Source organism: Mesorhizobium huakuii, from assembly GCF_030160235.1.
GTDB lineage: Bacteria > Pseudomonadota > Alphaproteobacteria > Rhizobiales > Rhizobiaceae > Mesorhizobium > Mesorhizobium huakuii.
In genome coordinates this window covers 169,455-223,998 of record NZ_BSNY01000027.1, presented here as the reverse complement: position 1 = coordinate 223,998, position 54,544 = coordinate 169,455, and the positions used below count along the sequence as shown (strand labels likewise).

At 63.6% G+C, this 54,544-nt stretch carries 57 protein-coding genes, 1 tRNA gene and 1 riboswitch (2 of these 59 only partly in view); of the genes, 35 read left to right on the top strand and 23 right to left on the bottom strand.

Translation table 11 applies throughout. From position 1 onward, the window contains the following. The 7 genes in view from QQK95_RS15160 to QQK95_RS15130 are tightly spaced (at most 34 nt apart) and all read left to right on the top strand, a layout consistent with a single transcriptional unit that may run on beyond the window. Nucleotides 1-607, top strand: the 3' portion of a protein-coding gene (locus tag QQK95_RS15160; RefSeq protein WP_202359191.1) for an NADH-quinone oxidoreductase subunit J. It extends 14 nt beyond the left edge of the window; the window shows 607 of its 621 coding nt (coding positions 15-621); its start codon lies beyond the left edge, outside the window; the stop codon is at nt 605-607. A 1-nt stretch (nt 608) separates the two neighbouring features. Then, entirely contained in the window at nt 609-917 is a 309-nt protein-coding gene (gene nuoK / locus QQK95_RS15155) for an NADH-quinone oxidoreductase subunit NuoK (protein WP_019858930.1), read from the top strand. A gap of 10 nt (nt 918-927) precedes the next feature. Further along, nucleotides 928-2,901 (top strand): NADH-quinone oxidoreductase subunit L, encoded by a 1,974-nt coding sequence (nuoL, locus tag QQK95_RS15150; protein ID WP_284273857.1) that lies wholly within the window; start codon nt 928-930, stop codon nt 2,899-2,901. After that, nucleotides 2,901-4,406 carry an NADH-quinone oxidoreductase subunit M gene (locus tag QQK95_RS15145; RefSeq protein ID WP_284273856.1) on the top strand — a complete coding sequence of 502 codons (1,506 nt, stop codon included), beginning with the start codon at nt 2,901-2,903 and terminating at the stop codon, nt 4,404-4,406. Before nuoL ends, QQK95_RS15145 begins: the two co-directional genes overlap by 1 nt. A gap of 19 nt (nt 4,407-4,425) precedes the next feature. Continuing rightward, nucleotides 4,426-5,862: an NADH-quinone oxidoreductase subunit NuoN gene (gene nuoN, locus QQK95_RS15140; RefSeq protein WP_284273855.1), complete on the top strand. Its 1,437-nt coding sequence runs from the start codon at nt 4,426-4,428 to the stop codon at nt 5,860-5,862. 4 nt (nt 5,863-5,866) lie between these two features. Beyond that, nucleotides 5,867-6,688 (top strand): biotin--[acetyl-CoA-carboxylase] ligase, encoded by an 822-nt coding sequence (locus tag QQK95_RS15135; protein WP_284273854.1) that lies wholly within the window; start codon nt 5,867-5,869, stop codon nt 6,686-6,688. Nucleotides 6,689-6,722: 34 nt separating this feature from the next. Continuing rightward, nucleotides 6,723-8,393: a ribonuclease J gene (locus tag QQK95_RS15130; protein WP_284273852.1), complete on the top strand. Its 1,671-nt coding sequence runs from the start codon at nt 6,723-6,725 to the stop codon at nt 8,391-8,393. Nucleotides 8,394-8,515: 122 nt separating this feature from the next. On the opposite strand, the gene QQK95_RS15125 is transcribed toward QQK95_RS15130, so the two are convergent. Next, nucleotides 8,516-9,379: an MBL fold metallo-hydrolase gene (locus tag QQK95_RS15125; RefSeq protein WP_284273850.1), complete on the bottom strand. Its 864-nt coding sequence runs from the start codon at nt 9,377-9,379 to the stop codon at nt 8,516-8,518. 159 nt (nt 9,380-9,538) lie between these two features. On the opposite strand from QQK95_RS15125, the gene mce reads away from it, so the two are divergent. From mce to QQK95_RS15095, 6 genes are all read left to right on the top strand, one after another. Next, on the top strand, nt 9,539-9,943 hold the full coding sequence (gene mce / locus QQK95_RS15120; protein ID WP_284273848.1) for a methylmalonyl-CoA epimerase: 405 nt from the start codon (nt 9,539-9,541) through the stop codon (nt 9,941-9,943). Next, nucleotides 9,940-10,224 (top strand): DUF1467 family protein, encoded by a 285-nt coding sequence (locus tag QQK95_RS15115; protein WP_284273846.1) that lies wholly within the window; start codon nt 9,940-9,942, stop codon nt 10,222-10,224. The genes mce and QQK95_RS15115 overlap by 4 nt, the downstream gene beginning before the upstream one ends. Nucleotides 10,225-10,878: 654 nt before the next feature. Next, entirely contained in the window at nt 10,879-12,207 is a 1,329-nt protein-coding gene (proS, locus tag QQK95_RS15110; protein ID WP_284273845.1) for a proline--tRNA ligase, read from the top strand. Then, nucleotides 12,204-13,490, top strand: a complete 1,287-nt coding sequence (locus tag QQK95_RS15105; RefSeq protein ID WP_019858920.1) for a lipoprotein-releasing ABC transporter permease subunit — start codon at nt 12,204-12,206, stop codon at nt 13,488-13,490. The genes proS and QQK95_RS15105 overlap by 4 nt, the downstream gene beginning before the upstream one ends. After that, nucleotides 13,442-14,170, top strand: coding sequence for an ABC transporter ATP-binding protein (locus QQK95_RS15100; protein ID WP_284273839.1), 729 nt, complete (start codon nt 13,442-13,444; stop codon nt 14,168-14,170). The genes QQK95_RS15105 and QQK95_RS15100 overlap by 49 nt, the downstream gene beginning before the upstream one ends. A 476-nt stretch (nt 14,171-14,646) precedes the next feature. Continuing rightward, a complete protein-coding gene (locus tag QQK95_RS15095) occupies nt 14,647-15,897 on the top strand; it encodes a site-2 protease family protein (protein WP_284273838.1) in 1,251 nt (416 codons plus the stop codon). Nucleotides 15,898-15,917: 20 nt separating this feature from the next. On the opposite strand, the gene lipB is transcribed toward QQK95_RS15095, so the two are convergent. Further along, the gene (lipB, locus tag QQK95_RS15090; RefSeq protein ID WP_284273837.1) at nt 15,918-16,661 is read right to left on the bottom strand and encodes a lipoyl(octanoyl) transferase LipB; all 744 of its coding nucleotides are present in this window, start codon (nt 16,659-16,661) and stop codon (nt 15,918-15,920) included. Between the two features lie 235 nt (nt 16,662-16,896). Between lipB and QQK95_RS15085 the strand changes: the two genes are divergently transcribed. Next, a tRNA-Leu gene (locus QQK95_RS15085) sits at nt 16,897-16,981 on the top strand. An 86-nt stretch (nt 16,982-17,067) separates the two neighbouring features. Here the strand turns inward: QQK95_RS15085 and QQK95_RS15080 are convergent. From QQK95_RS15080 to QQK95_RS15065, 4 genes are all read right to left on the bottom strand, one after another. Further along, entirely contained in the window at nt 17,068-18,393 is a 1,326-nt protein-coding gene (locus QQK95_RS15080; protein ID WP_284273836.1) for a HAMP domain-containing sensor histidine kinase, read from the bottom strand. Then, a complete protein-coding gene (locus QQK95_RS15075; RefSeq protein WP_284274120.1) occupies nt 18,390-19,157 on the bottom strand; it encodes a response regulator in 768 nt (255 codons plus the stop codon). Before QQK95_RS15075 ends, QQK95_RS15080 begins: the two co-directional genes overlap by 4 nt. A gap of 17 nt (nt 19,158-19,174) precedes the next feature. Then, nucleotides 19,175-20,038, bottom strand: coding sequence for a MipA/OmpV family protein (locus QQK95_RS15070; protein ID WP_284273835.1), 864 nt, complete (start codon nt 20,036-20,038; stop codon nt 19,175-19,177). Between the two features lie 153 nt (nt 20,039-20,191). Continuing rightward, on the bottom strand, nt 20,192-21,154 hold the full coding sequence (locus QQK95_RS15065) for an AraC family transcriptional regulator (protein ID WP_284273834.1): 963 nt from the start codon (nt 21,152-21,154) through the stop codon (nt 20,192-20,194). A 208-nt stretch (nt 21,155-21,362) separates the two neighbouring features. Between QQK95_RS15065 and QQK95_RS15060 the strand changes: the two genes are divergently transcribed. From QQK95_RS15060 to QQK95_RS15045, 4 genes are all read left to right on the top strand, one after another. After that, entirely contained in the window at nt 21,363-22,133 is a 771-nt protein-coding gene (locus QQK95_RS15060; protein WP_284273833.1) for an alpha/beta hydrolase, read from the top strand. Nucleotides 22,134-22,281: 148 nt separating this feature from the next. Then, entirely contained in the window at nt 22,282-23,142 is an 861-nt protein-coding gene (locus QQK95_RS15055) for an alpha/beta fold hydrolase (protein ID WP_284273830.1), read from the top strand. Nucleotides 23,143-23,210: 68 nt separating this feature from the next. Next, nucleotides 23,211-23,705: a DUF302 domain-containing protein gene (locus QQK95_RS15050; RefSeq protein WP_284273828.1), complete on the top strand. Its 495-nt coding sequence runs from the start codon at nt 23,211-23,213 to the stop codon at nt 23,703-23,705. Beyond that, nucleotides 23,626-23,895 carry a glycine cleavage T C-terminal barrel domain-containing protein gene (locus QQK95_RS15045; RefSeq protein ID WP_409371689.1) on the top strand — a complete coding sequence of 90 codons (270 nt, stop codon included), beginning with the start codon at nt 23,626-23,628 and terminating at the stop codon, nt 23,893-23,895. Before QQK95_RS15050 ends, QQK95_RS15045 begins: the two co-directional genes overlap by 80 nt. 29 nt (nt 23,896-23,924) lie before the next feature. Here QQK95_RS15045 and sucD read toward each other — a convergent pair whose 3' ends face one another. The 5 genes from sucD to QQK95_RS15020 all read right to left on the bottom strand — a co-directional run bounded on the left by sucD (nt 23,925) and on the right by QQK95_RS15020 (nt 28,945). After that, the gene (gene sucD, locus QQK95_RS15040) at nt 23,925-24,824 is read right to left on the bottom strand and encodes a succinate--CoA ligase subunit alpha (protein ID WP_284273825.1); all 900 of its coding nucleotides are present in this window, start codon (nt 24,822-24,824) and stop codon (nt 23,925-23,927) included. Between the two features lie 14 nt (nt 24,825-24,838). Further along, nucleotides 24,839-26,023 carry a malate--CoA ligase subunit beta gene (locus tag QQK95_RS15035; protein WP_284273823.1) on the bottom strand — a complete coding sequence of 395 codons (1,185 nt, stop codon included), beginning with the start codon at nt 26,021-26,023 and terminating at the stop codon, nt 24,839-24,841. 19 nt (nt 26,024-26,042) lie between these two features. Beyond that, the gene (locus QQK95_RS15030; protein WP_284273821.1) at nt 26,043-26,999 is read right to left on the bottom strand and encodes an HpcH/HpaI aldolase/citrate lyase family protein; all 957 of its coding nucleotides are present in this window, start codon (nt 26,997-26,999) and stop codon (nt 26,043-26,045) included. Between the two features lie 11 nt (nt 27,000-27,010). After that, nucleotides 27,011-28,201: an aminotransferase class V-fold PLP-dependent enzyme gene (locus QQK95_RS15025; RefSeq protein WP_284273819.1), complete on the bottom strand. Its 1,191-nt coding sequence runs from the start codon at nt 28,199-28,201 to the stop codon at nt 27,011-27,013. Between the two features lie 123 nt (nt 28,202-28,324). Next, nucleotides 28,325-28,945 carry a LuxR C-terminal-related transcriptional regulator gene (locus QQK95_RS15020; protein WP_284273817.1) on the bottom strand — a complete coding sequence of 207 codons (621 nt, stop codon included), beginning with the start codon at nt 28,943-28,945 and terminating at the stop codon, nt 28,325-28,327. A 424-nt stretch (nt 28,946-29,369) separates the two neighbouring features. Here QQK95_RS15020 and mgtE point away from each other — a divergent pair, with 424 nt between their 5' ends. Together mgtE and QQK95_RS15010 are read left to right on the top strand one after the other, a co-directional pair. Further along, the gene (gene mgtE / locus QQK95_RS15015; RefSeq protein ID WP_284273816.1) at nt 29,370-30,782 is read left to right on the top strand and encodes a magnesium transporter; all 1,413 of its coding nucleotides are present in this window, start codon (nt 29,370-29,372) and stop codon (nt 30,780-30,782) included. A gap of 147 nt (nt 30,783-30,929) precedes the next feature. Beyond that, the gene (locus tag QQK95_RS15010; RefSeq protein ID WP_006203215.1) at nt 30,930-31,316 is read left to right on the top strand and encodes a MerR family transcriptional regulator; all 387 of its coding nucleotides are present in this window, start codon (nt 30,930-30,932) and stop codon (nt 31,314-31,316) included. A 6-nt stretch (nt 31,317-31,322) separates the two neighbouring features. Here QQK95_RS15010 and QQK95_RS15005 read toward each other — a convergent pair whose 3' ends face one another. Both QQK95_RS15005 and QQK95_RS15000 read right to left on the bottom strand, forming a co-directional pair. Beyond that, nucleotides 31,323-31,799 (bottom strand): methyltransferase family protein, encoded by a 477-nt coding sequence (locus QQK95_RS15005; RefSeq protein ID WP_284273808.1) that lies wholly within the window; start codon nt 31,797-31,799, stop codon nt 31,323-31,325. Next, nucleotides 31,796-32,794 carry a heparan-alpha-glucosaminide N-acetyltransferase gene (locus QQK95_RS15000; RefSeq protein WP_284273806.1) on the bottom strand — a complete coding sequence of 333 codons (999 nt, stop codon included), beginning with the start codon at nt 32,792-32,794 and terminating at the stop codon, nt 31,796-31,798. The genes QQK95_RS15005 and QQK95_RS15000 overlap by 4 nt, the downstream gene beginning before the upstream one ends. 209 nt (nt 32,795-33,003) lie before the next feature. Here QQK95_RS15000 and QQK95_RS14995 point away from each other — a divergent pair, with 209 nt between their 5' ends. After that, complete coding sequence (locus tag QQK95_RS14995; RefSeq protein WP_284273804.1) at nt 33,004-34,203, top strand: MFS transporter; 1,200 nt, start codon at nt 33,004-33,006, stop codon at nt 34,201-34,203. A gap of 3 nt (nt 34,204-34,206) precedes the next feature. On the opposite strand, the gene QQK95_RS14990 is transcribed toward QQK95_RS14995, so the two are convergent. Further along, nucleotides 34,207-35,376 carry an aromatic ring-hydroxylating oxygenase subunit alpha gene (locus QQK95_RS14990; RefSeq protein WP_284273802.1) on the bottom strand — a complete coding sequence of 390 codons (1,170 nt, stop codon included), beginning with the start codon at nt 35,374-35,376 and terminating at the stop codon, nt 34,207-34,209. Between the two features lie 131 nt (nt 35,377-35,507). Continuing rightward, nucleotides 35,508-35,705, top strand: a riboswitch (cobalamin riboswitch). A 33-nt stretch (nt 35,706-35,738) separates the two neighbouring features. On the opposite strand from QQK95_RS14990, the gene QQK95_RS14985 reads away from it, so the two are divergent. Genes QQK95_RS14985 through QQK95_RS14965 form a run of 5 tightly spaced genes read left to right on the top strand, consistent with a single transcriptional unit; the run spans nt 35,739 to nt 38,204 of the window. After that, nucleotides 35,739-35,918, top strand: a complete 180-nt coding sequence (locus QQK95_RS14985) for a CbtB domain-containing protein (protein ID WP_027051280.1) — start codon at nt 35,739-35,741, stop codon at nt 35,916-35,918. A gap of 15 nt (nt 35,919-35,933) precedes the next feature. Beyond that, complete coding sequence (locus tag QQK95_RS14980) at nt 35,934-36,752, top strand: CbtA family protein (protein WP_284273797.1); 819 nt, start codon at nt 35,934-35,936, stop codon at nt 36,750-36,752. Next, nucleotides 36,745-37,260, top strand: a complete 516-nt coding sequence (gene cobU, locus QQK95_RS14975) for a bifunctional adenosylcobinamide kinase/adenosylcobinamide-phosphate guanylyltransferase (protein WP_284273796.1) — start codon at nt 36,745-36,747, stop codon at nt 37,258-37,260. Before QQK95_RS14980 ends, cobU begins: the two co-directional genes overlap by 8 nt. 1 nt (nt 37,261) lies before the next feature. Then, nucleotides 37,262-37,876: a cob(I)yrinic acid a,c-diamide adenosyltransferase gene (cobO, locus tag QQK95_RS14970; protein WP_284273794.1), complete on the top strand. Its 615-nt coding sequence runs from the start codon at nt 37,262-37,264 to the stop codon at nt 37,874-37,876. A gap of 13 nt (nt 37,877-37,889) precedes the next feature. Continuing rightward, a complete protein-coding gene (locus QQK95_RS14965) occupies nt 37,890-38,204 on the top strand; it encodes a hypothetical protein (protein WP_284273792.1) in 315 nt (104 codons plus the stop codon). A gap of 25 nt (nt 38,205-38,229) precedes the next feature. Here QQK95_RS14965 and cbiB read toward each other — a convergent pair whose 3' ends face one another. After that, nucleotides 38,230-39,201: an adenosylcobinamide-phosphate synthase CbiB gene (gene cbiB / locus QQK95_RS14960; protein WP_284273790.1), complete on the bottom strand. Its 972-nt coding sequence runs from the start codon at nt 39,199-39,201 to the stop codon at nt 38,230-38,232. Here cbiB and cobD point away from each other — a divergent pair. Together cobD and QQK95_RS14950 are read left to right on the top strand one after the other, a co-directional pair. Beyond that, nucleotides 39,200-40,246 carry a threonine-phosphate decarboxylase CobD gene (gene cobD / locus QQK95_RS14955; protein ID WP_284273788.1) on the top strand — a complete coding sequence of 349 codons (1,047 nt, stop codon included), beginning with the start codon at nt 39,200-39,202 and terminating at the stop codon, nt 40,244-40,246. The genes cbiB and cobD overlap by 2 nt on opposite strands. Beyond that, nucleotides 40,243-40,752, top strand: a complete 510-nt coding sequence (locus QQK95_RS14950; RefSeq protein WP_284273786.1) for a tyrosine phosphatase family protein — start codon at nt 40,243-40,245, stop codon at nt 40,750-40,752. The genes cobD and QQK95_RS14950 overlap by 4 nt, the downstream gene beginning before the upstream one ends. 24 nt (nt 40,753-40,776) lie before the next feature. On the opposite strand, the gene QQK95_RS14945 is transcribed toward QQK95_RS14950, so the two are convergent. From QQK95_RS14945 to QQK95_RS14930, 4 genes are all read right to left on the bottom strand, one after another. Beyond that, on the bottom strand, nt 40,777-41,013 hold the full coding sequence (locus QQK95_RS14945) for a type II toxin-antitoxin system RelE/ParE family toxin (protein WP_284273784.1): 237 nt from the start codon (nt 41,011-41,013) through the stop codon (nt 40,777-40,779). Between the two features lie 59 nt (nt 41,014-41,072). Beyond that, complete coding sequence (locus QQK95_RS14940; protein ID WP_284273782.1) at nt 41,073-41,327, bottom strand: type II toxin-antitoxin system ParD family antitoxin; 255 nt, start codon at nt 41,325-41,327, stop codon at nt 41,073-41,075. A 102-nt stretch (nt 41,328-41,429) separates the two neighbouring features. Beyond that, entirely contained in the window at nt 41,430-42,233 is an 804-nt protein-coding gene (locus tag QQK95_RS14935) for a creatininase family protein (protein ID WP_284273781.1), read from the bottom strand. 54 nt (nt 42,234-42,287) lie between these two features. Next, on the bottom strand, nt 42,288-42,671 hold the full coding sequence (locus QQK95_RS14930) for a RidA family protein (protein WP_284273779.1): 384 nt from the start codon (nt 42,669-42,671) through the stop codon (nt 42,288-42,290). Between the two features lie 264 nt (nt 42,672-42,935). On the opposite strand from QQK95_RS14930, the gene QQK95_RS14925 reads away from it, so the two are divergent. From QQK95_RS14925 to QQK95_RS14895, 7 genes are read left to right on the top strand one after another with little or no spacing between them, the layout of a single operon-like run. After that, nucleotides 42,936-43,940, top strand: coding sequence for an ABC transporter substrate-binding protein (locus QQK95_RS14925; RefSeq protein ID WP_284273777.1), 1,005 nt, complete (start codon nt 42,936-42,938; stop codon nt 43,938-43,940). A gap of 12 nt (nt 43,941-43,952) precedes the next feature. Further along, nucleotides 43,953-44,777 (top strand): ABC transporter ATP-binding protein, encoded by an 825-nt coding sequence (locus QQK95_RS14920; protein ID WP_284273775.1) that lies wholly within the window; start codon nt 43,953-43,955, stop codon nt 44,775-44,777. Then, on the top strand, nt 44,764-45,612 hold the full coding sequence (locus tag QQK95_RS14915) for an ABC transporter permease (RefSeq protein WP_019858745.1): 849 nt from the start codon (nt 44,764-44,766) through the stop codon (nt 45,610-45,612). The genes QQK95_RS14920 and QQK95_RS14915 overlap by 14 nt, the downstream gene beginning before the upstream one ends. Then, nucleotides 45,612-46,913: a cytosine deaminase gene (locus QQK95_RS14910; protein ID WP_284273771.1), complete on the top strand. Its 1,302-nt coding sequence runs from the start codon at nt 45,612-45,614 to the stop codon at nt 46,911-46,913. The genes QQK95_RS14915 and QQK95_RS14910 overlap by 1 nt, the downstream gene beginning before the upstream one ends. Further along, nucleotides 46,913-48,316, top strand: a complete 1,404-nt coding sequence (locus QQK95_RS14905) for an FAD-binding oxidoreductase (protein ID WP_284274117.1) — start codon at nt 46,913-46,915, stop codon at nt 48,314-48,316. The genes QQK95_RS14910 and QQK95_RS14905 overlap by 1 nt, the downstream gene beginning before the upstream one ends. Beyond that, the gene (locus tag QQK95_RS14900) at nt 48,316-48,897 is read left to right on the top strand and encodes an NAD(P)H-dependent oxidoreductase (RefSeq protein WP_284273770.1); all 582 of its coding nucleotides are present in this window, start codon (nt 48,316-48,318) and stop codon (nt 48,895-48,897) included. The genes QQK95_RS14905 and QQK95_RS14900 overlap by 1 nt, the downstream gene beginning before the upstream one ends. After that, the gene (locus QQK95_RS14895) at nt 48,897-49,484 is read left to right on the top strand and encodes an NAD(P)H-dependent oxidoreductase (RefSeq protein ID WP_284273767.1); all 588 of its coding nucleotides are present in this window, start codon (nt 48,897-48,899) and stop codon (nt 49,482-49,484) included. Before QQK95_RS14900 ends, QQK95_RS14895 begins: the two co-directional genes overlap by 1 nt. A gap of 47 nt (nt 49,485-49,531) precedes the next feature. Here the strand turns inward: QQK95_RS14895 and QQK95_RS14890 are convergent, their stop codons facing one another. The 4 genes in view from QQK95_RS14890 to QQK95_RS14875 are tightly spaced (each overlapping or abutting the next) and all read right to left on the bottom strand, a layout consistent with a single transcriptional unit that may run on beyond the window. Continuing rightward, nucleotides 49,532-51,985 (bottom strand): GcvT family protein, encoded by a 2,454-nt coding sequence (locus tag QQK95_RS14890; protein ID WP_284273765.1) that lies wholly within the window; start codon nt 51,983-51,985, stop codon nt 49,532-49,534. After that, nucleotides 51,982-53,163 carry a pyridoxal phosphate-dependent aminotransferase gene (locus tag QQK95_RS14885; protein WP_284273764.1) on the bottom strand — a complete coding sequence of 394 codons (1,182 nt, stop codon included), beginning with the start codon at nt 53,161-53,163 and terminating at the stop codon, nt 51,982-51,984. Before QQK95_RS14885 ends, QQK95_RS14890 begins: the two co-directional genes overlap by 4 nt. Then, nucleotides 53,163-54,062 carry a homocysteine S-methyltransferase family protein gene (locus QQK95_RS14880; RefSeq protein WP_284273761.1) on the bottom strand — a complete coding sequence of 300 codons (900 nt, stop codon included), beginning with the start codon at nt 54,060-54,062 and terminating at the stop codon, nt 53,163-53,165. Before QQK95_RS14880 ends, QQK95_RS14885 begins: the two co-directional genes overlap by 1 nt. Continuing rightward, a protein-coding gene (locus QQK95_RS14875) for a GcvT family protein (protein WP_284273759.1) crosses the window boundary here: on the bottom strand, nt 54,059-54,544 show its end. Its footprint extends 1,968 nt past the window's final position; only the last 486 of its 2,454 coding nucleotides appear in the window; its start codon lies beyond the right edge, outside the window — the gene reads right to left on this strand; the stop codon is at nt 54,059-54,061. Before QQK95_RS14875 ends, QQK95_RS14880 begins: the two co-directional genes overlap by 4 nt.

Here is a 54,544-nt window from a genome sequence, read left to right as displayed (position 1 = left end):
AGAGGCGGCCTTCTTCTACCTCTTCGCCTTTGTCGCCGTGGCGTCGGCGTTCATGGTCATTTCATCGCGCAACCCCGTGCATTCGGTGCTGTTCCTGATCCTGACCTTCTTCAACGCCGCCGGCCTGTTCATGCTGACCGGCGCCGAATTCCTGGCGATGATCCTGCTCGTCGTCTATGTCGGCGCGGTCATGGTGCTGTTCCTGTTCGTCGTCATGATGCTCGACGTCGACTTCGCCGAAATGAAAGAGGGCGCCCTGCAATACGCGCCGATCGGCGCGCTGGTCGGGCTGATCCTGGCGGCGGAGCTGATCGTCGTGCTGGGCGGCTACACATTCGCGCCGAAGCTGGCCGCGACGGTGTCCAAGCCGATCCCCGATCTCGCCACGCGCTCGAACACGGCCGCGCTCGGCGACATCCTCTATACCGACTACCTCTACTACTTCCAGATTTCGGGCCTCATCCTGCTGGTTGCCATGATCGGCGCCATCGTGCTGACGCTGCGCCACAAGGAAGGGGTCAAGCGGCAGTCGATCGCAGCCCAGGTCGGCCGCACGCCGGCCACCGGCATGGAAATCCGCAAGGTCAAGTCGGGCGAAGGAGTCTGAGATGGTCGTCGGCATCGCACATTATCTGACCGTATCGGCGATCCTGTTCACGCTCGGCGTGTTCGGCATCTTCCTGAACCGCAAGAACGTCATCGTCATCCTGATGTCGGTCGAGCTGATCCTGCTTGCGGTCAACATCAACTTCGTCGCCTTTTCGGCGGCGCTCGGCGATCTGGTCGGCCAGGTGTTCGCGCTGTTCGTGCTGACGGTCGCGGCGGCTGAAGCGGCCATCGGACTTGCCATTCTCGTCGTCTTCTTCCGCAACCGCGGCTCGATCGCGGTCGAAGACGTGAACATGATGAAGGGTTGACGGAACCACCATGTATCAGGCCATCGTCTTCCTTCCACTGCTCGGCTTCCTGATCGTCGGCCTGTTCGGCACGTCGCTCGGCGCCAAGGCGTCCGAATACATCACCTCCGGCTTCCTGGTGATTTCGGCTGTGCTGTCGTGGGTCGCCTTCTTCAGCGTCGGTTTCGGCCATGGCGAGGTGTTCACCGTGCCGGTGCTGCACTGGATCCAGTCCGGCGGGCTGGACGTCTCCTGGGCGCTGCGCATCGACACGCTGACGGTGGTGATGCTGGTGGTGGTCAACACCGTGTCGGCGCTGGTTCACATCTATTCGATCGGCTACATGCACCACGATCCGAACCGGCCGCGCTTCTTCGCCTATCTGTCGCTGTTCACCTTCGCCATGCTGATGCTGGTGACGGCCGACAACCTGGTGCAGATGTTCTTCGGCTGGGAAGGGGTGGGCCTTGCCTCCTACCTGCTGATCGGCTTCTGGTACAAGAAGCCGTCGGCCAATGCCGCGGCCATCAAGGCCTTCGTCGTCAACCGCGTCGGCGATTTCGGCTTCGCGCTCGGTATTTTCGGCGTGTTCGTGCTGTTCGGCTCGGTCAACCTCGGCACCATCTTCGCCAATGCGGCGACGTTCATTCCGGCCGAAGGCGCGCCGCATGGTGCTGCCGTGCTGACCTTCCTCGGCCAGGCGCTGGACAAGCAGGCCGCCATGACCGTCGTGTGCCTGCTCCTGTTCATGGGCGCCATGGGCAAGTCGGCGCAGGTGCCGTTGCACACCTGGCTGCCGGACGCCATGGAAGGCCCGACGCCGGTCTCGGCTCTCATCCATGCCGCCACCATGGTGACGGCGGGCGTGTTCATGCTGGCGCGGCTGTCGCCGCTGTTCGAACTGTCGCATTCGGCGCTGACCGTGGTGACCTTCATCGGCGCCTCCACCGCCTTCTTCGCGGCCACAGTCGGTCTGGTCCAGAACGACATCAAGCGCGTCATTGCCTATTCGACCTGCTCGCAGCTCGGCTACATGTTCGTGGCGCTCGGCGTCGGCGCCTATGGCGCGGCGATCTTCCATCTGTTCACGCATGCCTTCTTCAAGGCGCTGCTGTTCCTCGGCTCGGGCTCGGTCATCCATGCCGTCTCCGACGAGCAGGACATGCGCAAGATGGGCGGCCTGCGCAAGCTGATCCCGACCACCTACTGGATGATGGTGATCGGCACGCTGGCGCTGACCGGCGTCGGCATTCCGGTGACCGTGATCGGCACCGCCGGCTTCTTCTCCAAGGACGCCATCATCGAGAGCGCCTTTGCCGGCCACAATTCGGTCGCCGGCATCGCCTTCATCCTGCTGGTCATCGCCGCCTGCTTCACCTCGTTCTATTCCTGGCGCCTGATCTTCATGACCTTCCACGGCAAGCCGCGGGCGAGCCATGAGGTGATGCACCATGTGCATGAATCGCCACCGGTGATGCTGGTGCCGCTGTTCGTGCTGGCCGCCGGCGCGCTGTTTGCCGGCATCATCTTCCACAGCTCGTTCATCGGCGAAGGCTATGCCGAGTTCTGGAAGGCGTCGCTGTTCACGCTGCCGGACAATCACATCCTGCACGAGATCCACGAACTGCCGCTGTGGGTCGAACTGTCGCCCTTCATCGCCATGCTGATCGGCTTCGCGCTCGCCTGGAAGTTCTACATCCGCTCGCCGGAAATGCCCGTCAATCTCGCCGCTCAGCATCGCGGGCTCTACGCCTTCCTGCTCAACAAGTGGTATTTCGACGAGCTCTACGACTTCCTGTTCGTGCGGCCCGCCAAGCGCCTCGGCCATTTCCTGTGGAAGACCGGTGACGGTACCGTCATCGACGGGCTCGGGCCGGATGGCATTTCGGCGCGTGTCGTCGATGTCACCAACCGCGTCGTCAAGCTGCAGACCGGCTACCTCTACCACTATGCCTTCGCCATGCTGATCGGCGTTGCCGCACTCGTCACCTGGATGATGCTCTGATGACCGCCTGGCCAATCCTCTCGCTGGTCACCTTCCTGCCGCTGGTTGGTGCGCTGCTGATCCTGTTCATCAGGGATGACAGCGAAAACGCGCGCCGCAACATCCGCGCCATCGCGCTGTTGACGACGACGTTCACCTTCATCGTCTCGCTGTTCATCTGGACCGGCTTCGACAATTCGCAGGCCGGCTTCCAGTTCGTCGAGAAGTTCGCCTGGCTCGACTCTGGCATTTCCTACCATATGGGCGTCGACGGCATTTCCATGCTGTTCGTCATCCTGACGACGTTCCTGATGCCGCTCTGCATCCTGGCGTCGTGGGAAGCGATCGACAAGCGCGTCAAGGCCTACATGATCGCCTTCCTGCTGCTCGAGACGCTAATGATCGGCGTGTTCTGCGCGCTGGACATCGTGCTGTTCTACGTTTTCTTCGAGGCCGGCCTGATCCCGATGTTCATCATCATCGGCGTGTGGGGCGGCAAGCGGCGCGTCTATGCCTCGTTCAAGTTCTTCCTCTATACGCTCGCCGGTTCGGTGCTGATGCTGCTCGCCATCATGGCGATGTTCTTCCAGTCCGGCACGACCGACATCCCGACGCTATTGACGCACAGCTTCCCGGCCAACATGCAGACCTGGCTATGGCTTGCCTTCTTCGCCTCCTTCGCGGTGAAGATGCCGATGTGGCCGGTGCACACCTGGCTGCCCGACGCGCACGTCGAGGCGCCGACGGCAGGTTCGGTGATCCTGGCCGGCATCCTCCTGAAGATGGGCGGGTACGGTTTCCTGCGCTTCTCCTTGCCGATGTTTCCGCTGGCGTCCGAAATGTTCGCGCCGCTGGTCTTCACGCTCTCGGTCGTCGCCATCATCTACACCTCGCTGGTGGCGCTGATGCAGGAGGACATGAAGAAGCTGATCGCCTATTCGTCGGTCGCCCATATGGGCTTCGTCACCATGGGCATCTTCGCCATGAACCAGGAAGGCGTGCAGGGCGCGATCTTCCAGATGCTCAGCCACGGCCTCGTCTCGGGCGCGCTGTTCCTGTGCGTCGGCGTCATCTATGACCGCATGCACACGCGTGAAATCGCTGCCTATGGCGGCCTGGTCAACAACATGCCGAAATACGCCACCGTGTTCCTGATCTTCACCATGGCCAATGTGGGCCTGCCGGGCACATCGGGCTTCATCGGCGAGTTCCTGACCATGCTCGGCGTGTTCCGGGTCAACACCTGGGTGGCGTTCTTCGCCGCCACCGGCGTCATCCTGTCGGCCGCCTACGCGCTCTGGCTCTACCGCCGGGTGATCTTCGGCGCGCTGACCAAGGACAGCCTGAAGGGGTTGCTCGACCTGTCGCTGCGCGAGAAGGTGATCATCTACCCGCTGGTCCTGCTGGTCATCTTCTTCGGCGTCTATCCCGCTCCCGTCTTCGACGCGACGGCCCAGTCGGTCAAGTCGCTCGTCACCAATGTCACCGCATCCATCGGCGCCGCGCAGACCGCGGCGGCGAACTGACCCAGGGGTTTTGCGAACCATGACGCCGGACCTTCTCTCCAGCCTGTCGCTCTCGACGCCCGAGCTGATCCTTGCCATCGGCGCGCTCGCGCTGCTGATGGTCGGCGCCTATTCGCGCGCCAACACCGCCAATACCGTGACCGGCCTTGCCGTCGCCGTGCTGGTGGTCGCCGGCGCCTGGCTGGTCTTTTCCACGGGGCAGGGCAGCGCCTATGGCAACGCCTTCATCCAGGATCCCTTCTCCCGTTTCATGAAGGTGCTGGCACTGGTTGGCTCGGCGGTGACGCTCGTCATGTCGATGCGCTTTGCCAAGGCGGAGCGTTTCGACAAGTTCGAATATCCGGTGCTGATCCTGCTGTGCACGCTCGGCATGATGCTGATGATCTCGGCCAACGGCATGATCGGGCTCTATCTCGGCCTCGAACTGCAGTCGCTGGCCATCTACGTGCTGGCGGCGATCAACCGCGACAATCTGCGTTCGACCGAGGCCGGCCTGAAGTACTTCGTCCTCGGCGCGCTGTCGTCGGGCATGCTGCTCTACGGTATCAGCCTGGTCTACGGCTACACCGGCAACACCGGCTTCCAGGAAATCGCCTCGGCACTTGGCAGCGGCGAGCGGCAGCTCGGCCTCGTTTTCGGCCTGGTCTTCGTGCTGGCTGGCCTGGCCTTCAAGATCTCGGCCGTGCCGTTCCACATGTGGACGCCCGACGTCTATGAAGGCGCGCCGACGCCGGTGACGGCCTTCCTGGCGGCCGCCCCCAAGATGGCGGCGATGGCGCTGATCGTGCGCGTCACCATGGGTGCGTTCAAGCCGATCGCCGCGGACTGGCAGCAGATCATCGTCTTCATCTCGGTCGCCTCGATGGCGCTCGGCGCCTTTGCCGCGATCGGCCAGACCAACATCAAGCGGCTGATGGCCTATTCCTCGATCGGTCACATGGGTTACGCGCTGGTCGGCCTCGCCGCCAACAGCCAGGCCGGCGTGCGTGGCGTCGCCATCTACATGCTCATCTACCTGGTCATGACGCTCGGCACCTTCGCCTTCATCCTCGCCATGCGGCGCAAGGAAGGCAATGTCGAGCAGATCAGCGACCTGGCCGGGCTGTCCTCGACCAATCCGATCATGGCGACGATCCTCACCATCCTGATGTTCTCGCTGGCCGGCATCCCGCCGCTCGCCGGCTTCTGGGGGAAGTGGTATGTCTTCCTCGCCGCCATCAACGCCAACCTCTACGCGCTGGCGATCATCGGCGTGCTGGCCTCGGTGGTGGGCGCTTACTACTACCTGCGCATCATCAAGATCATGTGGTTCGACGAACCGGTCGGCGGTTTCGTGCCGATGGCCAGCGAACTGCGTGTCGTGCTTGGCGTCTGCGGCGCCTTCGTGCTGTTCTATGTGCTGATCGGCGGACCGATCGGCACCTATGCCGAAGCCGCCGCCAAGACATTTTTCTGACGGGATGGCGTTTCGGCTGGCTCCAACCTCGACGTCGGAAGGGTTCCGGCTCGAGGCCCATGACAGCGTCGGTTCCACCAACACGTTGGCGCTTGACCACGCAAGGGCAGGTGACCCTGGCAGGCTTTGGGTCGTTTCCAAGAAGCAGGAAAGCGGGCGTGGCCGGCGCGGCCGCGCCTGGGTGTCGCCTGAAGGCAATCTGGCGGCGACCTTGCTTGTCATCACCGGCGGTGAACTTCGCCTGGCCGCGACGCTGGGTTTCGTCGCCGGCCTGTCGCTTGCCGATGCACTGGATGCCGTGGTGCCGAAGGGCCGCATCGCCGTCGGGCTCGACGGCGCGAGCCACGGACAGAACCGTTTCGAGTTGAAATGGCCGAACGACGTGCTTGCCTCCGGCGCCAAGCTCGCGGGTATCCTGCTCGAGTCGGCGATACTGGAGGGCGGCCGTTTCGCGGTGGCGGTCGGCATCGGCGTCAATGTGGTGGCGCATCCCAAGGATTTGCCTTATCCCGCGACATCGCTGCAGGCTCTCGGCGCGACATGCGATGCCGAAACGCTGTTCCTGGCGTTGTCCGATGCCTGGAGCGAGAATGCCCGGCTGTGGGATGAAGGCCGCGGCCTTGCCGCCGTCAGGCGGCGCTGGTTGGCGCGCGCGGCGGGGCTTGGCGGCGAGGTTGCCGTCAGAATTGACGGTAATGTGGTGCGTGGCGTGTTCGAAACCATTGACGAGGACTGCCGTTTCGTGATCCGCGACGATGAGGGCACTGTCCTGACGATCGCGGCTGGCGACGTGCATTTCGGCGCGGTCGCGTCCGCTCAGATATAATGGGCTTGGCCTGAGGGCCAGGAAGGGAAAAATCATGGCGAAAGCGGAAAACGCCGAACTCGTCTTCGTGCCGCTGGGCGGCGTCGGCGAGATCGGCATGAACTTCGCCCTCTACGGCTACGGCCCGCCGAGCGCGCGCGAATGGATCGTCATCGATGTCGGCGTCACCTTTCCCGACGCGGCGCATCCGGGCGTCGACCTGATCCTGCCCGACACGCGTTTCATCGAGGAGAACCTAGCCAATCTGCGCGGCATCATCATCACCCACGCGCATGAGGACCATTATGGCGCGCTGCTCGACATCTGGCCGAGGCTGAAGGCGCCGGTGTGGATGACGCCGTTCAGCGCCGGGCTGCTGGAAGCCAAGCGGCAGGGCGAGCAAGGGGCACCGAAGATTCCGCTGACCATCTACCGGGCCGGCGAGAAATTCACCGTCGGTCCGTTCGAGATCGAAGCCATTCCGGTGGCCCACTCGATCCCCGAGCCGATGTCGCTGGCCATCACCACGCCGGCCGGCACCGTCATCCACACCGGCGACTGGAAGATCGATCCGGAACCGACGATCGGGCCGAAGACCGACGAGGCGCGGTTCCGTGCCTATGGCGACAAGGGCGTGCTGGCGCTGATCTGCGATTCGACCAATGCGCTGCGCGAAGGGGAATCGCCGTCGGAAGTCGCCGTCGGGGAGGGGCTCAAGGGCGTCATCCAGAGTGCCGTCGGCCGGGTTGCCGTCACCACCTTCTCCTCCAATGTGGGGCGTATCGTCTCCATCGCCAAGGCGGCGCGCGATGCAGGCCGCCAGTGCCTGGTGCTCGGCCGCTCGCTGAAGCGCGTCATCGACGTCGCCGACGAGCTTGGCTACATGGACGGCCTGCCGGAATTCATTGCCGAGGAGGATTTCGGCTTCATCCCGCGCGAAAACCTGGTCATCATCTGCACCGGCAGCCAGGGCGAGCCGCTGGCAGCACTTGCGAAACTGTCGCGCGACGAGATGAAATCGGTGTCGCTGACGGCGGGCGATACGGTGGTGTTTTCCTCGCGCACCATTCCCGGCAACGAGAAGGCGATCCTCGAGATCAAGAACCGCCTCATCGATCTCGGCATCAAGATCATCGAGGACGGCGACGCGCTGGTGCACGTCTCCGGCCATCCCCGGCGCAGCGAGTTGCGCAAGATGTATGAATGGGTGCGCCCTAGGATCGGCGTTCCCGTGCATGGCGAGGCGGCGCATCTGGTGGCGCAGGGCTCGCTGATGTCGACCTCCGGCATCGGCCAGGTGGCGCAGGTGCGCGACGGCGACATGCTGCGGCTCGCTCCCGGCCCCGCGACCATTATCGACCAGGTGCCGTTCGGCCGCATCTACAAGGACGGCAATCTGATCGGCACCGACCAGGCGATGGGCATTCGCGACCGGCGCAAACTGTCCTTTGCCGGCCATGTCGCGGTCAATGTCGTGCTCGACGACAAGTATGAACTGGCCGGCGATCCAGACCTGGTCGCCATTGGGGTCGCCGAGGCAGACGCCAGCGGCGAAACGCTGGAGGATTTGATGATCGATGCGGCCGTCGGCGCGGTCGATTCGATTCCGCGCCAGCGGCGAAAGGATCTCGACCTCGTGCAGGAAGCGGTAAGGCGCGCCGTGCGCGGCGCCGCCAACGAAGCCTGGGGCAAGAAACCGCTGGTGACGGTGTTTGTCACCAGATGATGGTGGCGGCGGTTTGCTGCTCTAGAGCGTTTCACCGTTTCATGGAAACGGCGAACCGCTCTAACTCTTTGTTCTGACGCAATTCCTGACGGAAAACCGCTCACACTTTTCCTGGAATTGCTCTAGACGTTCAGCTGATAGCTGACCGGAAGCCAGCGAAAAGAACCGTTCACCGATTCGATGTAGCCCAGGCCCGGAAACGGCATGTGATGGCCGGCGACCAGCAGGCGCTGGTCCGCCGCCATCTTCAGCAAACGCTTGCGGGTCTCGATCGCCCGTTCCTTGTCATCATCGAAATCCGCATGCCACTCCGGATGCTGGATGGACACGACATAGTGCAGGAACGCATCCGACCAGATCAGCAATCGATGGCCGCCACTTTCGACGAGAAATGCCAGGAGGCCGGGGGAATGGCCTGATGCGTCGATGGCTGTGATACCCGGCAGCACCTCATCTCCAGGCGCTATGAACGTTGTCCGGTCGGCCAGCCCGCTGCAAATCCGGCGGAACAGATCACGGTTGGCCAACCTGGCCGCGCGCACCGCTGTTGCCTCGGTCCAGAAAGCGAATTCAGCCGCGCCGAACATATAGCGTGCCCGGCTGAAAACGGGTCTGCCGTTGCTGACAAGCCCACCGATGTGGTCCGGGTGGCCGTGGGTGATGACCACCACGTCGATATCATCGGGCCCGAACCCAAGGTCCTGCAAGCAGTCCAGGAGTGAACTGCCCTCATCGCCGCATCCGGTGTCGAACAGGATCCTTTCGGATCCGGTGTCGATCAGCGTCGGGATGAAACAATGCTCGAATCGATCCCGGTCGATGAAGTTGGAGACCGCGAGTTGATGCACCTCGGCTGGCGGCTGTCCGGCCGCGAAGGCTGCCGCGAGGTTGTCTCTGATATCGACAGCGTCGAGCAAGGCGGCGATCTTGAACGAGCCGAGGTCGAAGGTGAAAACGCGGGCGCGGGCGGGGCGGATATAAGACATCGCCGTTTGTACTTTGCGGTTGCCGGCGGGAATAGCCTCGTTCGTGATTCGGCAGAATGTTCACCAAAGTGCGACAGTGCGCGCCTCGTGAATGGCTGTTGATCCCAGCCGATTTGCCGTATGACGCCAGCCAGTGGACAGAAGAGAGATAGCTCGCACATGCTTGGACGGCTGAACCATGTCGCGCTTGCGGTGCCGGATCTGGCTGCCGCCGTTGTCGCCTACCGCAACACGCTTGGCGCCGAAGTGACGGAGCCGCAGGCTTTGCCGGAGCATGGCGTCACCGTGGTGTTCGTCAATGTCGGCAACACCAAGATCGAATTGCTGGAACCGCTGGGCGAGGGTTCGCCGATCGCCGCGTTCCTGGAGAAGAACCCGTCCGGCGGCATGCACCATCTCTGCTACGAGGTCGACGACATCCTGGCCGCGCGCGACCAGCTCAAGGCCGCCGGCGCGCGCGTGCTGGGCGACGGCAATCCAAAAACCGGCGCGCATGGCAAGCCGGTGCTGTTCCTGCATCCGAAGGATTTCTTCGGCACGCTGATCGAACTGGAGCAATCATGAGCTGGGTTTCGTTCACCGCCCTGTTTTTCGCGACCTGGTGGGTGGTGCTGTTCGCGGTGCTGCCGTTCAGCGTCCGCACGCAGGACGACGATCATGACGTGACGCTGGGCACGGTTCCAAGCGCGCCGCGCGGGCCGCATATGCTGCGCGCGGTGATCCGCACCACCATCGCCACGGCGATCCTGATGGGCATTTTCTATGGGCTGACGCATGGGCTCGGCTACAGCCTCAACGACATCCCGCATATCGTGCCGGATTTCGGCCAGACGCCCTCGAAATAGCTCGCCCGGCAAGAGTTCTGCGACGACGTCGATGCGCCGCGGATGCGGATCGAGGCGTCGCTATATTTCACGGCTGATCGCTTGCTGACGCTGGGTCATGTGACCTGACAGCACGCCGCGCTAACCAGATGATTGCACAAAAAAAATGCAAGGCACGAGGCCTTGCAATTAAACGCGTCCGATCTGTTTCCGGTTTCCGGCGGCAGCGAGTAACCGCGCCTAGATCGCATCCTCCCAAGACTTTGACCGCGTAGGAGGGCAGATTTTTCTCCGCCCTCTCGGTTATCGCGGCACACTAGCCTAAGCCGAATGAAAATGTCACGAAGAATTTTGCCTCGAAACAGGCATTCTCGTGCTGCACTGCACAATAGTATGGCATGCTTTGCTTGGGAAACGACCAGCAAGGCTCGACTGAGCCTTTGCGGCATGTTCTGGATTGACGCGCGCAAAGAATTGGCGGCCAATCCGAAGAGGTTAGGCACACTCGATGCCGGCGTGGCCCTAGTCCTGAAACCGGAGGATTCCGGGCCGTAGCGCGCTGATGTGCCGCCATGCCCGGGTTTCCATTCCGTCATGAAATGGCTATGAAGCCGGGGCAAGCAAGCCTGCGTCGCGCCGATTCTGGCGTGGCCGTTCTCATTCACGGACCAGTCCATGCGTTTGTCGCGCTATTTCCTGCCTATCCTCAAAGAAAATCCGCGCGAGGCCGAGATCGTCTCGCACCGGCTGATGCTGCGTGCCGGCATGATCCGCCAGCAGGGGCAGGGCAGTTTTTCCTGGCTGCCACTCGGCAAGCGGGTGCTGGACAAGGTCTGCCAGATCATCCGCGAGGAGCAGAACCGCGCCGGCGCGCTGGAAATCCTGATGCCGACCATCCAGTCGGCCGATCTGTGGCGCGAAAGCGGCCGCTACAACGACTACGGCAAGGAGATGCTGCGCATCAAGGATCGCCAGGACCGTGACATGCTCTACGGCCCGACCAACGAGGAAATGGTCACCGAGATTTTCCGCGCCTATGTGAAGTCCTACAAGGATCTGCCGCTCAACCTCTACCACATCCAGTGGAAGTTCCGCGACGAGGTGCGGCCGCGCTTCGGCGTCATGCGCTCGCGCGAGTTCCTGATGAAGGACGCCTATTCCTTCGACCTCGACTTCGAGGGCGCGAGGGCGGCCTACAACAGGATGTTCGTCTCCTACCTCAGGACGTTTACGCGCATGGGTCTGCAGGCGATCCCGATGAGGGCCGACACCGGGCCGATCGGCGGCGACCTCAGCCATGAATTCATCATCCTGGCGGATACCGGCGAAAGCCAGGTTTTCTGCCATCGCGACTATCTTTCGCTTGCCGTGCCCGGCGCCGACACCGACTTCGCCGATGACGGCGAGATATCAGATATCGTCAAGACCTGGACGACGCCCTACGCCGCCACCGACGAGATGCATGACGAAGCCGCCTGGGAAAAGGTGCCTGAGAGCGACAAGGTTTCAGCACGCGGCATCGAGGTCGGCCACATCTTCCATTTCGGCGAGAAGTATTCCAAGCCGATGGGCGCCAAGGTGACAGGGCCGGATGGCAAGGACCATTTTGCCTCCGGCGGCTCCTACGGCATCGGCCCGTCGCGCCTGGTCGCGGCGATCATCGAAGCCAGCCATGACGAGAACGGCATTATCTGGCCCGACGCCGTTGCGCCGTTCGACATCGGCCTGATCAACATGAAGGTGGGCGACGCCGACTGCGACCGTGTCAGCGAAGAGCTGAATGCCGCCTTCACCGCCGCCGGCAAGGATGTGCTCTATGACGACACCGACCAGCGGCCCGGCGGCAAGTTCGCCACCGCCGACCTGATCGGCCTGCCCTGGCAAGTGATCGTCGGACCGCGCGGCGTGGCCGCCGGTGAGGTCGAGATCAAGAATCGCAGGACCGGCGAGCGCGAGACGCTGCCGATCGCCGATGCGAGAAAACGCTTCGGTGTCGCCGCATGAGCGAGGCGGCGGCGGCAAGATCGGCGGGCGCCGGCCCGTTCTCCTTCTTCGAGCGCACGGTTGCCTGGCGCTATTTGCGCTCACGGCGCAAGGAGACGGTGATCTCGGTCATCGCCTCGATCTCCTTCCTCGGCATCATGCTGGGGGTGGCGACGCTGATCGTCGTCATGGCCGTGATGAACGGGTTCCGCGCTGAGCTTTTGACGCGCATCCTTGGCGTCAATGGCCATCTGATCGTGCAGCCGCTCGATTCGCCGCTCGAGGACTACGCCCAGGTCGCAGGCCGCATCAACGGCGTGCCCGGCGTCAAATACGCCATTCCGTTGATCGACGGCCAGGTTCTGGCACAGGGCAATGTCGGCGGCGGCACGGGCGCGCTGGTGCGCGGTATCAGGGGTGAAGATCTCGGCAAGATCGCCATCGTCGCCAACAACATCAAGCAGGGTTCGCTCGCCGGTTTCGACTCGGGCGAGGGCGTCGCCATCGGCAAGCGCATGGCCGAGAATCTCGGACTGACGCTTGGCGACACCATTACGCTCATCTCGCCCGACGGCGACGTCACGCCGATCGGCACGACGCCGCGCATGAAAGGCTACAAGATCGCGGCGATCTTCGAAGTCGGCATGTCGGAATATGACACCTCCATCGTCTACATGCCGTTCTCCGAAGCGCAGCTCTATTTCAACATGGATGGCCGGGCGCAGACGATCGAGATCTATGTCGACAATCCCGACAATGTCGACGCGCTGAAACCGAAGGTGGAAGAGGCGGCGCAACGGCCCATCGACATGGTCGACTGGCGCCAGCGCAACGAGACCTTCTTTTCCGCCCTGCAGGTCGAGCGCAACGTCATGTTCATGATCCTGACGCTGATCGTGCTGGTGGCGGCGCTCAACATCATTTCGGGACTGATCATGCTGGTGAAGGACAAAGGGCACGACATCGCCATCCTGCGCACCATGGGCGCCTCGCGCGGCGCCATCCTGCGCATCTTCCTGATGACGGGGGCGGCGATCGGCGTCACAGGCACGCTCGCCGGCGTGCTGCTCGGCGTCGTCATCTGCACCAACATCGAATCGATCCGCCAGTTCTTCTCCTGGATGACCGGCAAGGTGCTGTTCAACCCGGAACTCTATTTCCTCAGCCAGCTGCCGGCGAAGATGGATCCGCGCGAGACGACCTATGTCATCATCATGGCGCTTGGGCTGTCCTTCCTGGCAACGGTGTTTCCGGCATGGCGGGCGGCTCGCCTCGATCCGGTCGAAGCGTTGAGGTACGAGTAGTGGCCGAGGTCATTATCGAGCTGAAGAGCGTCGAGCGGCACTATGTCCAGGGGCCGCGCAAGCTCACCATCCTGAACGGCGCCGATTTCTCGTTGAAGCGCGGCGAGATGGTGGCGCTGGTGGCGCCATCGGGCACCGGCAAGTCGACGCTGCTGCACACAGCCGGGCTGCTGGAACGCCCCGACGCCGGCGACGTGATCCTGGCCGGCAGGGCCTGCGGGCGGCTCTCCGACGATGAGCGCACGTCGATCCGCCGCAACGATGTCGGCTTCGTCTACCAGTTCCACCATCTGCTGCCTGAGTTTTCCGCGCTGGAAAACATCATGATGCCGCAGCTGATCAAGGGCTTGCCGCGCAAGGAAGCGGCCGAGCGCGCCGCGCAACTGCTCGACTACATGCAGATCGGCAAGCGCGCCTCGCACCGGCCGTCCGAACTCTCAGGTGGCGAACAGCAGCGCGTCGCCATCGCCCGCGCCGTCGCCAATGCTCCCCTGGTGCTGCTGGCTGACGAGCCGACCGGCAATCTCGACCCGGTCACCGCCTCCTATGTCTTCGAGGCGCTGGGCGCGCTGGTCAAGCAATCGGGCCTCGCGGCGCTGATCGCCACCCACAATCACGAGCTGGCGTCGCGCATGGACCGGCGCGTCACGCTCGCCGACGGCAAGGTCGTGCCGCTTTAAGGCTGTGCCGCACATTGAGGCGAACGGACCGGACTGTCGACACATCCGCGACGATTCGGCGAGGATGGGTTTGACCGGATCTTCATATGGTTTTCCAGACCTCGCCAAGGGCCTGTCGCCCAGCAATGTCACGACCTGTTGATAGGCACCGCGCCGTCAACCTTTCCTTAACCCTGCCGATCTGATCGCCCGGAGATTCTGGGCGGGGTGGATTCTGCGCGTTGACATTGAAACAAAATTAGAACAAATTGAGAACATATCAACAACAGGAGAGAGTTATGACCGATCTGGTTCAGGATGTCATCTCACTGGTTTGCATGAGCACATTCCTCATTTCCATGGCGATCTGGATCGGCGCCATGTGATCTGGCGGCTCTCGCCGCCGTCGTTCCCAGCGGGTGAGCCCGCTTCCCCGTTAAGTCTTTCTTGCCGCCGCGGCGCTAGGGTGCGCCTCTCAGGCAGGGAGCAACATCCAGGTGTCGCCCATCGTCACGGCCGCTCTGGTGGCAAGCAATCTCGGGCTGATCTTTCTCTTGATGACCGTGCCGCTCGGTTTGCGCACGGTCAGGGTCAGCCGTGTGATTGCGATGGACCGCCAGCGCCTCTGGCAGGCGCTGTGGCCGCTCGGCAGCGATGCCGGCTGGTCCGGCGAGATCCTCTCGGCCGAGCTGCTGGACGGGGATGGTGTGTCTCGCATCATGCTGTCGTGGGAAGGTCGCGACGGCAAGCCGATCGAGCGCCGGGCGCGGTTCGAAGACGTCGTCGAGGGCAGCCGCTTCTCGATGTGCGTGCTCGAGGACACCGCGCTCGATGCCTCGTTCTGGAAGGATTATCGCGAGACCGCCGAACTCATTTCGGAAGGCAGCGGCACGCGGGTGACGCTCGGCCGGACGGATCGTTACCGCGGCGTTGCCTTTCTGGTGTTCCGTTATTTCGCCATGCGCCGCGAGCTGTCCAAGCTGGAGCGCTGGGCGATGACCGGGCAGTACCGCAAGGGCGGCTGGTTCGAGCATCCGCTGAGCCAGGTCGGCTTTGCCGTGCTGTCGGCACTGATCCTGTGGCCGTTCTTCGGCCTCCACCTCGGCGGGCTGGCGCTGGCCGCGATCCTGACGTCGGTCGTTGCCTTGCACGAACTCGGCCACATGGCGGCATTCCGGCTGATGGGCCACCGCAAGGCGCGCATGATCTTCATCCCGCTGCTCGGCGGCATCGCCATTGGCGGCCGGCCCTACAACAGCCGGTTCGAAGTGGCCTTCGTGGCGCTGATGGGGGCAGGCTTTTCCGCCTTTATGGTGCCGATCGTCATCGCCGCCAGTGCGCTGGCCGGCAGCGAGGGGCACAGGGGCGCGGCAGCGCTGCTGGCGGCGCTGGCAGGCTGTGCGGCCCTGTTCAACATCGCCAATCTGGTGCCGGTTTGGAAGTTCGACGGCGGCCAGGTACTGCGCCAGATCTGCCCGGGGCCGGTCGCGCTGGCGCTGGCCTCGTTCTTCCTGCTCTCGGCGTTCCTGGCTGTGGGCTGGCGGGCCGGCTTTTCCTCCGGCTTTCTGCTGGCGACGGGAGCGGTCTTTTCAATCCTCAGCCTGCTGACGATGAGCAGCGGGGTGAAGCCGCGCTACGAGCTGAAGCCCATCCGTACCGTTGACCGCTTCGCCATTGCCGGCGCGCTGCTGGCGGTGTTCGTCATCCATGGCTGCGGCGTTCTGTGGGCGTCGGCGCAATTGCTTTGAGCGGGTTGACCCCGAAAGGATCAACCCGTCTTGCGGGCAGCCTCGGCCGGCAAAGCCGCCACGGGACCGAAAACATCCTCGAAGGCTGATTTCAGCGCCAGATCGAGATCGGCCATGCCAACGGGCAGGCCGAGGTCGACGAGGCTGGTGACGCCGTGGTCCTGCACGCCGCACGGCACGATGCCGCCAAAATGCTCAAGTTCCGGTTCGACATTGATGGCGATGCCGTGAAAGCTGACCCAGCGCCGCAGCCGGATCCCTATGGCCGCTATCTTGTCCTCGGCGGGTGAGCCGTCCGGCAGGGCAGGGCGATCGGGCCGCACCACCCACACACCTACCCGGTCCTCACGGCGTTCGCCGCGGACGTTGAAGGCGGCGAGCGTGCCGATGATCCATTGTTCGAGCGCGGCGACGAAGGCGCGCACATCCTCGCGCCGCCGCTTGAGGTCGAGCATGACATAGGCGACCCGCTGGCCAGGCCCATGATAGGTGTATTCGCCGCCGCGCCCGGCCGAAAAGACCGGAAAGCGGTCGGGCTCGATCAGATCCTCGATGCGGGCGCTGGTGCCGGCGGTGTAGAGCGGGGGGTGTTCGACCAGCCAGACCATTTCGCCGGCGGCCCCGCTGCGGATCGCCTCGGCGCGCGCCTCCATGAAGGCCAGCGCATCGGGGTAGGCGGTAAGGCCAGGCTCGATGCGCCACTCGACCGGCGCCGAACCGGGAAGTGGCAGGAACGACGTGGCGATCTGGCTGCGTTCTGTCATAGGTCTTCGTCTTTGTTCATGCATGCCGCGATCCCAAAACCGCCTCGCACTTTCGGGCAACATGCATCCGCCTTCCATATGGCGATATCGGGTGCAAACGTCCAGTTCCGCATGCTCATTGCGATCCTGTGGACCGATATGCCAATCGGTTGAGATTATTGCGCATCGCGCACTTGTTTCGCCGGAAACGATTTGCTACACGCCGCGAGCCGGTCGGTTCCGGCTCCTACCACGTGCGGTCGTGGCGGAATTGGTAGACGCGCAGCGTTGAGGTCGCTGTGGGGCAACCCGTGGAAGTTCGAGTCTTCTCGACCGCACCAAGTTTCCTGAAGCAAGCCTTCGGACGCTTTGAGGCAACCTCCGGCAATCCGGCGATCATCAGACCCTGAGTACGGCGCCGACCCTCCTACAAGGGCCGGACCTCGGGTCCATTCGGCAGATCGAAGGTCACGACGAGGCCGGTTGGCTGGTTGTCGTGCAACTCGATCTTGCCGCCGTGGCCCTGGATGATATCAGCCACGATCGAAAGGCCGAGACCAAAGCCGTGTTTCGACGCAACGCCGCGCGATATGTCCTCCTTGAAGAAGGGTTCGAAAACGCGCGAGCGCGCCGTCATCGAAATGCCCGGCCCATCGTCGCCCACCGCGATGCGCGCCGCCGTATCGGTCTGCGTCAATGCGACGGTGACGTTGCCGGCGAATTTGACCCCGTTGTCGCATAGGTTGGTGATGGCGCGCGCCAGCGCATTGGGTTTGCACCAGCCCAGAAGCCTGTCCGGCCCGGAATAGGAAACCGAAAATCCGACATCGGAGAATTCGGCGCAGACGGTCTGTAGCACGCTGGCAATATCGGCCCGCTGCAGCTTCTCCGTCGAGACGTCGTTGCGCAGATAGGTCAGGGTCTCGTCGACCAGATCCTCGATGTGCCGGACGTCGGACAATATGGCGGTTCGAACGGGGCCGTCATCCATGCGCTCGGCGCGAAGCCGCAGCCGCGTCAACGGCGTGCGCAGATCGTGACTGACGCTGCGCAGCATGCGGGTGCGGTTCTCGATCATCGTGCGGATACGCGTTCGCATCCTGTTCAGCGCGCGCGCCAGGCCGACCATTTCGATGGAGCCGCGTTCGGCGAAAAGCTCATTGCCATTCTCGATCTCGGCTTCTCCCACTGCTTGCGAGATGCGCTTCAACGGCTCCGTCACGGCCCAGACCGCAAACAGCCAGATCAGCACGGGCAAGGCGATGAAAGCCATGAACCTGTAGAACGAGACGCGGACGAAGCCTGATGTCAGCCAGGAATCGGGCATGCCGAAATGCGCCAGGACGCTCTGCTGGTCCAGATCGATGACAAACGCGTAGTGACCGCCGATCCTTATCCAGCGCCCCGGGGTCGAGCCGCTCTCGAGCTGGAGAAGCCATGCGATGCTTCGCCATTGCAGATAGGAGTCCGGAATATTGCTGATTTCTCGCCTGGGCAGGATCCTGAAATCAAAGCCGGCGCGCGTCGCCGTAGCCAGTACGGCGCCGCGGGCTTCGGTTGGTGTTTGGCGCAACAAGGCAGCGACAACGCCGGCCCGCCTGGCGCTATCTTCCACGACGGGAAGGTCGATATTCGCTATCAAGCCTTCGACGACCGATCCGACGGACATGATCGCGATCACCGCGATGAAAATGATTGCCGCGAACTGCCCACGCACCGACTGGGGCAGGAAACGGCGGACCAGGCGCCTCACGCTTCCTCCACCGTCGCGGTGAAGATGTAGCCACCCAGCCGGACAGTCTTGAGAAGAACCGGATCGCGCGCATCCTTTTCGATCTTCTGGCGGATCCGGCTGACATGGACGTCGACGCTGCGCTCGATCGGACCGGCAAGCCCGGCGTGGGTGACGCTGAGAAGCTCCTCGCGCGACAGAACCCGGCCCGCATTGCGGCAGAACGCCAGCAAAAGATCGAATTCATGCGTCGTGGTCGCAACCCGCGCACTGCTGGGGTCATGCAATTGCCGGCGAACTGGATCGAGGCGCCAGCCGTTGAAGCGAAGCACCTTTGTGCGGTCGCGTTCGTCGGGAGCGTAGGCCGTGCGGCGCAGCAACGCCCTTATCCTTGCCGTCAGTTCGCGCGCGCTGAACGGTTTGGTCACGTAATCGTCGGCGCCGATCTCCAGTCCGAAGATGCGGTCGATTTCCTCGCCGAGCGCCGTCAGCATCAGGATCGGAACGTTCGTTTGCGCGCGAAGCCGGCGGCAGATGCTGAGGCCGTTTTCGCCAGGCAGCATGATATCGAGCACGATGAGATCGAATTTCTGGCTGCGAAGCGCGGCGTTCATGCGGACGCCGTTGCCGGCGATTTCCACGATCATGCCGTTTTCCGTGAGCGTCTCTCCCAGCATGCGGGCGATCTCGATATCGTCTTCGACAATGAGGATATGCGGGCCATGCCTCGGCGATTTGAACTCGGCGTTCAGATCGATCCGGCTGGAGCTTGCCGCGGCCTGCATTGCATTATGTGTGGGCATCAAAACCGATTCCCGACGAGAAGCATTCCCGAGGGCTGGACCTTGTCGACGACAACTGGGCTGTCGGCAGCGTCCCCCATGAGAATGCCGACCCCCGCCTGGCCACGCACCATCCAGTTGCGATTGAGCATATATGTGGCGGAAATCGAAAAATCGGCGCGCTTGAACCCGGCGCCGGCATCATATTGGGCCAACCCCGAGCGAGCCGATTGCTCCGGCGTGATGCCAAAATAGGCCTGCATGTATTTTTCATCGGCGAAGACGACCGATGCGCCGGCGCCGACAATCAGCGATTGGGAGAGAGGCCGCGTCACCTCGATGCCAAGCTTGCCCTGCATGCCGTCGCTGCCGCCGACGGTCTTGTCCAGTTGGGCGTAGATTTTCGCCGGACCGAATTTCACCGCCGCCTTGGCGCCGACGACCGCGCCCATGTCGACATCCCCCAGGCCGCGCAGACGATCGGCATCGTCCTCCTTGCGACCCATGTCGTAACCGAGCCGCGCGCTGAGTTCGAACGGCCCGTGTTCATAGACGGCGATGTTGGCGCCCGTCGGATCTACCTTCACCGTGTCGAGGAATGTCGCCGATATGAAAGGCACCGGCATGACCTTGAACTCGTTGCTGCCCTCATATTTGGGGACGATGATGGCGCCGCCGCCCAGGACCACATGCCAGTCGGCCAGTTTCTGTTCGAAGCGCCCGAAACGCGAAGGATCGGGCGGCGGGGTCAGATCCCCAGTATCGTCGGCATCGGTGTCGACGGCAATGGCATCCGCCGCCAGCACGATCTCCGTTGAAAACAGGATTGCCACCGCCGCGAGGGAGGCCCGGCCGGCGAAGGGCCCAAAAACCATTTTGAACATGCATGCTCCAGAGCAGAGAGGCGGTAAAAGCCCCGATGCTCCGGACTATTTCAGGTGAAAATGGCTGCATGCGTGAAGTGATGTTAAGTTTTGTTGCGCAATCTTGGCCTGATCTTGGCTCCTGCAGGAGCACGCTGTCACAAGCGCGGGAGGTCAATCGGCGACTTCTGCTTCCAGAACGCCTCCTTGCCTTCGGCCACCGTCAGACCGGCGAGCTGCTCGGTAACGGCCAGGCGATAGGCCGTGATGTCGATAGAACAACTTCGAAAACGCGGCCGCGGTCTCATAGCCGACACGGGCCGCAATCCGCGCAATCCCCTCGTCGCTTGTTTCGAGCAGAAATGCGGCCTCCGACATCCGGCGCGCGATCAGATAGCGGTACATGGGCTCGCCGACGAGCTTGGTGAAGCGGGCCGAAAATGCTGACCGACCAAGCCCCACGCTTTGCCCGAGCTCGCCAAGCGTCCAGGACCGGTCCGGTCGTTCGTGGATCAACTGAAGGGCCGGTCCTATGTGCGGGTCCGCCATCGCCCCCAGCCAACCGCCTTCCCCGGGGCCGAGCGACTTGATCCAGCTTCGCAGCACCTCGACGAAGAGCACTTCCGTCAGTCGTGAGAGTGCAACGCCTTGGCCGGGATGCGCGTGCGCCGCCTCGCTCACCATGCGTTGTAGAATCGCTTCGAGCCATCCGCCGTCTTCCGTCGGCTTCAGGAGAAGCAAGGGCGGAAGCAATTCCAACACGCTGCCGCGCGAGGGCCGCGCCACAGTGAAATTGCCACAGATCATCGTCGCGAGCGGCTGCTCGCTGCCTCCGTGACGAATGAGGCCAAGACGCCCGGCTAATCGATCGATGTCGACAATCGGTAACGGCTCCGTCCGGCGATCCGAGTAGATCACATGGGGCTCGCCGCGCGTTACGACGACAAAGTCGCCCTCGGTCATGTGGAGTTCTCGTCCACTTTCGAGCGCGAGGGTAGCCGAGCCACGGCTGAGATAGTGGAACAGGGCGTAGGGGCGCGCCGGCAATGCGAGATTCCAGGGATGGCCGAGCTCGAAGTGGAACAGCAAGGTTCCGCCAAGGCGAATGCGATCGAGCACTTCAGCGAGGATGTCCATCTTTCCGATGTTAATACGGCGGACGGTCGGACACAATATTCGGACGATTGAGGCCTAACGTCCAAGTGCCCCACGTATTAGTTGCTCACAAGTCGAGCCAACAGGTCGCGCGGCAACCATCACCCGCAGATGGAAGAACCGCGACTGTTGCCGACACGCCTGCCTTTCCTCGGACCCGCGTCGTCCGTCATCTCAACAGGAGCAACCAATGCGAAATCTTCTACTCTCAGTCGCCACCGTCCTCATGGCCGGAGCAACAGTCGCCGCCCCCGCCCAATCAACTCAACTGCCCAAGGGGGCGGCCCACAATATCGTGCTCGTCCATGGCGCTTTCGTCGACCAGACGAGTTGGAAGCCGGTTGCCGATATCCTCACGAAGAAGGGCTACAACGTAACGCTCGTCGAAAATCCGCTCACCTCCCTCGCAGCGGACGTCGATGCCACCAAACAGGCGCTCGCCAAACAGAACGGCAAGACCGTCCTCGTTGGCCACTCCTGGGGCGGTGTGGTCATCACGCAAGCAGGTGACGATCCCAACGTCTCGGCGCTGGTCTACGTCTCCGCATTCGCGCCCGACGTGGGAGAATCTCTGGCGAGCTTGGCCAAGAGCGGTCCGGCAACCGAAGGCGCCGCGGCGATTCATCCCGACGAAAAGGGCAACCTCTACATCGATCCCAAAGTGTTTCCTTCAGCAGTCGCGGCCGACCTTCCTGCGGAGATCGCCGAATCCCTGGCAAATCATCAGCTCCCGTTGAACCACACGGCGTTCGAGGCTCCCGTCGATACGGCAGCTTGGCACGACAAGCCGACGTTCTATGTGATCAGCACGAAGGACAAGGTCATCGCACCCGAGGTCCAGAAGATCTTCGCCAACAGGATGAAGGCCCAGACGACGGAAGTCGCCGGCAGCCATGCCTCCCTGGTCGTCCACGCGAAGGAAGTCGCCGCGGTGATTGAAAAGGCCGCACTCGTGAAGTGACGATACCGCTCCCGGCACCTTCGTGCCGGGAGCACCACGCGTGCTCGGCGGATTACGGAATGTCTGAGCCGCGAGCGGCTCAGACCTGGCCAAAACCGCACCAGCTGCTCCCACTCAATTATCTTGTGCCAAGCATCCGGAGGATGACATGACTGAGTTCGACACCGCGAGCCAGGACGCCGCCACGCTAGAAACGGCGCCCACCCGTTACATCGAAGGCGGCGGAATCCGCTTCGCCTATCGCCACCTCGGCCCATCGACCGGAACGGCGCTTGTCCTCCTGCAGCATTTCTCGGGCAATATCGACGCGTGGGACCCCGCGGTCGTGAATGCCCTGGCCGCCGATCGACCGGTGATCGTTTTCGACAACGCCGGGGTCGGTCGCTCGACAGGCCAAACGCCCGACAATATCGCGGCGATGGCCCGAGACGCGGTCGCTTTTATCAAACTGCTCGGCCTCTCCGAAGTCGACCTTCTGGGCTTTTCCCTCGGCGGCTGCGTCGCCCAGCAGATCGCTGCCGAGCACGGACGGCTGGTGCGCAAGCTCATCCTCGTCGGCACCGCTCCGAAAGGCGGAGAGGAGCATCTGTTGACGGTTCTCCAAGACGCGTTTTCCCAAAGCGAGGCGCCGGACGTTCGCCTGCCGCTATTCTTCACGAAGTCGTCCGCCAGCCGGTCGGCCGGCCTGGCGTTCCTGAAGCGGGCGAAGGTGCGTAAGGAAGATCGGGACACCGATAACGGCGGCGCGGTGACGGATCCGCAGGCCAAGGCGCTTATTACCTGGTGCGCCACACCTGATCCCGAGCACGCCATTCTGCGCGCCATCCGCCAGCCCGCCCTCGTGGTCAGCGGCAGCCACGACACCATGCTGCCGGCGGACAACGCCTACGCAATGTTCAAGGCTCTAAGCAACGCCCAGCTGGTCCTTTATCCCGATTCCGGCCACGGCGCCCTGTTTCAGTACCACGAATTGTTCGTCAGCCACGTCCGGACCTTCCTGGAAGCGTAATCGGCGGTGGCACAATCCCGGCGCGATCGGTCGCACCTTTATTCTTGAGAGCTGTTGCGGAGAAAGAAATGACAATCGCAAAGGTCGAGGTTGAGCGTTTCAGCCTGACGTCTTCCAAACCATTCGACGCCGTTGTGGCCGCGCTCAAGTCAGCGGTCGGGCAACCTGACATAGTCGAATTTTTCGAGGCGACGAGAGCTGCAAAATCCTTCCCGGATTTGGAACGCATTGTGCAAAACGGCCTGGGCCGCACAGGTCTCATGCTCTTTGCGGAATTCGACTTGGGCGCCATTCTGCGTCGCGAAACTGGAACCGAGACTCCCAAGAGCATGCGGTTCCTGGTGGGCAATCCACTCATCATGAAAGAAATGGTCAAGCACGTTCCCGATGCCGGATCTTACGCTCCGGTCACAGTCCTTGTTGATGAACGTCCCGATGGCGTGCGTGTCTCCTACGACAAAATGGAGAGTTGTCTGCTCCCTTATGGCAGTTTGGAGGCTCTTGCCGTCGCTCGCGATCTTGATGCGAAAATCACAACCTTGCTACGCGAATGCGCGCACTGAGCTAATGGTGACGCTTCAGGCGGCAAGTTGCTCCCACGCGTTCGGCCACGACATGGCATCGGCGCTGCTGCCGCCGGAGCTTGGCACGCCCGGCACGGTGCTGGAGGTTTCAATTCTCGGCGGCCGGCGCCCGGCAAGGGTGATCGCCGACTCTCCCTATGACCCGGAAGGCTCGCGCGGGCGTATGTGAGGGGCCCCCAGCGTGGAGCGGCGCGGAAATCACGCCGCCTTCTTCATCCGTGCCAGCGTATCGGCCACCACCTCGCCGAAGGACGAAGGCGTCGGCACGATGATCACGCCTGCCTCCTTCAGGATTTCGACCTTTTCCTGCGCCGACTCGCCGAAGGCCGAGATGATGGCGCCGGCGTGGCCCATGCGGCGGCCCTTCGGGGCGGAGAGGCCGGCGATGTAGGCGATCAGCGGCTTGCGCATGTTGTCGCGTGCCCAGATCGCCGCTTCCGCCTCCTGCGGCCCGCCGATCTCGCCGATCATCACCACGGCGTCCGTCTCGTCGTCCTGTTCGAACAGCTTCAATATGTCCTTGAAGGAGGAGCCGTTGATCGGGTCGCCGCCGATGCCGACGCTGGTCGATACGCCGATGCCGAGCGCCTTCATCTGCGAGGCCGCCTCATAGCCGAGCGTGCCGGAGCGGCCGACGATGCCGACGCGGCCGGGCAGGTAGATGTTGCCCGGCATGATGCCCATCAGCGCCTGTCCCGGCGTGATCATGCCGGCGCAGTTCGGGCCGATCAGCCGCATGCGGTCCTCGAAGCGGTAGCGGCGCATGTAGCGCTTGACCTGCATCATGTCCTGCGAGGGGATGCCGTCGGTGATGCAGACGCAGAGTTTGATGCCGGCGTCGGCGGCTTCCATGATGGAATCGGCGGCGAAGGGCGGCGGCACGAAGACGATGCTGGCCTCGGCGCGGGTCTCGCGCACGGCGCCCTTGACCGTGTTGAAGACGGGCAGGCCGAGATGCGTCTGGCCGCCCTTGCCGGGGGTGACGCCGCCGACCAGCTTGGTGCCGTAGCGCTTCATGTCCTCGGCATGGAAGCTGCCGATCTTGCCGGTGAACCCCTGGACGATGACGCGGGTGCTGCGGTTGAGCAGGATTGCCATTTTTTCGACCTCCCTCAGGCTGCTTTTTTCTTGGCGGCCGCGCGCCAGGCGGCGACGGCTTTTTCGGCGGCTTCCGCCAGCGTATCGGCGACGATCACCGCCTCGCCGGAATCGGCCAGGATGCGGCGCCCTTCCTCCGCCTTGGTGCCGGAGAGCCGCACCACCAGCGGCACCGTGACGCCGACCTCGCGGATCGCCTTGATCACGCCCTCGGCGACCCAGTCACAGCGGTTGATGCCGGCAAAGATGTTGACCAGGATGGTCTCGACATTCTTGTCGCCGAGCACGGCGCGGAAGGACTTCGCCACCCGCTCGGGCGAGGCGCCGCCGCCAATGTCGAGGAAGTTGGCCGGTTCTCCGCCGGCGATCTTGATCATGTCCATGGTCGCCATAGCCAACCCGGCGCCATTGATGATGCAGCCGATATTGCCGTCGAGGCCGACATAGGAGAGGCCGCGGTCGCTGGCGAAGGTCTCGCGCGGGTCTTCCTGGCTCTTGTCGCGCAGTTCGGAGATTTCCGGCCGCCGGAACAGGGCGTTCTCGTCGAACGACATCTTGGCGTCGAGCGCGATCAGATTGCCGTCGCGGGTCACCACCAGCGGATTGATCTCCAGCATCGAGGCGTCGTAGTCGCGGAACACCTGGTAGCAGCTGAAGATGGTTTCGGCGGCCTTGCCGATCAGATTGTGATCGAGGCCGAGGCCGAAGGCGATCTCGCGCGCCTGGAAGCGCTGCATGCCGACGCCGGGATCGACTGATGTGCGCAGGATGGAATCGGGAGCTTTCTCAACTATGTCCTCGATCTCCATGCCGCCGGCGGCCGACGCCACGATCATGACGCGCTCTTCCTTGCGATCGAGCACGAAGCCGACATAGAGCTCCTGCGCGATGTCGACGGCTTCCTCGAGGTAGAGCCTGGAGATCAGCTTGCCGCGCGGTCCGGTCTGCTGGGTCACCAGCTTGCGCCCGAGCATGGCTTCGGCAGCGCTCGAGATTTCCTCGTCATTGGCGCACAGCTTGATGCCGCCGGCCTTGCCGCGGGCGCCGGAATGAACCTGCGCCTTCAAGACCCATTTGCCGCCGCCGATCTCGCGCGCCCTGTAGGTCGCCTGTTCGGGGCTGTAGGCCAGCCCGCCGCGCGGCACATGCACGCCGTGCCGGGCGAGCAGTTCCTTGGCCTGATATTCGTGGATGTCCATTATTGTCCTCCCTGAGCAGTCAATGCGTGGCGGTTTGGCCGGCGCGTTCGATGGCTTCGTTGACCACCAGAACATTCCTCGCCATGCGTTCCGACGCGGCGTCGATCATCTTGCCGTCGAGGGCGGCGGCGCCTTTGCCCAGGGCTTCGGCTTCCTTGAGCACCTCAAGGATGCGCCTGGCCCGCGCGACCTCTTTTTCCGGCGGCGAGAACACGTCATTGGCGAGCGCGATCTGCGAGGGATGGATCGCCCATTTGCCTTCGATGCCAAGGGCGGCGGCGCGTTTGGCCCCGGCGATGTAGCCTTCTGGATCGGAGAAATCGCCGAACGGCCCGTCAATGGCGCGCAGGCCATAGGCACGGCAGGCGACGGTCATGCGCGACAGGGCGAAATGCCACTGGTCGCCGGGATAGTCGGGGTTGAGGCCGCCAATGTTGACGGTGCGCGCCTTGCAGCTCGCCGCATAGTCGGCGACGCCGAAATGCATGGCCTCCAGCCGGCCTGGCGTGGCGGCAATCGCCTCGACATTGGCCATGCCGAGCGCCGTCTCGATCAGCGCTTCCAAGCCGACGCGGGTCTTGAAACCCTTGGCCATCTCGATCTGGTTGACCATGGCCTCGACCATGTAGAGGTCGGCCGGCACGCCGACCTTCGGCACCAGGATGGTGTCCAGCCTGTCGCCGGCCTGTTCCATCACGTCGACCACGTCGCGGTACATGTAGTGGGTGTCGAGCCCGTTGATGCGCACCGAGACGGTCTTGCCCTTGGCGCGCCAGTCGATGTCGTTGAGCGCCTGGATGATGTTCTTGCGGGCGCGTTCCTTGTCGGGCGGGGCGACCGCGTCCTCGATGTCGAGGAAGACGAAGTCGGCGGCGCTGTTGGCCGCCTTGTCGATCATTTCCGGGCTGGAGCCCGGAACCGCCAGCTCGCTGCGCTGCAGCCTGAGTTTCTTCAAATGGTTGATGGTGTGGCTCATCGTCGGTTCCCTCAGGCGGCTTCGGCAACCGGCACGGCGGCCGAGGCGCGGAAATGCTGGATGGCGGCGCCGACGCCGGAGCCCGGCGCCAGCCTTACGCCGCAATCAAGCAGTGCCATTTCGGCCGCCGACAGCGAGGCGAGCACCATCACTTCGTTCAGCCAGCCGAGGTGACCGATGCGGAAGACCTTGCCCATCACCTTGTTGAGGCCGCCGCCGAGCGATGTCTGGTAGGTGCGGTAGGCACGCTTGACGATGTCGGCGCTGTCGATGCCTTCCGGCACCAGAATGGCGCTGACCGTATCGGAGTGCCATTTCGGCGCCCTGGCGCAGAGTTTCAGGCCCCAGGCGTCGACCGCCTTGCGCACGCCTTCGGCGAGGCGATGATGGCGGGCGAAGATGTTGTCCAGTCCTTCCTCGGCGATCAGGTCGAGCGAGGCGCGCAGGCCGCGCAACAACTGTGTAGCCGGCGTGTAGGGGAAATAGCCGGCATCGTTGGCGCGGATCATGTCCTCGAAGGAGAAGAAGCAGCGCCGATGGGTGGCGGTCCGCGACGCGACGAGCGCCTTCTTGCTGACAGAGAGGAAACCGAGGCCGGCGGGCAGCATGAAACCTTTCTGCGAGCCGCTGACGGCGCAGTCGACGCCCCATTCTTCCTGGCGGAAATCGATCGAGCCGATCGACGACACGCCGTCGACGAAGAGCAGGGCAGGGTGGTTGGCATCGTCGAGCGCGGCGCGGCAGCCGGCGACGTCGCTGGTCACGCCGGTCGCCGTCTCGTTCTGCGTGCAGAAAACGGCCTTGATGCGGTGCGCCTTGTCCGCCTTCAGCCGCTCGGCATAGAGTTCGAGCGGCACGCCGGTGCCCCATTCGCAGTCGATGACATCGACCTCGAGGCCGAGGCGCTCGGCCATGTCGACCCACAGATGCGAGAACTGGCCGAAGCGCGACATCAGCACGCGGTCGCCGGGGCTGAGCACATTGGTCATCGCCGCTTCCCAGGCGCCGGTGCCCGAGGACGGATAGATGAAGACGCGGCCGGTCTCGTTCTTGAAGACTTTTTTGATGTCCTCGAAGAGCGGTAAAGTGAGGTCGGGGAAGGACGCCGCGCGCATGTCCTCCATCGGCAGGTTCATCGCCTGCCGGACCTGTTCGGGGATGTTGGTCGGCCCGGGAATGAAAAGATGGGTGAAACCGGCCATGGTGCGAACTCCTCCTGATCCAGCAAAGCGGTGGGGGGAGTTTCGTTTCGACGGCTAATGCCGACAACACCTTGGCGGGTAAGATCTCGCCGCGCGCGGGTGGGGCGGGCCTACCCGGTCGGCCTACCCGAAAGGCTGCTTCTGGGTACGCCGCTCGCGCGCATAAAGCGCGACGGCCATCGCCCGGTTGCGGACGTCGAGCTTGTCGTAGAGATTTTTGAGGTGGTACTTCACCGTGTTCTCGGAAATGCCGGTCCGTGTTGCGATCTGCAGATTGGTCCAGCCGTCGGAAAGCACCGCCAGCAGCTCGCGCTCACGCACCGTGAGCTGCGCGAGCGGCGTGTCGTTGACCTTGTTGATGTCGATATAGGGGATGCAGATACGGCCATGCGCGACAGCAAGGATCGTGTCGAAGATAATCGCCGGATCGTCGAACTGGAAACAGTAGCCCTGAGCGCCGAGCCGCACGCATTGCTTCAGGATGCCGATGTCATGGTCGTTGGAAAAGACGGTGATGCGGACATCGAGCTTGCGGCTCTGGACCTCGGCCAGCACATCCGCGCCGTCCATGTCGGCGAGCTTCCAGCCGATGATTGCGACGTCGAACCCGCCCTTTTCAGCAAGATCGAGGAATTGCTTGCCGCTTTGCACGCTGCCCAACAAGTCGAAACGACCGTCGCATTCAAGCATTTCGCGCAGCGCCGATATGACGAACGGATTGCGCTCGGCGACGACAATGCGCATGCGCCTGTCGCCAATTGCCTTGCTCGTTTTCCCGGGCTTGCTGTTCAAGGGCCGTTTTTGTCCTGGGCTGGTTGTGCGGCAACTCCGAGGCCAGGCTTCAGGCCTGGACCCGTATCATGACAATTCTGCCCCAATCACGCCGGGGTGCTCTTTCCCCAGCGACATCGGCTGTCGCGCCGTCTGAAGCCGCGATTGGCTGGTTCCTGATCGGACAGGCATTGCCGGGTCAGGCATCCGCGATGCGCTCGCCGGGTGGCGTGGAACCAGCGTTTCGTTTGATATTCCGTGCCTTAGAGCGATAAGTTCTCAAATCGAATCGCGTCTGCGGGCGAGATGCATCGGATTTCCGCGAAACCGGTTTCCGCTTTAAGGTCCGATGCTCTAGACCTGAGACACAATTTTTCCGGGATGGCGGGAGGCGCTGGTGGAGGACAAGCAGACGATCTCCGCCAAGGCGGCTGACGGCTCCCACGCCGACATCTATGGAGAGGACGGTGCGGTCCTTCCGTCCTTCCTTGCGCAGATCGGGGCCGCGATCGCCGATCGCGATACGCTGACCCTCAAGCATGAAGTCGACCATCTGCATCAGTCGGAACTGGGCGACCTGATCGAGGCGCTGCATCCCGAACAGCGGCGAGCCCTGGTCGAACTGCTGGGCGCCGATTTCGACTTCTCCGCGCTGACCGAGGTCGACGAAGCGATCCGCATGGAGATCGTCGACCATCTGCCCAATGCGCAGATCGCGCAGGCGGTGCAGGAACTCGATTCCGACGACGCCGTCTACATTCTCGAAGACCTTGAAAAGGAAGACCAGGACGAGATCCTGTCGCAACTGCCGTTCACCGAACGGATCCGGCTGCGCCGCTCGCTCGACTATCCGGAAGAAACCGCCGGGCGGCGCATGCAAACGGAGTTCGTCGCGGTGCCGCCGTTCTGGACCATCGGCCAGACCATCGACTACATGCGCGAGGACAAGAACCTGCCCGAGCGCTTCAGCCAGATCTTCGTCATCGACCCGACCTTCAAGCTGCTCGGCGCCATCGATCTCGACCAGATCTTGCGCACCAGGCGCACGGTCAAGGTCGGGGAGATCATGCACGAAACGCGGCACGCCATTCCGGCGACGATGGACCAGGAAGAAGCGGCGCGCGAATTCGAACAGTACGACCTCTTGTCGGCCGCCGTCGTCGACGAGAACGAGCACCTGGTCGGCGTGCTGACTATCGACGATGTCGTCGACGTCATCCAGCAGGAAGCCGAGGAAGATCTGCTGCGCATGGGCGGTGTCGGCGACGAAGAGCTTTCCGACAGTATCTTTTCGACCTCGCGCTCACGCGTTCCCTGGCTGCTGATCAATCTCTTGACGGCCTTCCTGGCGGCTTCGGTGATCAGCCTGTTCGACCGTACGATCGAGCACATCGTGGCGTTGGCCGTGCTGATGCCGATCGTCGCCGGCATGGGCGGCAATGCCGGCTCGCAAACCATGACCGTCACCGTGCGGGCACTGGCGACAAGGGATCTCGACATCTACAATGCCGGCCGCATCATCCGCCGCGAAATGGGGGTCGGTTTCATCAACGGCATCGTCTTCGCCATCCTGATCGGCATTGTCGCGGCGGCTTGGTTCCACGATCGCAATCTGGGCGGCATCATCGCGGCGGCGATGATCATCAACATGTTCGTCGCCGCACTTGCCGGCATCCTGATCCCGCTGCTGCTCGACCGTTTCAAGATAGATCCGGCGGTTGCTTCGGCGGTTTTCGTCACCACGGTGACCGATGTCGTCGGCTTCTTTGCGTTTCTCGGTCTCGCCACATGGTGGTTCGCCGTGCCGTGAAGGCACACGCGTCCCTCAATTGACTTTTACGTAAATGCCGTGCGAGGCTCGTTCGGGGGCCATGTCGATTCCGACGGGCAAGGGTTTGGTTCGGGACGGAGAGGCAGCGCCGCGTGGCGTTGCCCAGGGTTCGGGCATGGAGCGACAATGCGGGAATATTATTCGATCACCGAACTGACCCGCGAATTCGACGTGTCGACGCGGACGCTGCGTTTCTACGAGGATGAGGGGCTGGTGCAACCGGTGCGGCGCGGCCGCACGAGACTGTTTCGGCCATCAGACCGCCATCTCATCCGGCAAATCATGCGCGGAAAGCGGCTCGGCTTCTCGATCAACGAGATTCGCGAAATCATCCAGATGTACAAGGAGCCGCCGGGCGAGGTCGGGCAGCTCAAGCTGATGATCAAGCGCATCGAGGAAAAGCGCGAGGATCTCAGGCAAAAGCGCCGCGACCTCGAGGAGACGCTGGCCGAACTCGACCAGGCCGAGGAATCCTGCGTGGAGCGGCTGGTGGAGCTCGGCGTCAATACGTAACGCTGTTCAGATCCAGCGCCGCACCCTTTTGGCGTAATCGCGGTATTTCTTGCCGAACTTCGCCGCCAGCATCTTCTCCTCCCGCTCGATGGCAACCTTCTGCGTGGCGAAGGCCGCTATGAACGCCAGCGGCAGGAACCAGACGATCCCCGTGACAAAGGCGACGCCGATCAAAAGCAGTGTGTTGGCGAGATACATCGGGTTGCGGGTGATGCCGAACGGACCTGTGGTGACGAGGTGGTCCGGCATCGCATTGGGGTTGAGCGTCGTCCTGGCCCGGACCATGGTGCGGATGGCGGTGAACCAGAGTGCCGCGACGCCGAACAGCGCCACCCAGCCGGCCGCGAACAGCAGGTCGCCCAGCAGGTCGCCGATCCAGGGCAGCGGATAGAGCATGCCGAGTATGACGCTGATGGCGATTGCCGCGACGTAGATCACCGGCGGCCACGGTATCACACCGGGCTTCGGCTGGTTTTCGGTCATTGCGTTCCTCCCTCGTCCATCTTGTCCTCGGTCTGACCCGTGCATCTGGCGGCCAGATCGCCCAGATGCGCTCGGAATTCCGCAGTCTGGTCGTTGTTCTCGAGCCGATCAAGCGCGGCCTCGCCCTCGAGCGTCGTCAGCATGCAACTGCAATAGCTCGAACAGAAGGTCGCGTTGCGCGTCTGCTCGCATGAGCGCTGGCAGGTTTTCAGGAAATTGACCTGCACGGTTTCGACCTGGGCCGGCATGATTTGCGAGAACAGCCAGACGCAGCCGATCAGCAGCGGCTGGTGGATCAGGTAGAAAGCGAGGCTGTGGCGGCCGATGAAGACCAGCGGATTGGCCCAGCGGCCGGGCATGAGGCTCGCCAGGCGGGCACGCAGGCCGGAGGCCGAGGCGAGTTTCGCCACCCCGATGCCGACAAGCACCGCGCCGAACCACGGAAACAGCGGCACATAGTCGTTGGAGCGTGGATTGATCGCCGACAGGCCGATCCACCACAGCCAGGGATGGTCGAGAGCCTCGAAGCGCAGATAGACGGGCGCCGCGATGACCAGCGCGGCAATGACAAGCGTCAGCAGGGCCGGCAGCCGCAGGAAGGCGAGGCCGAGCAGGCTGGCGAGCGCGATCTCATGCAGGATGCCGAAGAAGATGAACCCGTCCGGCGTCGCGATGCGGGTGACCACTGAAATGGCGATCGCCGCTCCTGCGACCATGGCGAAACGTTTCCAGAAACCGTTCCAGCGGATTTGCTGGCCGTGGGCGAGGTAGAGGCTGACGCCGACCAGGAAGAGGAAGGTCGAGGCGATGCAGCGCGCATAGATCTTCCACCAGCCGAAGGCGGTGAGGCCTGGATCGGTATAGCCGAAGAATTCCAGGTCCCAGGTGAAATGGTAGCTCGCCATGGCCAGCAGCGCGATGCCGCGTACGATGTCGATGGCGACGATGCGCCTGGACGGTTCCGGAACGGGTGCGGTCGGCGTGTGGATGGTCATGGTCTCGCGTTCTGATTCAGCCCCGCCTGAGGACTATCACGGTTGGACGGGGCAGAAGAAGGCCGGGGCACCGGATCAAGCGACGCTTTAGGCCAGCGCCGGGAAGTCGTTGACCGGTTTCGCTTTTCGCCGGTTACACGTCGGTTTCCTCTTAATCGTCCGGGAACGGCCAAGGCAGATTTGACCGGTGATTCTGCTTTGGGGAAGCAATGTCCACCCATGTGCGCCATCCGATCTGGCTCCCGGCCCTCAGGGCCGCGGATGCGCGCACCTTCGCCTCGCTCTATGCGGTCGAATCCTTCGCCCGCGCCACGGTGTCGAGCGTCATCCCGATCCAGGCCTACGAGATACTGCACAATGAGCAGATCGTCTCGATCCTCTATACCATCGTGGCGCTGCTCGGCCTGTCGGTGACCTTGTTCATGCCGATGCTGATCCGTCGCTTTGCCCGGCGCTGGGTCTACACCGCCGGCGCCTGCCTGCTCGCCATCGGCTCGCTGTTCTTCGTCACCCACACGCTTGCCGGGCAACTGGCCGGCATGCTGTGCCGCGTCATGGGCGCCAGCGCGCTATCGATCACGCTCAACCTCTACATCATGGACCACATCCGCAAGACCGACTTCATGCAGGCCGAATCGCTGCGCATGGCGTGGTCGATGTTTGCCTGGACGGGAGGGCCGACGCTCGGCATCTTCCTCTATACGCGCTTCGGCATCTATGCCGCGCATGGCGCGGTGGCGGTGTTCGCGATGGCGCTTTTGGCGCTGTTCTGGACCTATCGGCTGGGCGACAATCCGTCGATTCGGCCCGGCAAGACACGGCCGGCCAATCCGCTCGCCAATATAGGCCGCTTCGTCGCGCAGCCCAGATTGAGGCTTGCCTGGCTGATCGCCTTCGGCCGCTCCTGCTTCTGGACGACGTTCTTCGTCTACGGGCCGCTGTTCATGGTGATCACCGGCGAGGGCAAGCTGGCCGGCGGCCTGCTGGTTTCGGCCGGCAACGCGCTGCTCTTCATGGCGATCTTCTGGGGCAAGGCCGGAAAACGCTTTGGCGGCCGGCGCACCATGACATTTGCCTATTTCGCCATGTCGGCGATGCTTCTGGCTGCCGGCACTGTCGGCGAAACCGTGCCCCTGCTCACCGGCGCCTTCCTGCTGTGCGGCGCCTTCTTCACCATCGCGCTCGACGCGCTGGGGTCGACCGCCTTCATGCGTTCGGTGCGCTCTTATGAGCGGGCGCAGATGGCGGCGGTCTATCGCACCTATCTCGACTTTTCCGAACTGACGCCGCCGCTTGTCTATTCGGTGGTGTTGGCCTTCTTCGGATTGGGCTCGGTGTTCGTCACGCTCGGCCTGCTGGCGGCGGTTTGCGGTTTTGTCACGTGGCGATACTTGCCGAAGTCGCTGTGAGGATCACGGTGAAAGTGCCGCATGCTGCTCGCGCACCCAGTTGTGGAAGCGGTGCAGGTCGTATTCCTCGGGCATGAGCACGCCGGCGGCGTGGCGCATCGAGCGCAGGCCCCTCTGGTTGACCTCGCAGATGGCGGCATCCTCCTCCAGCACCTGTGTGCCGAAGGCGACGATGTTGTCGATATCGGTCGTGGCCAGCGCCTCGGGCGTGAACAGCCACTCGGCGACAAGTTCGGTCTCTTCCGGGCCGAGCGGCACCAGGCGTACGGTCCTGACATAGTCGACATGGCCGACGATGAACATCGAGGGCAGGCTGGTGGCATAGGTCTGGCCGGCGGCGCGTTCGGCCGGCGTCAGGCCGGAGAAAATCGGCCCGTGCGCCTGGCCGTCGCGCGACCAGGTCTCGGCGCCGGCGCGCAGGCCGCCGGAAAATTCCGGTGCATCATTGTCGGCGTTGCGCGTCCATTCGGGGTCGTCATGCCGGCTCATCAGACCGCGGCCATAGATCGGCACCAGTCGTGACAGGTCCTTGTGGACGCCCGGGCAGTGCAGGCACTCGTTGAAGTTCTCCCAAAAGATCTTCCAGTTGCAGTGCATCACCTTGCGCAGCACATGGCCCGATACCAACGTTTCCAGCGGCCAGTTGGCTAGATTGCCCGAGGCCGGATCGAAGGATGCCTGCGCGGAGCCCGCCGCATCCTCCCGCAGATTGACGAACACGAAACCGCGCCACACCGAGAGCGCGACGCGGTAGAGCGGATGGTCGGCCTTGTCGAAGCCGTCCGGCAACGATTTCGACGGCACGCGCACGAGGTCGCCGCGCAGCGAATAGGACCAGGCATGGTAGGGGCAAGTGATCAACCGCGCCTTCAGCCGGCCTTCGCTCTCCTGGCAAAGCTGCGAGCCGCGATGCCGGCAGGTGTTGTGGAAGGCGCGCAACGCGCCGGTGTCGTCGCGCAGCACGATGATGTCCTGCGTGCCGATGCGGAATCGGCGGAAGGCCAGCGGCTGGGCCAGATCGGCCTCGCGGCAGACGAGAAGCCAGTTTTTGTACCAGATGGCGTCGAGGTCGCGCTGGTAGCTCTCACCGTCCCAATAGGCCGACGAGGGCAGGGTCGGTTCGGCCTGGGTCAGGCCATTGTAAGGGGCGCGCTCGCTGGCAGTGGGCTGCATGGCTGGCTTCCTGTGAAGCGGCCAGCCGACACCCGGCCAGGAAAATTGTCAATTGTCGCGCCTGGAGACGGCATGGCGCAATCGCGCTGTTTGCCGGCGGAATTTGGTTTGCCGCGTGTCGCGATTTTCCCTATAGTCATGCAGTCGTCGGTTCCGTTTTGGAGCCAAGAGGGAATGCGGTGCGGGCGAAATTCTTGCCCAATGCCGTGGCTGCCCCCGCAACTGTGTGCGGTAGTCCTCTCCATATGCCACTGAAGATTAGTCTTCGGGAAGGTGGGGAAGGGCGCTGATCCGTGAGCCAGGAGACCTGCCGACGACGGCAAAACTGACAGGCCCTCGGGTGGAGGGTGAAAGGACAAGATATGAATACCGCTTCCGTCTCCCTCGGCGCCTCCGTCTCCTCGCAGTCGCGCTTCATGCAGTTGGCGCTCGCCGCGCTGCTCGGCACGTTCATCATCGGCTTCGTCGGCTTCTCACATATCGATGCGGTCCACAATGCCGGTCATGACAACCGGCATTCGATGGCGTTTCCCTGCCACTGACGAGGATCTGACATCATGAATCTGTTTCGCAACGTCGTGTTCATCGCGGCGATCGCAGGGCTCGTGGCCGGCGTCGTCCTCGCCTGCATGCAGGCCTATGCCACCGTGCCGCTGATCCTCAAGGCGGAAGTCTACGAACAGGCCGAAGGCGGCCATAGCCATGACCATGCCGCCGCACCCGCGGCGCCGGCCAATGCTGCCAGCGACAACGCCATGAGCCCCGCCGCACCGGCAGCACCGAATGCCATGAGCGCGGCCACCCCGGCTCCGGCCGCAGCCGCCGCCCCGGCCGAAGACGAGGGCTGGGCGCCGGCCGACGGCTTCGAGCGCTTTGCTTTCAATGTCGTGTCCAATGTCGTCACCGGCATCGGCTTCGCACTGATCCTGGTCGCCGTTTCGGAATTCGCCGGCGGCATCGGCAATTGGCGCCAGGGCGTGTTCTGGGGTCTGGCCGGCTTTGCCATCTTCACACTGGCGCCCGGCCTCGGCCTGCCGCCGGAACTGCCGGCCATGCCCGCGGCCGACCTGACGCAGCGCCAGATCTGGTGGGTGGCGACGGTGGTAGCAACGGCAATAGGGCTCGGCCTGATCGCGTTCCGCAAATCGCTGCCGCTGGCCATCCTTGCCGTGGCGCTGATCGTTGCTCCGCACATTGTCGGCGCGCCGCAGCCCGACAGCTTCGAGACGCCGATCCCGGAAGGCCTGCACCACCAGTTCGTGGTGGCGGTGACGCTGACCAACCTGGTGTTCTGGCTGGTGCTCGGCGCCATCGTCGGCGTGGTGCGCGGACGCTTCACCGGCACCGCGACCAGCCTGCGCGACAGCTTTGCCTGATCGCAACAAGCTGACCTTCATCATCGGCGGTGCGCGCTCCGGCAAGAGCGCGCACGCCGAAACCCTGGCGAAGGCGTTGCCCTCGCCATGGACCTATATCGCCACGGCGCAAGCCTATGACGGCGAAATGCGTGAGCGCATCGCACTGCACCGCTCGCGGCGTGGCGAAGGCTGGGCAACCATCGACGCGCCGCTCGACCTTGCCAGCGCGCTCGAGGCCTTGCCCGACAACCAGCCGGTGCTGGTCGACTGCCTGACACTGTGGCTGACCAATCACATGCTGGCCGATCACGACATCGGCGCTGAGTGCCGGCGGCTGGCGGATGTGCTGTCGCGGCCGCGCGGCCCATGGTTCGTCGTCTCCAACGAAGTCGGGCAAGGCATCGTGCCGGACAATGCCCTGGCGCGCCGCTTTCGCGATGACGCCGGACGGCTCAACCAGCAGGTCGCGGCGATCGCCGATACGGTGCTGCTGATGGTGGCGGGGCTACCGCTCAAGGTGAAGTGATATGACCGACATCGACAACAAGGACGAAGAGCGCCATCGCGCCAAGATGGCCAAGCGCAAGGCGGTGCAGGACGCCGAGGTGGCGGCAAAGACGATCGAAAAGGGACTGCTGATCGTCAACACCGGTCCGGGCAAGGGCAAGACCACGGCCGCCTTCGGCCTGGCGCTGCGGATGCTTGGCTACGGCAAGCGCGTCGGCGTCGTGCAGTTCATCAAGGGCAAATGGCACACCGGCGAGAAGGATGCGTTTGCGGCTTTCGGCGACCGCGTCGTCTGGCACGCGATGGGCGAGGGCTTCACCTGGGAGACGCAGGATCTGAAGCGCGATATCGCTGCCGCCGAGGCGGCCTGGGCCAAGGCACTGGAGTTGATCGCCGATCCCTCGATCAGCCTTGTCGTGCTCGACGAACTCAACATCGCCCTGCGTTATGATTATCTCGATCTCGGCAAGGTGGTCGCGGCGCTGAAATCGCGCCGCGAGGGCCTGCATGTCGTCGTCACCGGCCGCAACGCCAAGCCGGCTCTGGTCGAGGCGGCGGACCTGGTCACCGAGATGGGTGTGACGAAGCACCACTTTTCGGCAGGTGTGAAAGCGCAGCGGGGGATCGAGTTTTGAGCGAGGACTATCTTTGGAACAAGCGGTAATCGTCTATCTTCTTCTCAGTGACGGTCAGTTTGGAACGTCGGAAGAACGCGCATCCATTCTCGCGCTAGAGAATCAGCTGGAGCAAGCCGTTGGGAATGCTTCGGTCGGCGAGTTCGATGGCGATGAGTTTGGCGAGGGCAAGTGCATCCTCTACATGTACGGGCCAGACGCTGAACGACTTTTTGTTGTGATCGAGCCATTGTTGAAATCATCTCCCGAGGCTGCCGGCGGGTACGCGATCAAGAGGTTTGGCGGGGCAGCCGATCCAAGCGCGCAGGAAGTTCGTGTCACTTGGTAGGTCGGGTTTCTGACTTTCTCGGAGTTTATGCGACGAATACGATCACCGACACCACCCCAAACAGCGCGATCAGCAGATAGTCGGCGACGCGGTAGAGTTTCAGCGCCCGCCTGATGTCGGCGCTGTCGACGTCGCGGCGGCCGCCTTCGCCCATGAACACATCGTCGACCACGATGCCACCATAGCTGCGCGGCCCGGCGAGTGCCAGGCCGAGCGCGCCGGCCATGGCTGCTTCCGGCCAGCCGGCATTGGGCGAGCGGTGCTTTTTGGCATCGCGCCATACCGCTTGCCGGGCACTGCCGGGATCGGCGCCCTTGACCAGGAAGGCCGCCAGCACGATCAGCAGCGCCGTCAGCCTTGAGGCCGGCAGGTTGATCCAGTCGTCGAAGCGCGCCGCCGCCCAGCCGAAGGCCTCGTGGCGCGGCGTGCGATGGCCGATCATCGAATCGGCGGTGTTGGCCGCCTTGTAGGCAGCGCCGCCGGCCAGTCCGCCAACACCGGTCCAGAAGGCGGGAGCGACGATGCCATCGGAAAAATTCTCGGCCAGGCTTTCGATCGCCGCGCGGCAGACGGCGGCGCGGTCGAGTGCTTCAGGATCGCGGCCGACGATGCGCGAGACGGCGACACGGCCCATGGCGAGGCCGCCCGAATCGAGCGAGTCAGCCACGGCCTCGACATGTTCGTAGAGGCTCTTCTGCGACAGCAGCGATGTAGCCAGCAGCGCGGTGATGAAAAACCCCAGGGGAACGAACCAGAGCAGGACAAGCTGGACGAAAAGGCCCATCACCGCCGGAACCAGAACGATGACCAGCAGCGCCTGGACGCCGCGTTGGCGACGCAACGCGTCGGGATCAGTGGCGCGGTTGAGCCTGATGTCGAGAAAGGATATCAGCCTGCCGAACCACGTCACCGGATGGCCGATGGCGCGGAAGAGCCGGTCCGGGTAACCCAGGACAGATTCGACGGCCAGTGACAGGAAAGCGATCAGGACTGACATGAAGCTTCTTGATGGAGCGGTGGACCATGGTGGGAGTCTTGGCCGGGCAAGGGCGCTTTTCCCCAACGCTCCTCAGCCTTTCGTCGACCTTTCGACCGGTATCAACCCGCACTCCTACCCGCTTTTCGAACTGCCCGCCACCTCGCTGTCGCGATTGCCGGAAGCGGCACGGGCGCGGGAGCTGACGCAGATCGCAGCCCGCACCTATGGCGCGCCGTCGCCGGCCAATGTCGTCGCGGCGCCCGGCACGCAAATCCTGCTGCCGCGCGTGGCCTCGCTGGTCAGGCCCGGCAAGGCATTGGTGCTGGGGCCGACCTATGCCGAACATGCACGAGCAGCGGCGATCGCCGGGCATGAGGTGAGCGAAGTCAGCGATTTTATGGCGCTGGCGCAGGCCGACCTAGCCATCATCGTCAATCCGAACAACCCGGATGGGCGCGTCAACGAGCGCGACCGGCTGCTGGCACTGGCCGCCGGGCTGCGCGCCAGAGGCGGGCTGCTGGTCGTTGACGAGGCCTTCATGGATGTCGGCCCGCGCGAGCACAGCCTCGCCGCCGACGCCGACCAGGGCGGCCTCGTCGTGCTGCGCTCGTTCGGCAAGTTCTTTGGGCTGGCCGGCCTGCGGCTTGGCTTCGCGCTTTCCAATGCAGCAACGGTGGGCCGGCTCGAAACGCAATTCGGGCCGTGGGCGGTCGCCGGCCCGGCGCTGGAATACGGCATTCACGCGCTTGCCGATATTGGCTGGCAGGACGCGATGCGGGCATCGCTGGCCGAGGCAGCGGCGCGGCTGGACGCGTTGTTCGGCCGTTTCGGCGTGCCGGTCGTGGGCGGTACCACGCTGTTCCGCTATCTCGGCCTTCCGGATGCCGCCGGCCTGTTTTCAGCGCTTGGCGAGAGGGGCATTCTGCTTCGCCACTTCAACGACCGGCCATTTGTGTTGCGGGCAGGCCTGCCGGGGAGTCAGGAGGAGTGGCGGCGGCTCGAATCCGCTCTTGCCGAATGGGCGGCGCGGCGCGAGGATCGACAAAAAGGTTCAAAACAATGATCCATGTCTGCTCGCTGGCGAAAATCGAGGAAACGGTGGCCAGGACAGGCGCCGACCGCATGCTGTCGCTGCTCTCCGTCGGAACCGAGGTGACGCGTCCGGCCTCGATAGCGAGGGAAAACCACCTCCATCTCGTCATGCACGACATAGCGGTAGCGCAGGACGGCATGACCATGCCGGGCGAGGAGCATGTCCGCGACGTGCTCGATTTCGCCCGCCGCTGGGACCGGGCGAAGCCCATGGTCGTGCATTGCTATGCCGGCATCAGCCGTTCCACCGCTTCGGCCTACATCATCGCCGCCGCACTGGCGCCGAAACGCGACGAGGCCGAACTGGCCCAGACATTGCGGGCGCTGTCACCCTCGGCGACACCCAACCCCCGGCTCATTGCCGTGGCCGATGCGCTGCTTGAGCGCAATGGCCGGATGATCGAGGCGATCCAGTCGATCGGGCGCGGCGCCGACGCCTTCGAAGGCACGCCGTTCGAGCTGAAGATCGAGGGCTAGCTGTGCCCATACATCGTTGGAGGACTATCGAGCGCCTTCACTCGCCCAATCTTCGTGCCCGTGGCGTACCCGGACAATGAACACGTCGCCGTCGGCTTCGATCCGGTAGACGACAATTTGGGCCTTGAAGGGATGGATACGCATTGGTGACGACAATTCAAGCCGCTCCGGTGCCATTCGGGGACTGGCAGCGATCAGGTCAAAGATCGCGAACAACTCGTCATGATACTGTCTGGCCTGCTCAGCACCGAACAGGCGCACCCCTTACTCGGTAATACCGATGATGTCCTCTTCCGCGGCTAAAGAAAGGCGAAATCCCATTACCCGTTGCCGGGTGACTTTCCAACGCGTTTGACTGCCTCAGCAAAAAGCGCGTCCCTGGATCGATTGCCGATGCCACTTTTCAATCCGTCATCGACAAAGCGCTGCATGGCGGCAATGTTGTCGTTGCGCTCCTGATCCCGACGGATCAAATCGCGCACATAGTCGCTCGCGTTGGCGTAGCGACCCGTTTCGGTTTGCGCCTCAACCCAATCCTTCATCGGATCAGGCAATGATACGTTCATTGTTGCCATATCGGCCTCCATATCCCGTCCAGCATGAACCATTTTGGCAAAGTTTGTCAAAATCTCATATGCGGGAGTGTTTTTTGCGAAGGCGCAATTGTGGCTAGGCGGCTATTTCAGCCAGTCGGCGAGCTTCGCTTTGCGCACATCCCTGAGCAGGCTGATGAAACCGTCTGCCTGATGCTCCGCCGTCAGCCTGCCTTTTTCCGAAGTCGCGATGCTGGCGTCGCCGACCACGCCATTGGGGTTGAGATCCCCAGCGATCCAGGCGAAGGCGTGGGTGCCGGTGTGGCGTAGCAGGGAAAATTCCTTCTCGGCCCTGGCGACATTGGAAACGAAATTGTCGGCCTTGGCCATGTCGACCAGGTCGGGCCGGAAATGCAGCATCAGCGAGGTCTCGACATCGCCGCCATGGATGCCGTGGCGGTCTTCGAGCTCGGTGTACATGCCGGCCGGGCGGCCAAAGCGCTGCCAGCTCGTCTTCACCGCAAGCATCTTTTCGCGCACCCGCAATTCACGCGTGATGATGCCCATGATCTCTTCATTGCCGCCATGCGAGTTGACGACGATAAGTTTGCGCACCCCGGCACGCGCGATGGATACGCCAAGTTCGGTCCAGGCCTCGACCAGCGTCGTTGCCGGCAGCGTGAGCGTGCCCGGCGCATGCAGATGCTCGTTCGACTTGCCCACCGCCTGGACCGGCAGGATGCGGATGTCGAGGTCGTCCGGCAGGCGGGCGATCACCGTGTCGAGCATGCCGTTCATGATCGAGGTGTCGGTCGAGACAGGCAGATGCGGTCCATGCTGTTCGATCGCCGCCACCGGCAAAACGGCGATCGTCGCCTCCGGGTCGATCGAGGCGTATTCTGTGGTCCGGTAGTCACCCCACCAGACGCGTCTTTTGGCTACAGTCATGTCATGCCTCTTCGATGAACGGTGAGACCTAGCGCGGCTCGGGCGCCCTGTCGATCACCCGGCGGCGATGACCTCGACCTCGACCTTGAATTCGGGGCGGGCAAAGCCGGAAACGATCATCAGCGTCGAGGCCGGTGCTGGGCTCGAAAACAGCCTGTCTCGGACATCCATATAGGGCCGTAAATGCGCGCGGTCGGTGACATAGGCGTTGATGCGCACGATGTCCTGGAGTCCCAGCCCAGCCTCGCCGAGGATTGCCTCGATGTTGCGGAAGCAGAGTTCGGCCTGGGCGCCGGCGTCCTCGGGAATCTGGTCGTCCGCCGTGATCGCCACCTGGCCCGAGCACAGCACCAGCCGCTTGCCCGCCGGCACTTCGACGCCATGGCTGTAGCGGGCAAAGGGCGGCTTGATCGAATTCGGGGTAAGGAATCTGAACATGGCAATCTCCTGGATGCCCTCAGCCTAAGGCCGCATCCACTACAGCTTCAAGATGGCTTGGGATGTCACCGGTGCGATTGTGGACAGGCGTTCAAAAAATAGGCACGATGCCTTCGGTGCAGCACGACCTTTCCGGCTTTCGCAGATGGCTGTGGTGCAGGCGGGCGGGTTCCGGCGCGAGACGCCGGTGGCATGTGTCTTGCTTCTTGAATCTCTGGTGTCGAGCCTGGCGCGTGGCGCCGGAGCAAACAAAGGGTGGTGTCGATGTACGCAAAGCAGAAGATCTCGGTAGCAGCGGTGGCCCTGCTGACGGCCAGCACGCTGGGGGCCGCGGCAAATGAAAAAGTCACCTTCGGCACCAACTGGCTGGCCGAGCCGGAACATGGCGGTTACTACCAGGCCGTGGCGGACGGTACCTATGCCGCCTGCGGCCTCGACGTCACCATCATGCAGGGCGGCCCGCAGGTCAGCGGCCGGCCGATGCTTTTGGCCGGCAAGATCGATTTCTACATGGGCGGCAACCTGCTGTCGGCCTTCGACGCCGTCCAGCAAGGCATCCCGATGCGTGTGGTGGCGGCCGATTTCCAGAAGGACCCGCAGGTCATCATGTCCCATCCCGGCGAGGGGCTGGACAAGTGGGAGGACCTGAAGAACGCCGACCAGTACATCCTTGGCGACGAAGGCGTGCAGACCTTCTTCCAGTGGATGGTCACCGCGCTCGGCTTCGACGCCGCCAAGCGCGCGCCCTACACCTACAACACCGCTCCCTTCCTCGCCAACAAGAAGTCGATCCAGCAGGGCTACGTCACCTCGGAGCCGTTCGCGGTCAAGAAGGAAGGCGGCTTCGTGCCGAACCAGTTCCTGCTCGCCGACTATGGCTGGGACACCTACTCGACGACGATCGAGGTGATGCAGGCCACGATCGACAAGAAGCCGGAGGTGGTCCAGTGCTTCGTCGATGGCTCGGCCAAGGGCTGGTACAAGTACCTCTACGGCGACAACAAGGCCGCCAACGACATGATCAAGAAAGACAATCCTGACATGAGCGACGAGCAGATCGCTTTCTCCATCGAGCAGATGAAGAAGTTCGGCCTTGCCGATTCCGGCGACACCGAGAAGCTCGGCATCGGCGCCATGACCGACGCGCGCATCAAGAGTTTCTACGACAAGATGGTCAAGGCCAAGGTCACGCCGGAAGGCATCGACATTTCGAAGGCCTACACGCTGGCCTTCGTCAACAAGGGCGTCGGGCTCGACCTGAAGAAATAGGCCAGCCTGAGCATGATAGAGGAAAAGGTGGCGCGAGCGCCGGCATCGGACGTTGCTCCGACCTTGCTGGCGCTGCGAGGCGTCGGCAAGGTGTTTTCCAACGGCGTGACGGCGCTGAGCGATGTCGACCTGACGATCCGGGAAGGCGATTTCATCAGCCTGCTCGGGCCGTCCGGTTGCGGCAAGTCGACGGCGCTGCGGCTGATCGCCGGCCTGTCGACGCCGACCTCCGGCGTGCTCGACTGGCGCGGCGGCGGCTCGCTCGACCGCGCCAATATCGGCTTCGTCTTTCAGGAGCCGACGCTGCTGCCCTGGGCCAGCGTATTCGACAATGTCTGGCTGCCGCTCAGGCTGAAAGGCATTTCCCGCGCCAAGGCCGCCCCTGCGATCACGCAGATGCTGGCGCGGGTGCATCTGACCGGCTTCGAGGACGCCGTGCCGCGCGAACTGTCGGGCGGCATGAAGATGCGTGTCTCGATCGCGCGCGCCATGGTGACCAAGCCGCGCGTGCTGTTGATGGACGAACCGTTCGCGGCACTCGACGAGATCACCCGTTTCAAGCTCAACAACGATCTGCTGGAGCTGTGGCAGGACGAACGCTTCACCGTCGTCTTCGTCACCCACAGCGTTTTTGAAAGCGTATTTCTCTCCAACCGGGTCGTCGTCATGGCGGCGCGGCCGGGCAGGGTGTTCGACGAACTCGCCATCGAGGCGGCCTATCCGCGCGACGAGGCGTTTCGCACCTCGCCCGACTACGCAGCCCTTTGCCGCCAGGCTTCCGACGTGCTGGTCAATGCCATCAATTCAACAGCGGGCCCGCATCATGACGGTCATTGACGGCACGTTGAAACTCGACCCCGAGGAAGCGCGCCGTGTGCGCCAGGAGCGGCTCGAGCGGGTCGGCCGCTGGGTGCTGCCGCTGGCGATCATGATCCTGGCGATCTGGCTGTGGGACCGCATCTGCGTGTGGAACGAGATCCCGCAATATATCCTGCCGCGTCCCGGCGTGGTGCTGCAGACGCTCTACAACGATGCCGGCCTGCTGTTCTCCTCGCTGCTGGTCACCTTGCGCATCACCTTCCTTAGCCTGGCCTTGGCCGTCATCGGCGGCGTCGGCCTGTCGGTGCTGTTCGCGCAGTCGAAATGGGTGGAGATGTCGTTCTTCCCGTTCGCCATCGTGCTGCAGGTGACGCCGATCGTGGCGATCTTTCCGCTGATCAACATCTATGTGAACAACCAGACGACCAAGCTTCTGCTGTGCGCCTGGATCGTCGCCTTCTTCCCGATCCTGTCCAACACCACACTCGGCCTGAATTCGGTCGACCGTAATCTGCGCGATCTGTTCAAGCTCAATGGCGCGACGCGCTGGCAGCAGCTGCGCTATCTCAGGCTGCCGGCGGCGATGCCGTATTTCCTGGGCGGGCTGAAGATCGCCGGCGGCCTGTCGCTGATCGGCGCCGTGGTGGCAGAGTTCGTCGCCGGCGCCACCGGCCAGTCATCGGGGCTCGCCTCGCGCATCATCGAGGCCGGTTACCGGCTCAACGCGCCAAGGCTGTTCGCGGCGCTGTTCCTGATCTCGCTGACCGGCATCCTGATCTTCCTCGTGCTGTCGCTGATTTCGCATCTCATTTTGCGGCGCTGGCACGAAAGCGCGCTGAAGCAGGAGCGGTAATGATTCCGGACTCAGCTTCATACCGGCTCACGAACGCCCGACTTCACACGTCGCTGACGCCTGGGCTCGCTGCGGCCTATGATGGCGACGGCTTTGCGCTGGCTGATATCACAGTCACCGACGGCAAGATCTCCAGCATTGCGGCGCACGGCAAAGCGAAGGCGCCGACGGAGGCTATCGACCTTGCCGGCCGCATCGTTTTGCCCTGTTTCGTCGACTGCCACACCCATATCGACAAGGGCCACATCTGGCCGCGAAAGCCCAATCCCGACGGCACGTTCATGGGCGCGCTGAATGCCGCCGGCGCCGACCGCGTCGCGCGCTGGAGCGCCGAGGACCTGGCCAGACGCATGGATTTCTCGCTGCGCTCGGCCTACGCGCATGGCACCAGGGCGCTGCGCACCCATCTCGACAGCGTCGCGCCTCAGGAGGAAATCTCCTGGCCGGTGTTCGAGACGATGCGCGAGGCATGGCGTGGCCGCATCGAATTGCAGGGCGCCTGCCTGCTCGGCATCGAGGGCGTGCGCGACAAGAAATGGTTCGACAGGCTGGCGAAACGGGTGGCCGCCGCCAAGGGCGTGCTCGGCGTCGTCACCTATATGGTGCCGGACCTCGAAGAGCTGCTCGACCACGTCTTCGCGCAGGCGACCGAGCATGGGCTCGACCTCGATTTCCATGCCGACGAGACCGACGACATTGCGGCGATCTCGCTGAAGAAGATCGCCGAGGCCGCACTTTGGAACGGTTTCGAGGGCAAGATCCTTGTCGGCCATTGCTGCTCGCTGGCGCGGCAACCCGACCTCGAGGTGCTGGACACGCTGGACAAGGTGGCGAAGGCCGGCCTGGCTGTGGTGTCGCTGCCGATGTGCAATCTCTATCTGCAGGATCGGCGCGGGAACCAGACCACGCCGCGCTGGCGTGGCGTGACGCTGCTGCACGAGATGAAGGCGAGGGGCATTCCCGTCGCCGTCGCTTCCGACAACACACGCGATCCGTTCTATGCCTATGGCGATCTCGACATGCTGGAGGTCTACCGCATGGCGACGCGTATCCTGCATTTCGATCATCCCGTCGCCGACTGGCCGCAAGCGGTCACCGCCACGCCGGCCAAGGTGATGCGGCTTGATGGGTTTGGCACGCTTGCCGCCGGCGGCGATGCCGACTTCATCCTGTTCAAAGGTCGAAGCTGGACGGAATTGCTGTCGCGGCCCGAATCGGATCGCATCGTCGTGCGCGGCGGCCGCGCGATCGAGCGGCAATTGCCCGACTATGCCGAACTCGACGAACTGATGGTGGAATGATGGACGTTTCGGCGCTCAAACGCGATCTCGACGGGATTAAACTCGACGACAATCCGGCCATCGTCCAGCAGAAGAGCCGCGATTTCTACTGGTACAGCCCGGTGCTGAAACAGCAGCTCGACCATGTCACCGGCGACCTGATCGTGACGCCGAAGACCGAGGCCGAGCTGATCCGCGTGCTCGCCGCCTGTCACAGGCATGGCGTGCCGGTGACGCCGCGCGGCAGCGGCACGGGCAATTACGGCCAGGCGATGCCGCTGTCGGGCGGCGTGGTGCTCAATCTTGCCGAGATGAACGAGATCAAGTCGATTGCGCCGGGGCGCGTGGTGACCGGGCCGGGCGCGGTGCTGGCCGATATCGACAAGGCAACGCGGGCGCATTCCGGGCAGGAGCTCAGGCTCTCGCCCTCGACCTACAACACCGCCTCGATCGGCGGTTTCATCGCCGGCGGTTCGGGCGGCGTCGGTTCGATCAATTTCGGCGGGTTGCGCGATTTCGGCAATGTGCTGCGCCTGCGCGTGGTGACGATGGAGGCCGAGCCGAAGGCGCTCGAACTCACCGGCGAGGATTTGCACAAGGTGACCCATGCTTACGGCACCAACGGCATCATCACGGAAGTCGAGATGCCGCTGACCGCCGCCTATGAGTGGATCGATGTCATCGTCGGCTTCGATGCCTTCATGGACGCGGCGCGCTATGGCAACGCGCTGGCCTGCCAGGACGGCATCCTGACCAAGCTGATCACGCCGATTGCCGCACCGGTGCCGCAGCTCTATTTCAAGCGCCACCAGAAGTTTTTCAGGGAGGGGCAAAGCATCTGCGTCGTCATGGTGGCGCGGCATGGGCTGGATGCGTTCCTCGCCTTCACCCGGCGCGCCGGCGGCGAGGTGATCTTCAACGCCGCGACCGCAACGCCCGAGGAGAAAAAGGGCCTGCCGCCGGCCTATGAGCTGGCCTGGAACCACACCACGCTGAGGGCGCTGCGCGTCGATCCCGACATCACCTATCTGCAGTCGCTCTATCCGTTTCCCAACCAGCTGGCGCTGGTCGAGAAAATGGATGCGATGTTCCCGGGCGAAGTGTTCTCGCATCTCGAATTCGTGCGACTGGACGGCAACATCACCTGTTTCGGCCTGCCGCTGGTAAAATTCACCACCGAGGCGCGGCTCGACGAGATCGTGCGCCTGCATGAGGACAATGGTTGCCCGATCTTCAACCCGCACCGCTACACGCTGGAGGAAGGCGGCATGAAGCAGACCGATGCCGTGCAACTTGCCTTCAAGCGCGAGACCGATCCGCAAGGCTTGCTCAACCCCGGCAAGATGATCGCGTGGGAAAATCCAGACTATGACTACCGGTCCGGGCGAACCTTCCTGTTCAAGGGGCTGCAGAAGGCAGGCTGATGAACATCCTCGTCCTCTACGCCCACCCGGTCGAGACCAGCTTCAATGCTGGCCTGCATCGGTTGATCGTCGAGCGGCTGACGGCGGCGGGACATAGTGTCGATGACTGCGACCTCTACGCCGAGGATTTCGACCCGCGGCTGATGCGCCAGGAAAGGCTGGATTATCACAACCAGCGCGGCTCCAAGGACCCGGCAGCGCCTTATGTCGACCGGCTGCTGCGTGCCGAGGCGCTGGTGCTTTCCTATCCGGTCTGGAACTACGGTTTTCCTGCGATCCTGAAAGGCTTCTTCGACCGTGTCTTCCTGCCCGGCGTGTCGTTCAGGCTCGTCGACGGCAAGGTGCAGCCGTCGCTGCACAACATCAGGAAGGTCGCGGCCGTCACCACCTATGGCGGCAGCCGGTTCCGCGCCATTGTCATGGGCGATCCGCCACGCAGGCTGATCAAGCGCATGCTGCGCGCCACCGTGAAGCCCGGCGCGCCGGTAACTTATCTTGCGCACTACGCGATGAACCTGTCGACCGACCAGACGCGAAAATCCTTCATGACGAAGGTTGCCGCGAGCATGGATGCATTCTGATGCGGGTCCTCGTGGTCTATTGCCATCCGGTGCCGGAAAGCTTTTGCGCAGCCATTCGCGATACCGCCATCGAGGTGCTGAAGGCGAAAGGCTGGGAGGTGCGGCTGCTCGACCTCTATGCCGAGAAATTCGACCCCGTGATGGGCTGCGACGAACGGCGCAGCTACAACAACCAGGCGCCGCAGGATCCGGCCTTGAAGCCGCATTTCGAACTGCTCGGTTGGGCCGAAGCGATCCTGTTCGTCTATCCGACCTGGTGGTACGGGCTGCCGGCAATGCTGAAGGGTTGGCTCGACCGGGTGTGGGCGACCGACGTCGCCTTCAAATTGCCGGTGGGCAAGGGGCGGATCACATCGCTGATGACGCATGTCACCAAGGTCGGCGTCATCACCACCTGCGGCGCGCCGACCTGGTGGAGCGTCGTCGTCGGCCAGCCCGGACGCAAGACGTTGCTGCGCGGCATGCGGGCGCTGTGCGCGCGACGCTGCAAGACCTTCTTCCTGGCGCACTATCTGATGGACGCCTCGACGCCAAAGACGCGGGCGGCGTTTCTGGCGAAAGTGCGGACGAAGCTGGCAAGGTTTTGAGGGATTAGCGTCCTTTTCCCCGTAAACGGGGAGAAGGCAAGAGCGCGCTACATCCTGGTCCGCTCCGCCTTCGGATCATACATCGGCTTCAGCGAGGCTTCCGCCGCAAACCGCTCGCCGGCGATCTCGATCTCGTAGGTCGAGGCCAGCACATCGGCCTCGCTCTCACCCTGGCACGGCACATAGCCGAGCCCAATCGCGCCGCCGAGATGGTGGCCGTAATTGCCTGAGGTGATCGGGCCGACGATCTTGCCGTCGCGCAGGATCGCTTCATTGTGGAAGAGCAGGGGCTGCGGGTCCTTCAGCCGGAACTGGACCAGGCGGCGTGACAGGCCGGCTTCCTTCTTCTTCAGCACGGCATCGCGGCCGATGAAATCACCCTTGGCCGTCTTCACCGCGAAGCCGAGGCCGGCTTCCAGCACATTGTCCTCGTCCGTGATGTCGTGGCCGAAATGCCGAAAGGCCTTTTCGATGCGGCAGGAATCCAGCGTGTGCAGGCCGCAGAGTTTCAGCCCGACATCCGCGCCCGCCTGGTCGATTGCCTCGAAGACATGGGCGGCCTGGTCGGTCGAGACATAGAGCTCCCAGCCGAGTTCGCCGACATAGGTGACGCGGTGGGCGCGAGCCAGCCCCATGCCGATCTCGATCTCCTGAAACGTGCCGAACGGGTTGTTCTCGTTGGAGAAATCGTTGGGGCTGACTTTCTGGATCAGCTTTCGCGCATCCGGCCCCATCAGGCAGAGCACGCTTTCCGCCGCGGTGACATCGGTGATGACGACGAACTCCTCGCCGACATGCCGGCGCAGCCACGCCAGATCGCGCTGCAGCGTGGCGCCTGGGACGACGAGGAAGTAGGCTGTGTCCGACAGGCGCGAGACGGTGAGATCGCTCTCTATTCCGCCGCGCTGGTTGAGCATTTGCGTGTAGACGATCTTGCCCGGCGCCACATCCATGTCGTTGGCGCACAGTCTTTGCAGGAAAGCGCAGGCGTCGCGGCCCTCGACGCGGATCTTGCCGAACGAGGTCATGTCGAACAGGCCGACCTTGTCGCGGACCGCCAGGTGCTCGTCGCGCTGGTTGTCGAACCAGTTCTGCCGCTTCCAGGAATAGCGGTATTCGCGCTCCTGTCCGTCGCGGGCGAACCAGTTGGCGCGCTCCCAGCCGGCGACCTCGCCAAACACGGCGCCGCGCGCCTTCAGGTGCTCATGCAGGGGCGAGCGGCACACACCGCGCGATGTCGCCATCTGCCGATAGGGGAAATGGTCGGCGTAAAGCAGGCCAAGCGTTTCGGAGACGCGCTCCTTGAGATAGCGGCGGTTCTTCTGGAACGGCTGGGCGCGGCGGATGTCGACTTCCCACAGGTCGAAGGGCGCTTCGCCGTCGTTGATCCACTGCGCCAGCGCCATGCCGGCGCCGCCTGAAGAGACGATGCCGATCGAATTGTAGCCGGTCGCCATCCAGTAGCCCCGCAGTTCCGGCGCCTCGCCGAGATAGTAGCGGTCGTCGGGCGTGAAACTTTCGGGGCCGTTGAAGAAGGTGTGGATGCCGGCGGTAGCCAGCATCGGCATGCGGTTGACGCCCATTTCGAGGATCGGCTCGAAATGGTCCATATCCTCGGGCAACTGGTCGAAGCAGAAGTCCTCGCGGATGCCGTCCATGCCCCAGGGTTTTGCCACCGGCTCGAAGGCGCCGAGCATCATCTTGCCGGCGTCTTCCTTGTAATAGGCGCACTCATCCGGCACGCGCAGCACCGGCAGGCGGCTGAGGCCGGGGATCGGCTCGGTGACGAGATAGAAATGCTCGCAGGCGTGCAGCGGAATGGTGACGCCGTTCTGGGCGCCGAGTTCGCGCGCCCACATGCCGGCGCAGTTGACGACAATGTCGGCCTCGATCATGCCTTGTTCGTCACCCTGCGCCCAGGACACGCCGGTAACGCGGCCGTTCCTGGTATGGACCTTGGTGACCTTCACATTCTCGACGATGGTGGCGCCGCGCTGGCGTGCGCCCTTTGCCAGCGCCATGGCGATGTTGGCCGGATCGCACTGGCCGTCGAGCGGCAGATGCACGGCGCCGACGACGTCCGACACGTTGAGATGCGGATACATCTCCTTGACTTCGTTGGGGGAAATCTCGCGCACGTCGACATCGAAGGCACGCGCCAGTGACGCCTGCCGGTAAATCTCGTGTTTGCGCTCCTCGGTCAGCGCGACGGTGATCGAGCCGACCTGGCGCATGCCGGTGCCGACCTCGGTCTCGGCTTCCAGCTTGACGTAGAGGTCGGCGGAATATTTCGCCAGCCGCGTCATGTTCTGCGAACCGCGCAACTGGCCGATCAGGCCGGCGGCATGCCAGGTCGTGCCCGAGGTCAGCTGCTTGCGCTCCAGAAGCACGATGTCGGTCCAGCCGAGCTTGGCCAGGTGGTAAGCGACCGAACAGCCGGAAACGCCGCCGCCGATGATGACGGCCCGGGCTTTGCTGGGGATGGTCTTTGGGGTGTTCATGCGGCCTCGCGGCGATAGCTGGAAGCGAACCGGCGCAGCCGAGCCGCGGCTTCCTGCAGCACTGGCTCCGGCTGGCAGAGGCTGATGCGGATGTGGCCGGCGGCGGCTTCGCCGAAGCTTGAGCCTGGCATCACGCCGACCTTTTCCTGGTCGAGCAGGGCCCAGGCGAATTTTTCGTCGTCGGGTTCGACATCGGATATGTCGAGCATGACATACATGCCGCCTTCGGAACCGCGCACGCTGACATTGTTCATGCCGCGCACGGCATCCAGCAGGACGGTCCGGCGCGCCGCGTAGCGCTCGGCGATGTCCTTGACGCCGTAGCGGTTCTCGAGTGCCTCGGCGCAGGCGATCGAAATGAAGGCCGGCAGGCCGTAGGTCGTCACCAGATTGAGGTTGACGAGCAGCGTGATCATATCCTGCGGGCCGGTCAGCCAGCCCATGCGCCAGCCGGTCATGCCATGGCTTTTGGACATGGAATTGATGACCAGCGTGCGATCGGCCATGCCGGGCAGCGAGCGTGGTGAGACATGCTCGCCGCCGCCCAGCGTCCAGTAGACCTCGTCAGACAAAAGCCAGAGATCATGCTCGCGGCAGATTTCGGCCAGCTGTTCCAGCCGCTCGCGCGAATAGACCGCACCGGTCGGGTTGTTCGGCGTGTTGATCAGGATGGCGCGGGTGTTGGGCCTGAGGGCCGCGCGGATCATCTCGGCGCGAGGCTGAAATCCGTCCTCGGCCGGCGTTTCGACGACGGTGAAACTGGCGCCGGCGGCGCTGAATGTGTTGGGGTAGGTGGCATAGTAAGGGGCAACGACAATGGCGTGGTCGCCCTGGTCGAGAACGGCCTGCACGGCCGCATAAAGGGCGGCCTGGCCGCCCGGCGTGGCGATGACCTGATCCGGTGTCGTCTCTACGCCGGTGCAGGCGCTAGAGGCGGCCGCCATTGCCTGGCGCAGGCGCGGCAGGCCTGGAAGCGGGGTGTAGTGGTGGTTGCTGCCGCGAACCGCGGTCACGCAGGCCTCGATCGTTTGCGAGGGTGTGTCGAAGTCGTGATCGCCGACCGACAGCATGATGATGTCCTCACCGGCTTCCTTGCGGGTCCAGGCGGCGAAATGAACCTCCCAGCCATCCTTGCCCGAAGGCACGATGCCGGAGATGCGAGACGATGGTCTGGGCATCACTGAACTCCCGAGATCTGGTACCCGGCCTGTTCGAGCCGGTCGCGCAGTGCGGCGATATGGGCGGGGCCGACTTCGCAGCAGCCGCCGACGATGCCGGCACCTGCCTCCACCCAACCGATCGCTTGCTCGGCATAGGCGTCCGGGCCGAGGTCGTGGCGGGCGTGCAGTACATCGACGGTACCGCCGTGCTTGAGCGCCTCAGTGGAGGTAAAGCCATTGGCATAGGCGCCGACCGGGCCGCCGAGGTCGATCAGTTCAGGCAAGGCGGCGGCGATTGCTTCCGGCCGGCAGCAGTTGAGCAGCCGCGCCGCTATCGGCAGGCCATCGAGCGCGCTTGCCGCTGCGGCTATTGTTTCGCCGCTGCGCAGCCGCGGCATGCCATGATCGGCGAGCGTCCACGACACCCAGACCGGCTTGCCGCTTTCCGATGCCGCGGTGACGGCCGCGCGCGCCTCATCGGCAGAGGCCATGGTTTCGCACAGGAAGAGATCGACGCCATCCGCCTGCTCGGCAACGATGCGCCGGTAGATGTCGAGCGTCTCCTGGTAGGAAATGGTCAGCGCGGGCGCATAGCTGCCGAAAAGCGGCGACAGGCAGCCGGCGATCGCTGCCTCGCCGGCTTCGTCGCAAGCCTGCCTGGCCAATTCGATGCCGCGCTTCTGCAACGGTTTGAACAGGTCCTCGGCACCCTCGCGCGCCAGTCGCTCAGGTGTCGCCGAATAGGTGTTGATGGTGATCACGCGCGCGCCGGAGCGGATGAATTCGGCATGCAGGTCGCGCACCAGGTCGGGTTCGTCGATCAGGACCCTGGCCGACCACAACGGCGTCGGCTCGGATTTGCTGCGCCGGACCAGTTCCTGGCCCATGCCACCATCGGTGAGGATGACCTTCTTCATGCGCGCAGCCTTTCGTTCCTGGGATCCCAGAGCGGCTCGTCCTTCTGCACGACCGCCTGGAAGCGATCGCCAAAGATTTCGACCTCTACGGCGGTGCCGGGCTCGGTCAAATCCACGCGCAGCATGCCGAGCGCGATCGACTTGTCGACGCGATGGCCCCAGCCGCCCGACGTGGTCTCGCCGACGATCTGGCCGCCATGCCACAGCGTGGACATGTAGGGCGCATCGCAATCACCGGGGTTCTCGACGACCAGCGTGACGAAGCGCTTCTTCACGCCTTGCTGCTTTTCGTTCTGAAGTGCTGCCTTGCCACGGAAATCGGGCTTCTCCCATTTGACGAACCGTTCCAGCCCACCCTGCAGGATGGAATAGTCGGTCGACAGATCGCCCTTCCAGGTGCGGTAGCCCTTTTCGAGTCTGAGCGAATCCAGCGCGTACATGCCGAACGGTTTCAACCCGTGCTTCTGCCCCGCGGCCCATAT

Excerpts from the sequence above, each read along its gene's own strand:
- nuoK (WP_019858930.1), top strand. The coding sequence starts at position 609 with ATGGTCGTCGGCATCGCACATTATCTGACCGTATCGGCGATCCTGTTC.
- QQK95_RS14990 (WP_284273802.1), bottom strand. The coding sequence starts at position 35,376 with ATGCAGCCCACTGCCAGCGAGCGCGCCCCTTACAATGGCCTGACCCAG.
- mce (WP_284273848.1), top strand. The coding sequence starts at position 9,539 with ATGCTTGGACGGCTGAACCATGTCGCGCTTGCGGTGCCGGATCTGGCT.
- lipB (WP_284273837.1), bottom strand. The coding sequence starts at position 16,661 with ATGACAGAACGCAGCCAGATCGCCACGTCGTTCCTGCCACTTCCCGGT.
- QQK95_RS15010 (WP_006203215.1), top strand. The coding sequence starts at position 30,930 with ATGCGGGAATATTATTCGATCACCGAACTGACCCGCGAATTCGACGTG.
- QQK95_RS15115 (WP_284273846.1), top strand. The coding sequence starts at position 9,940 with ATGAGCTGGGTTTCGTTCACCGCCCTGTTTTTCGCGACCTGGTGGGTG.
- QQK95_RS15105 (WP_019858920.1), top strand. The coding sequence starts at position 12,204 with ATGAGCGAGGCGGCGGCGGCAAGATCGGCGGGCGCCGGCCCGTTCTCC.
- QQK95_RS14890 (WP_284273765.1), bottom strand. The coding sequence starts at position 51,985 with ATGAACACCCCAAAGACCATCCCCAGCAAAGCCCGGGCCGTCATCATC.
- sucD (WP_284273825.1), bottom strand. The coding sequence starts at position 24,824 with ATGGCAATCCTGCTCAACCGCAGCACCCGCGTCATCGTCCAGGGGTTC.
- QQK95_RS15020 (WP_284273817.1), bottom strand. The coding sequence starts at position 28,945 with ATGCGCATTGTCGTCGCCGAGCGCAATCCGTTCGTCATATCGGCGCTG.
- QQK95_RS14920 (WP_284273775.1), top strand. The coding sequence starts at position 43,953 with ATGATAGAGGAAAAGGTGGCGCGAGCGCCGGCATCGGACGTTGCTCCG.
- QQK95_RS14895 (WP_284273767.1), top strand. The coding sequence starts at position 48,897 with ATGCGGGTCCTCGTGGTCTATTGCCATCCGGTGCCGGAAAGCTTTTGC.
- QQK95_RS15055 (WP_284273830.1), top strand. The coding sequence starts at position 22,282 with ATGACTGAGTTCGACACCGCGAGCCAGGACGCCGCCACGCTAGAAACG.
- QQK95_RS15145 (WP_284273856.1), top strand. The coding sequence starts at position 2,901 with ATGACCGCCTGGCCAATCCTCTCGCTGGTCACCTTCCTGCCGCTGGTT.
- QQK95_RS14950 (WP_284273786.1), top strand. The coding sequence starts at position 40,243 with ATGATCCATGTCTGCTCGCTGGCGAAAATCGAGGAAACGGTGGCCAGG.
- QQK95_RS15045 (WP_409371689.1), top strand. The coding sequence starts at position 23,626 with ATGGCAGTTTGGAGGCTCTTGCCGTCGCTCGCGATCTTGATGCGAAAA.
- QQK95_RS14995 (WP_284273804.1), top strand. The coding sequence starts at position 33,004 with ATGTCCACCCATGTGCGCCATCCGATCTGGCTCCCGGCCCTCAGGGCC.
- QQK95_RS15135 (WP_284273854.1), top strand. The coding sequence starts at position 5,867 with ATGGCGTTTCGGCTGGCTCCAACCTCGACGTCGGAAGGGTTCCGGCTC.
- QQK95_RS15075 (WP_284274120.1), bottom strand. The coding sequence starts at position 19,157 with ATGCAGGCCGCGGCAAGCTCCAGCCGGATCGATCTGAACGCCGAGTTC.
- cobD (WP_284273788.1), top strand. The coding sequence starts at position 39,200 with ATGAAGCTTCTTGATGGAGCGGTGGACCATGGTGGGAGTCTTGGCCGG.
- QQK95_RS15070 (WP_284273835.1), bottom strand. The coding sequence starts at position 20,038 with ATGTTCAAAATGGTTTTTGGGCCCTTCGCCGGCCGGGCCTCCCTCGCG.
- QQK95_RS14915 (WP_019858745.1), top strand. The coding sequence starts at position 44,764 with ATGACGGTCATTGACGGCACGTTGAAACTCGACCCCGAGGAAGCGCGC.
- QQK95_RS14935 (WP_284273781.1), bottom strand. The coding sequence starts at position 42,233 with ATGACTGTAGCCAAAAGACGCGTCTGGTGGGGTGACTACCGGACCACA.
- QQK95_RS14880 (WP_284273761.1), bottom strand. The coding sequence starts at position 54,062 with ATGAAGAAGGTCATCCTCACCGATGGTGGCATGGGCCAGGAACTGGTC.
- QQK95_RS15130 (WP_284273852.1), top strand. The coding sequence starts at position 6,723 with ATGGCGAAAGCGGAAAACGCCGAACTCGTCTTCGTGCCGCTGGGCGGC.
- QQK95_RS14980 (WP_284273797.1), top strand. The coding sequence starts at position 35,934 with ATGAATCTGTTTCGCAACGTCGTGTTCATCGCGGCGATCGCAGGGCTC.
- QQK95_RS15060 (WP_284273833.1), top strand. The coding sequence starts at position 21,363 with ATGCGAAATCTTCTACTCTCAGTCGCCACCGTCCTCATGGCCGGAGCA.
- cbiB (WP_284273790.1), bottom strand. The coding sequence starts at position 39,201 with ATGTCAGTCCTGATCGCTTTCCTGTCACTGGCCGTCGAATCTGTCCTG.
- QQK95_RS15030 (WP_284273821.1), bottom strand. The coding sequence starts at position 26,999 with ATGAGCCACACCATCAACCATTTGAAGAAACTCAGGCTGCAGCGCAGC.
- QQK95_RS14905 (WP_284274117.1), top strand. The coding sequence starts at position 46,913 with ATGGACGTTTCGGCGCTCAAACGCGATCTCGACGGGATTAAACTCGAC.
- QQK95_RS14900 (WP_284273770.1), top strand. The coding sequence starts at position 48,316 with ATGAACATCCTCGTCCTCTACGCCCACCCGGTCGAGACCAGCTTCAAT.
- QQK95_RS14910 (WP_284273771.1), top strand. The coding sequence starts at position 45,612 with ATGATTCCGGACTCAGCTTCATACCGGCTCACGAACGCCCGACTTCAC.
- QQK95_RS14885 (WP_284273764.1), bottom strand. The coding sequence starts at position 53,163 with ATGCCCAGACCATCGTCTCGCATCTCCGGCATCGTGCCTTCGGGCAAG.
- QQK95_RS14925 (WP_284273777.1), top strand. The coding sequence starts at position 42,936 with ATGTACGCAAAGCAGAAGATCTCGGTAGCAGCGGTGGCCCTGCTGACG.
- QQK95_RS15035 (WP_284273823.1), bottom strand. The coding sequence starts at position 26,023 with ATGGACATCCACGAATATCAGGCCAAGGAACTGCTCGCCCGGCACGGC.
- QQK95_RS15025 (WP_284273819.1), bottom strand. The coding sequence starts at position 28,201 with ATGGCCGGTTTCACCCATCTTTTCATTCCCGGGCCGACCAACATCCCC.
- QQK95_RS14930 (WP_284273779.1), bottom strand. The coding sequence starts at position 42,671 with ATGTTCAGATTCCTTACCCCGAATTCGATCAAGCCGCCCTTTGCCCGC.
- QQK95_RS15000 (WP_284273806.1), bottom strand. The coding sequence starts at position 32,794 with ATGACCATCCACACGCCGACCGCACCCGTTCCGGAACCGTCCAGGCGC.
- QQK95_RS15050 (WP_284273828.1), top strand. The coding sequence starts at position 23,211 with ATGACAATCGCAAAGGTCGAGGTTGAGCGTTTCAGCCTGACGTCTTCC.
- nuoL (WP_284273857.1), top strand. The coding sequence starts at position 928 with ATGTATCAGGCCATCGTCTTCCTTCCACTGCTCGGCTTCCTGATCGTC.
- QQK95_RS15065 (WP_284273834.1), bottom strand. The coding sequence starts at position 21,154 with ATGGACATCCTCGCTGAAGTGCTCGATCGCATTCGCCTTGGCGGAACC.
- QQK95_RS15100 (WP_284273839.1), top strand. The coding sequence starts at position 13,442 with ATGGCGGGCGGCTCGCCTCGATCCGGTCGAAGCGTTGAGGTACGAGTA.
- QQK95_RS14985 (WP_027051280.1), top strand. The coding sequence starts at position 35,739 with ATGAATACCGCTTCCGTCTCCCTCGGCGCCTCCGTCTCCTCGCAGTCG.
- nuoN (WP_284273855.1), top strand. The coding sequence starts at position 4,426 with ATGACGCCGGACCTTCTCTCCAGCCTGTCGCTCTCGACGCCCGAGCTG.
- QQK95_RS15125 (WP_284273850.1), bottom strand. The coding sequence starts at position 9,379 with ATGTCTTATATCCGCCCCGCCCGCGCCCGCGTTTTCACCTTCGACCTC.
- QQK95_RS15005 (WP_284273808.1), bottom strand. The coding sequence starts at position 31,799 with ATGACCGAAAACCAGCCGAAGCCCGGTGTGATACCGTGGCCGCCGGTG.
- cobO (WP_284273794.1), top strand. The coding sequence starts at position 37,262 with ATGACCGACATCGACAACAAGGACGAAGAGCGCCATCGCGCCAAGATG.
- QQK95_RS14940 (WP_284273782.1), bottom strand. The coding sequence starts at position 41,327 with ATGGCAACAATGAACGTATCATTGCCTGATCCGATGAAGGATTGGGTT.
- proS (WP_284273845.1), top strand. The coding sequence starts at position 10,879 with ATGCGTTTGTCGCGCTATTTCCTGCCTATCCTCAAAGAAAATCCGCGC.